Annotated in this window: 61 protein-coding genes and 1 pseudogene (1 of these 62 running past the window's edge); 22 read left to right on the forward strand and 40 right to left on the reverse strand. The window is 39.4% G+C overall.

Features of this window, described 5'->3' with window-relative positions; genetic code table 11:
- Nucleotides 1–44: 44 nt before the first annotated feature.
- From AKG98_RS19040 to trmJ, 11 genes are all read right to left on the reverse strand, one after another.
- Nucleotides 45–740: a PEP-CTERM sorting domain-containing protein gene (locus AKG98_RS19040; RefSeq protein ID WP_067049733.1), complete on the reverse strand. Its 696-nt coding sequence runs from the start codon at nt 738–740 to the stop codon at nt 45–47.
- 344 nt (nt 741–1,084) lie between these two features.
- Nucleotides 1,085–1,543: a nuclear transport factor 2 family protein gene (locus AKG98_RS19045; protein ID WP_198155570.1), complete on the reverse strand. Its 459-nt coding sequence runs from the start codon at nt 1,541–1,543 to the stop codon at nt 1,085–1,087.
- Nucleotides 1,544–1,710: 167 nt separating this feature from the next.
- Nucleotides 1,711–1,908: a Fe-S cluster assembly protein IscX gene (iscX, locus tag AKG98_RS19050; protein ID WP_067049739.1), complete on the reverse strand. Its 198-nt coding sequence runs from the start codon at nt 1,906–1,908 to the stop codon at nt 1,711–1,713.
- A gap of 113 nt (nt 1,909–2,021) precedes the next feature.
- Nucleotides 2,022–2,360 carry an ISC system 2Fe-2S type ferredoxin gene (gene fdx / locus AKG98_RS19055; RefSeq protein ID WP_067049742.1) on the reverse strand — a complete coding sequence of 113 codons (339 nt, stop codon included), beginning with the start codon at nt 2,358–2,360 and terminating at the stop codon, nt 2,022–2,024.
- A 3-nt stretch (nt 2,361–2,363) separates the two neighbouring features.
- Entirely contained in the window at nt 2,364–4,223 is a 1,860-nt protein-coding gene (gene hscA / locus AKG98_RS19060) for a Fe-S protein assembly chaperone HscA (RefSeq protein WP_067049745.1), read from the reverse strand.
- Between the two features lie 30 nt (nt 4,224–4,253).
- A complete protein-coding gene (gene hscB / locus AKG98_RS19065; protein WP_067049748.1) occupies nt 4,254–4,772 on the reverse strand; it encodes a co-chaperone HscB in 519 nt (172 codons plus the stop codon).
- Between the two features lie 69 nt (nt 4,773–4,841).
- Nucleotides 4,842–5,165, reverse strand: coding sequence for an iron-sulfur cluster assembly protein IscA (gene iscA, locus AKG98_RS19070; RefSeq protein ID WP_067049751.1), 324 nt, complete (start codon nt 5,163–5,165; stop codon nt 4,842–4,844).
- 8 nt (nt 5,166–5,173) lie between these two features.
- The gene (iscU, locus tag AKG98_RS19075; RefSeq protein WP_067049755.1) at nt 5,174–5,557 is read right to left on the reverse strand and encodes a Fe-S cluster assembly scaffold IscU; all 384 of its coding nucleotides are present in this window, start codon (nt 5,555–5,557) and stop codon (nt 5,174–5,176) included.
- Nucleotides 5,558–5,611: 54 nt separating this feature from the next.
- Nucleotides 5,612–6,826, reverse strand: a complete 1,215-nt coding sequence (locus AKG98_RS19080; RefSeq protein ID WP_067049758.1) for an IscS subfamily cysteine desulfurase — start codon at nt 6,824–6,826, stop codon at nt 5,612–5,614.
- A gap of 93 nt (nt 6,827–6,919) precedes the next feature.
- On the reverse strand, nt 6,920–7,393 hold the full coding sequence (locus AKG98_RS19085; RefSeq protein ID WP_083544022.1) for an Rrf2 family transcriptional regulator: 474 nt from the start codon (nt 7,391–7,393) through the stop codon (nt 6,920–6,922).
- Between the two features lie 121 nt (nt 7,394–7,514).
- Nucleotides 7,515–8,231: a tRNA (cytosine(32)/uridine(32)-2'-O)-methyltransferase TrmJ gene (gene trmJ, locus AKG98_RS19090; protein WP_067049761.1), complete on the reverse strand. Its 717-nt coding sequence runs from the start codon at nt 8,229–8,231 to the stop codon at nt 7,515–7,517.
- 296 nt (nt 8,232–8,527) lie between these two features.
- Between trmJ and AKG98_RS19095 the strand changes: the two genes are divergently transcribed.
- The 5 genes from AKG98_RS19095 (at nt 8,528) to AKG98_RS19115 (ending at nt 13,717) form a co-directional block, all read left to right on the forward strand.
- Complete coding sequence (locus AKG98_RS19095; RefSeq protein ID WP_067049764.1) at nt 8,528–9,487, forward strand: triacylglycerol lipase; 960 nt, start codon at nt 8,528–8,530, stop codon at nt 9,485–9,487.
- 1 nt (nt 9,488) lies between these two features.
- Nucleotides 9,489–10,457, forward strand: a complete 969-nt coding sequence (locus AKG98_RS19100) for a lipase secretion chaperone (protein ID WP_067049767.1) — start codon at nt 9,489–9,491, stop codon at nt 10,455–10,457.
- Nucleotides 10,458–10,600: 143 nt separating this feature from the next.
- Nucleotides 10,601–11,404 carry an inositol-1-monophosphatase gene (gene suhB / locus AKG98_RS19105; protein ID WP_067049770.1) on the forward strand — a complete coding sequence of 268 codons (804 nt, stop codon included), beginning with the start codon at nt 10,601–10,603 and terminating at the stop codon, nt 11,402–11,404.
- Nucleotides 11,405–11,623: 219 nt separating this feature from the next.
- Nucleotides 11,624–12,628 (forward strand): alpha/beta fold hydrolase, encoded by a 1,005-nt coding sequence (locus AKG98_RS19110; RefSeq protein WP_083544023.1) that lies wholly within the window; start codon nt 11,624–11,626, stop codon nt 12,626–12,628.
- Nucleotides 12,629–12,880: 252 nt separating this feature from the next.
- A complete protein-coding gene (locus AKG98_RS19115; protein ID WP_067049774.1) occupies nt 12,881–13,717 on the forward strand; it encodes a patatin family protein in 837 nt (278 codons plus the stop codon).
- A gap of 58 nt (nt 13,718–13,775) precedes the next feature.
- On the opposite strand, the gene AKG98_RS19120 is transcribed toward AKG98_RS19115, so the two are convergent.
- The 3 genes from AKG98_RS19120 to AKG98_RS19130 all read right to left on the reverse strand — a co-directional run bounded on the left by AKG98_RS19120 (nt 13,776) and on the right by AKG98_RS19130 (nt 16,712).
- Entirely contained in the window at nt 13,776–14,042 is a 267-nt protein-coding gene (locus AKG98_RS19120) for a DUF5062 family protein (RefSeq protein ID WP_369814937.1), read from the reverse strand.
- 91 nt (nt 14,043–14,133) lie between these two features.
- Nucleotides 14,134–14,475, reverse strand: a complete 342-nt coding sequence (locus tag AKG98_RS19125) for a hypothetical protein (RefSeq protein ID WP_067049923.1) — start codon at nt 14,473–14,475, stop codon at nt 14,134–14,136.
- Nucleotides 14,476–14,669: 194 nt separating this feature from the next.
- Nucleotides 14,670–16,712, reverse strand: a complete 2,043-nt coding sequence (locus AKG98_RS19130; protein WP_067049777.1) for an FAD-dependent oxidoreductase — start codon at nt 16,710–16,712, stop codon at nt 14,670–14,672.
- A 192-nt stretch (nt 16,713–16,904) separates the two neighbouring features.
- Here AKG98_RS19130 and AKG98_RS19135 point away from each other — a divergent pair, with 192 nt between their 5' ends.
- A complete protein-coding gene (locus tag AKG98_RS19135; RefSeq protein ID WP_067049781.1) occupies nt 16,905–17,963 on the forward strand; it encodes an AraC family transcriptional regulator in 1,059 nt (352 codons plus the stop codon).
- Here the strand turns inward: AKG98_RS19135 and AKG98_RS19140 are convergent.
- The gene (locus AKG98_RS19140; RefSeq protein WP_067049784.1) at nt 17,944–18,405 is read right to left on the reverse strand and encodes a tRNA-uridine aminocarboxypropyltransferase; all 462 of its coding nucleotides are present in this window, start codon (nt 18,403–18,405) and stop codon (nt 17,944–17,946) included. The two genes, AKG98_RS19135 and AKG98_RS19140, sit on opposite strands and share 20 nt — an antisense overlap.
- 304 nt (nt 18,406–18,709) lie before the next feature.
- Between AKG98_RS19140 and AKG98_RS19145 the strand changes: the two genes are divergently transcribed.
- On the forward strand, nt 18,710–19,171 hold the full coding sequence (locus AKG98_RS19145; protein WP_067049788.1) for a GAF domain-containing protein: 462 nt from the start codon (nt 18,710–18,712) through the stop codon (nt 19,169–19,171).
- A gap of 39 nt (nt 19,172–19,210) precedes the next feature.
- Here the strand turns inward: AKG98_RS19145 and AKG98_RS19150 are convergent, their stop codons facing one another.
- From AKG98_RS19150 to AKG98_RS19210, 13 genes are all read right to left on the reverse strand, one after another.
- Nucleotides 19,211–19,795 carry a flavodoxin family protein gene (locus AKG98_RS19150; protein WP_067049791.1) on the reverse strand — a complete coding sequence of 195 codons (585 nt, stop codon included), beginning with the start codon at nt 19,793–19,795 and terminating at the stop codon, nt 19,211–19,213.
- A 254-nt stretch (nt 19,796–20,049) separates the two neighbouring features.
- The gene (gene der / locus AKG98_RS19155) at nt 20,050–21,522 is read right to left on the reverse strand and encodes a ribosome biogenesis GTPase Der (protein WP_067049794.1); all 1,473 of its coding nucleotides are present in this window, start codon (nt 21,520–21,522) and stop codon (nt 20,050–20,052) included.
- A 111-nt stretch (nt 21,523–21,633) separates the two neighbouring features.
- Nucleotides 21,634–22,824, reverse strand: a complete 1,191-nt coding sequence (bamB, locus tag AKG98_RS19160; protein ID WP_067049797.1) for an outer membrane protein assembly factor BamB — start codon at nt 22,822–22,824, stop codon at nt 21,634–21,636.
- Complete coding sequence (locus tag AKG98_RS19165) at nt 22,814–23,485, reverse strand: tetratricopeptide repeat protein (RefSeq protein ID WP_067049801.1); 672 nt, start codon at nt 23,483–23,485, stop codon at nt 22,814–22,816. The genes bamB and AKG98_RS19165 overlap by 11 nt, the downstream gene beginning before the upstream one ends.
- 48 nt (nt 23,486–23,533) lie before the next feature.
- Nucleotides 23,534–24,814 carry a histidine--tRNA ligase gene (hisS, locus tag AKG98_RS19170; RefSeq protein WP_067049806.1) on the reverse strand — a complete coding sequence of 427 codons (1,281 nt, stop codon included), beginning with the start codon at nt 24,812–24,814 and terminating at the stop codon, nt 23,534–23,536.
- Nucleotides 24,815–24,937: 123 nt separating this feature from the next.
- The gene (ispG, locus tag AKG98_RS19175; RefSeq protein ID WP_067049808.1) at nt 24,938–26,056 is read right to left on the reverse strand and encodes a flavodoxin-dependent (E)-4-hydroxy-3-methylbut-2-enyl-diphosphate synthase; all 1,119 of its coding nucleotides are present in this window, start codon (nt 26,054–26,056) and stop codon (nt 24,938–24,940) included.
- A gap of 16 nt (nt 26,057–26,072) precedes the next feature.
- Nucleotides 26,073–26,999, reverse strand: coding sequence for a RodZ domain-containing protein (locus AKG98_RS19180; RefSeq protein WP_067049811.1), 927 nt, complete (start codon nt 26,997–26,999; stop codon nt 26,073–26,075).
- The gene (pilW, locus tag AKG98_RS19185) at nt 26,989–27,759 is read right to left on the reverse strand and encodes a type IV pilus biogenesis/stability protein PilW (protein ID WP_067049814.1); all 771 of its coding nucleotides are present in this window, start codon (nt 27,757–27,759) and stop codon (nt 26,989–26,991) included. The genes AKG98_RS19180 and pilW overlap by 11 nt, the downstream gene beginning before the upstream one ends.
- 25 nt (nt 27,760–27,784) lie before the next feature.
- Nucleotides 27,785–28,900, reverse strand: a complete 1,116-nt coding sequence (locus tag AKG98_RS19190; RefSeq protein ID WP_067049817.1) for a bifunctional tRNA (adenosine(37)-C2)-methyltransferase TrmG/ribosomal RNA large subunit methyltransferase RlmN — start codon at nt 28,898–28,900, stop codon at nt 27,785–27,787.
- Nucleotides 28,901–29,268: 368 nt separating this feature from the next.
- A complete protein-coding gene (gene ndk, locus AKG98_RS19195) occupies nt 29,269–29,694 on the reverse strand; it encodes a nucleoside-diphosphate kinase (RefSeq protein ID WP_067049820.1) in 426 nt (141 codons plus the stop codon).
- A 227-nt stretch (nt 29,695–29,921) separates the two neighbouring features.
- On the reverse strand, nt 29,922–31,244 hold the full coding sequence (locus AKG98_RS19200; protein WP_067049823.1) for a TIGR03503 family protein: 1,323 nt from the start codon (nt 31,242–31,244) through the stop codon (nt 29,922–29,924).
- A gap of 13 nt (nt 31,245–31,257) precedes the next feature.
- Nucleotides 31,258–31,998, reverse strand: coding sequence for a DNA polymerase III subunit epsilon (dnaQ, locus tag AKG98_RS19205; RefSeq protein ID WP_067049826.1), 741 nt, complete (start codon nt 31,996–31,998; stop codon nt 31,258–31,260).
- 90 nt (nt 31,999–32,088) lie between these two features.
- The gene (locus AKG98_RS19210; protein ID WP_228140365.1) at nt 32,089–32,838 is read right to left on the reverse strand and encodes a class I SAM-dependent methyltransferase; all 750 of its coding nucleotides are present in this window, start codon (nt 32,836–32,838) and stop codon (nt 32,089–32,091) included.
- 65 nt (nt 32,839–32,903) lie between these two features.
- Between AKG98_RS19210 and gloB the strand changes: the two genes are divergently transcribed.
- Entirely contained in the window at nt 32,904–33,680 is a 777-nt protein-coding gene (gene gloB / locus AKG98_RS19215; protein ID WP_067049832.1) for a hydroxyacylglutathione hydrolase, read from the forward strand.
- 94 nt (nt 33,681–33,774) lie between these two features.
- Nucleotides 33,775–35,379 carry a LysM peptidoglycan-binding domain-containing protein gene (locus AKG98_RS19220; protein WP_067049835.1) on the forward strand — a complete coding sequence of 535 codons (1,605 nt, stop codon included), beginning with the start codon at nt 33,775–33,777 and terminating at the stop codon, nt 35,377–35,379.
- 146 nt (nt 35,380–35,525) lie between these two features.
- Here the strand turns inward: AKG98_RS19220 and AKG98_RS19225 are convergent, their stop codons facing one another.
- Nucleotides 35,526–36,077 (reverse strand): chalcone isomerase family protein, encoded by a 552-nt coding sequence (locus AKG98_RS19225; RefSeq protein ID WP_067049838.1) that lies wholly within the window; start codon nt 36,075–36,077, stop codon nt 35,526–35,528.
- Between the two features lie 197 nt (nt 36,078–36,274).
- The gene (locus AKG98_RS19230) at nt 36,275–37,690 is read right to left on the reverse strand and encodes a sodium:alanine symporter family protein (RefSeq protein ID WP_067049841.1); all 1,416 of its coding nucleotides are present in this window, start codon (nt 37,688–37,690) and stop codon (nt 36,275–36,277) included.
- Nucleotides 37,691–38,010: 320 nt separating this feature from the next.
- Here AKG98_RS19230 and AKG98_RS22040 point away from each other — a divergent pair, with 320 nt between their 5' ends.
- Nucleotides 38,011–38,178, forward strand: coding sequence for a DUF3545 family protein (locus tag AKG98_RS22040; protein WP_083544024.1), 168 nt, complete (start codon nt 38,011–38,013; stop codon nt 38,176–38,178).
- A 94-nt stretch (nt 38,179–38,272) separates the two neighbouring features.
- Here the strand turns inward: AKG98_RS22040 and AKG98_RS19235 are convergent, their stop codons facing one another.
- Nucleotides 38,273–38,695 carry a rhodanese-like domain-containing protein gene (locus tag AKG98_RS19235; RefSeq protein WP_067049844.1) on the reverse strand — a complete coding sequence of 141 codons (423 nt, stop codon included), beginning with the start codon at nt 38,693–38,695 and terminating at the stop codon, nt 38,273–38,275.
- A 206-nt stretch (nt 38,696–38,901) separates the two neighbouring features.
- Here AKG98_RS19235 and AKG98_RS19240 point away from each other — a divergent pair, with 206 nt between their 5' ends.
- Nucleotides 38,902–39,771, forward strand: a complete 870-nt coding sequence (locus AKG98_RS19240) for a LysR family transcriptional regulator (RefSeq protein ID WP_067049847.1) — start codon at nt 38,902–38,904, stop codon at nt 39,769–39,771.
- A gap of 75 nt (nt 39,772–39,846) precedes the next feature.
- Here AKG98_RS19240 and AKG98_RS19245 read toward each other — a convergent pair whose 3' ends face one another.
- Entirely contained in the window at nt 39,847–40,428 is a 582-nt protein-coding gene (locus AKG98_RS19245) for a hemerythrin domain-containing protein (RefSeq protein WP_067049850.1), read from the reverse strand.
- Nucleotides 40,429–40,516: 88 nt separating this feature from the next.
- A pseudogene (ung, locus tag AKG98_RS19250) lies at nt 40,517–41,200 on the reverse strand (uracil-DNA glycosylase); the annotation flags it as partial.
- Between the two features lie 118 nt (nt 41,201–41,318).
- Here ung and nfo point away from each other — a divergent pair.
- A complete protein-coding gene (gene nfo / locus AKG98_RS19255) occupies nt 41,319–42,170 on the forward strand; it encodes a deoxyribonuclease IV (RefSeq protein WP_067049855.1) in 852 nt (283 codons plus the stop codon).
- Between the two features lie 113 nt (nt 42,171–42,283).
- Complete coding sequence (locus AKG98_RS19260; protein ID WP_067049859.1) at nt 42,284–43,027, forward strand: methylenetetrahydrofolate reductase; 744 nt, start codon at nt 42,284–42,286, stop codon at nt 43,025–43,027.
- 60 nt (nt 43,028–43,087) lie between these two features.
- On the opposite strand, the gene AKG98_RS19265 is transcribed toward AKG98_RS19260, so the two are convergent.
- Nucleotides 43,088–43,540, reverse strand: coding sequence for a phasin family protein (locus AKG98_RS19265; protein ID WP_067049862.1), 453 nt, complete (start codon nt 43,538–43,540; stop codon nt 43,088–43,090).
- A gap of 158 nt (nt 43,541–43,698) precedes the next feature.
- On the reverse strand, nt 43,699–44,364 hold the full coding sequence (locus tag AKG98_RS19270) for an alpha/beta hydrolase (protein ID WP_067049865.1): 666 nt from the start codon (nt 44,362–44,364) through the stop codon (nt 43,699–43,701).
- 135 nt (nt 44,365–44,499) lie between these two features.
- Between AKG98_RS19270 and AKG98_RS19275 the strand changes: the two genes are divergently transcribed.
- Nucleotides 44,500–44,949 carry a DUF3010 family protein gene (locus AKG98_RS19275; protein ID WP_228140366.1) on the forward strand — a complete coding sequence of 150 codons (450 nt, stop codon included), beginning with the start codon at nt 44,500–44,502 and terminating at the stop codon, nt 44,947–44,949.
- Nucleotides 44,950–45,015: 66 nt separating this feature from the next.
- On the opposite strand, the gene AKG98_RS19280 is transcribed toward AKG98_RS19275, so the two are convergent.
- The 4 genes from AKG98_RS19280 to AKG98_RS19295 form a co-directional block, all read right to left on the reverse strand.
- Nucleotides 45,016–45,456 carry a thioesterase family protein gene (locus tag AKG98_RS19280; RefSeq protein WP_067049871.1) on the reverse strand — a complete coding sequence of 147 codons (441 nt, stop codon included), beginning with the start codon at nt 45,454–45,456 and terminating at the stop codon, nt 45,016–45,018.
- A 36-nt stretch (nt 45,457–45,492) separates the two neighbouring features.
- The gene (locus AKG98_RS19285; RefSeq protein ID WP_067049874.1) at nt 45,493–46,386 is read right to left on the reverse strand and encodes an endonuclease/exonuclease/phosphatase family protein; all 894 of its coding nucleotides are present in this window, start codon (nt 46,384–46,386) and stop codon (nt 45,493–45,495) included.
- A gap of 247 nt (nt 46,387–46,633) precedes the next feature.
- Nucleotides 46,634–47,875, reverse strand: a complete 1,242-nt coding sequence (locus AKG98_RS19290) for an aromatic amino acid transport family protein (protein WP_067049876.1) — start codon at nt 47,873–47,875, stop codon at nt 46,634–46,636.
- Nucleotides 47,876–47,879: 4 nt separating this feature from the next.
- Nucleotides 47,880–48,143 carry a Trp family transcriptional regulator gene (locus AKG98_RS19295; protein ID WP_067049879.1) on the reverse strand — a complete coding sequence of 88 codons (264 nt, stop codon included), beginning with the start codon at nt 48,141–48,143 and terminating at the stop codon, nt 47,880–47,882.
- A gap of 305 nt (nt 48,144–48,448) precedes the next feature.
- Between AKG98_RS19295 and AKG98_RS19300 the strand changes: the two genes are divergently transcribed.
- The 6 genes from AKG98_RS19300 (at nt 48,449) to AKG98_RS19325 (ending at nt 54,185) form a co-directional block, all read left to right on the forward strand.
- On the forward strand, nt 48,449–48,982 hold the full coding sequence (locus tag AKG98_RS19300) for an NUDIX hydrolase (protein WP_228140367.1): 534 nt from the start codon (nt 48,449–48,451) through the stop codon (nt 48,980–48,982).
- A gap of 73 nt (nt 48,983–49,055) precedes the next feature.
- The gene (locus AKG98_RS19305) at nt 49,056–50,555 is read left to right on the forward strand and encodes an FMN-binding glutamate synthase family protein (protein WP_067049882.1); all 1,500 of its coding nucleotides are present in this window, start codon (nt 49,056–49,058) and stop codon (nt 50,553–50,555) included.
- Nucleotides 50,556–50,718: 163 nt separating this feature from the next.
- Entirely contained in the window at nt 50,719–51,216 is a 498-nt protein-coding gene (locus AKG98_RS19310; RefSeq protein ID WP_067049886.1) for a hypothetical protein, read from the forward strand.
- A 58-nt stretch (nt 51,217–51,274) separates the two neighbouring features.
- Entirely contained in the window at nt 51,275–51,709 is a 435-nt protein-coding gene (locus tag AKG98_RS19315) for an Rrf2 family transcriptional regulator (protein ID WP_067049889.1), read from the forward strand.
- A gap of 240 nt (nt 51,710–51,949) precedes the next feature.
- On the forward strand, nt 51,950–52,432 hold the full coding sequence (locus tag AKG98_RS19320) for an SRPBCC family protein (protein WP_067049893.1): 483 nt from the start codon (nt 51,950–51,952) through the stop codon (nt 52,430–52,432).
- Nucleotides 52,433–52,799: 367 nt separating this feature from the next.
- Nucleotides 52,800–54,185 carry a sodium-dependent transporter gene (locus tag AKG98_RS19325; protein WP_067049897.1) on the forward strand — a complete coding sequence of 462 codons (1,386 nt, stop codon included), beginning with the start codon at nt 52,800–52,802 and terminating at the stop codon, nt 54,183–54,185.
- Between the two features lie 87 nt (nt 54,186–54,272).
- Here AKG98_RS19325 and AKG98_RS19330 read toward each other — a convergent pair whose 3' ends face one another.
- Nucleotides 54,273–55,463: a hypothetical protein gene (locus AKG98_RS19330; RefSeq protein WP_067049900.1), complete on the reverse strand. Its 1,191-nt coding sequence runs from the start codon at nt 55,461–55,463 to the stop codon at nt 54,273–54,275.
- Nucleotides 55,464–55,687: 224 nt separating this feature from the next.
- On the opposite strand from AKG98_RS19330, the gene AKG98_RS19335 reads away from it, so the two are divergent.
- Complete coding sequence (locus AKG98_RS19335) at nt 55,688–56,317, forward strand: LysE family translocator (protein ID WP_157534174.1); 630 nt, start codon at nt 55,688–55,690, stop codon at nt 56,315–56,317.
- Nucleotides 56,318–56,446: 129 nt separating this feature from the next.
- On the forward strand, nt 56,447–57,671 hold the 5' portion of the coding sequence (locus AKG98_RS19340; RefSeq protein ID WP_067049906.1) for an oxidoreductase. It continues 209 nt past the right edge of the window; only the first 1,225 of its 1,434 coding nucleotides appear in the window; its start codon is at nt 56,447–56,449; its stop codon lies beyond the right edge, outside the window.

Raw genomic sequence — 57,671 nt, forward strand, 5'->3', positions numbered from 1 at the left:
GCAATAATGACTTACATCACCGCCCTAAAGGACAGTGTTTTTCGTCAAAGGTGATAAATAGTTTTGCGTCGAAGCATTGATGCTAACCCTAATAATCCAAATCCAAATAACGATATACTGGCTGGTTCATTTACATTAATAGGGGGTGGCTCTGGATATACTTGTAATAGATCTTGGATTCCAGCGTTACGATAGACATCAACAACAACGTTATTTGTCCACGAATCTAAAGAGTTAAGATAACCTGCTGCAATATTTGCACCGCCAGGGGATGCTTGTACCAACTGAAAGTCACCAGTGTGTAAGTCGAAGCCATATGTATTGTAGTCTTCATGCACGATTTCCCAAAGTGCAATCTGGAAGGCTGCTGCTGTGCTTGCATCAGAAACACTGGCATATTTGTTTGTATAGAGGCGACCTATATATTCAGCCACTTCAGCTCCGGTTCCAAAAGGTTCTGGGTCTGTGGCAGGGTAAATAGTAAAGTCTGCTGTATCACCGATATCAATTGGCTCATCGGTCTCAAGACAAAATGCTAAAAAATCTGATTGTGTCGTATTATTGGTGAAATTAAATAATCCTGCCGATGAGAATCCATAGCTGTTGGGAGCAGTATATAGAACCGCCTCAGTCCAACCATTTTCCCAAGAGTTTAAGGTTGCAGAAATTGTAGTCGCACTTACTTGGTTAGCCGATAAAATTAGGCTGGAGGTTAAAATTAATTTATGTATCAATTTCATATTTCAATTCCTATTAAGTTATGCCATCTGTGCATATTCTATATAGGCATTTACCGTGCCATAAAAAAAAGCATTTAAATACAATGCATTAAGTTTAGGTGGTAGTTGAAACATAAAAAGTGTAAAAAAAATCGGCGCTTTAAATTAAATTTTTGAATGCTTTTCCTTGTTTTGGATTTGTATAAATTAGCTATTAATATGAACGAGTTCCATCTCATGCGGCGATGGTTCTATTGTGCTGACATTGGTTGACCTAGATGAAAACGAGCTTGATATGGGAGTGGTTCCGATCACTTCGGAACAGAAGCTGCAAAGCTTTACTACGAGGAATATAACGCTATCGTTTACCGATCACCTGAACTATGCCTTTCTAAAGGTGAGATATCTATGTATATATTAACAACTCTCACCTTGTCATCGCTGTTATAAATAAACGTATCGACAAATGGGATAGGCACTTGTTTATTATCCTTTGTGGTATACGTCACAACCCCCTCTACTGCTACATTACATTCATCTATCCAGATACGATGCAGTTTGTGGCTCATTCCGTTCACTGTTGTAAAAAAATCCTTTTGTGCTTTACGAATAGCTTCTCTACCTTCAGATGCGGGCCAATTACCAAATTTGAACGTCGAATCATCCGTTATAATCGCTTGATACGCTTCAAGATCTACGCGTGCAGTATCAATAGCTGTAAAGGTGTCATACACAGTACTTTTAATAATTTTGCACTGTTTAGCTGCTATAGCTGAAAAACTCAAAGCCGATACTAAGCAAACAATATAGAATTTTTCTATCATTATATCCTCCTTAACCTTTACACTCTCATGTTTAATTATTTTTAAGAAGTCTAGTCCATGCATCAGATTAGAACAAACGTAAACCCACTTATTCATTTTATATTCACAAGCTAAAATAAAAAAAGCCCATACTCAGCAATTACGCTAACTATGGGCTTATTCAATGTTTAATATTCATCAATCCAAGCAAGCATCACGGCTTCAAGTACTCTTTCACCACAATGATTAGGATCATCGGTAAAGTCTTCCAACCCTAATATCATCCGACGCAAGTCTGTAAACCGGACTTGCTGTGGATCTTGCTCTGGATAATTTTCAGCTAATGTAATGGCAATCTCTGTACTATCCGACCACGCTAATGCCATAAAAAACCTCCCTGAAAATATGTACAGCAACAAATAGGCTGCACCGTTACTTTCAGTTTAGTTTGCTTACGCTATTTATGCGTAGGATAAAGACACCTTAGCTTAACAATCAATTAATGACTTTCTGATACCATGTTGATTGTGTATTTAGGGATCTCGACAACTAAATCTTCATCTGCGACGATCGCTTGGCAACCTAAACGAGAGTCTGGTTCTAAACCCCATGCTTTATCTAACATGTCATCTTCAAGTTCATCACTTTCTTCTAATGAATCAAAGCCTTCACGTACAATCACATGACAAGTAGTACATGCACATGATTTCTCACAAGCATGCTCAATGATGATTTTATTGCGAAGCGCAATATCAAGGATAGTTTCACCTTTCTCAACCTCTACAGATAAACCTTCTGGACATAGTTCTTCATGAGGTAAAAATATAACTTTTGGCATTTCTTAGACCTTATCTACCGACTGACCCTGCAACGCTTTACGGATTGATGCATCCATACGACGAGCAGCAAAATCTTGTGTTAATTTATCGACTGTTTCAATTTCTTTTTCAATAGCATCTCTATCATCACTTTGGCGAGTTTGATAAAGCTTTTGCATTGCTGTTTCAATCGCATTTTGTTCTGCATCTGACAATAAAGCTTTACCATCTTGCTGCAAGGCAACAATCAGACTTTCCATGACACGGTCTGCTTCTAGCTGTTGTTCAGCTAGCATACGCGCAGTCACATCTTCTTTCGCATACGTCATTGAATCTTTAAGCATGTTAGCAACTTCATCATCACTTAAACCATACGACGGTTTAACTTGGATAGAGGCAGACACGCCCGATGATTTCTCCATCGCGGATACACTTAATAAACCGTCTGCATCAACTTGGAACGTCACACGAATATGCGCTGCACCCGCTGCCATTGGTGGAATACCAGTAAGAGAGAAGCGCGCTAATGAACGGCAATCACTTACCAATTCACGTTCGCCTTGCAACACATGGATTGTCATTGCAGTTTGACCATCTTTAAACGTGGTAAACTCTTGGGCGCGTGCGACTGGGATAGTGGTATTACGTGGAATAACTTTTTCAACGAGGTTACCCATCGTTTCAAGGCCCAATGACAACGGTGTTACGTCTAGTAATAACAGGTCTGAATCAGGTTTGTTACCGACTAATATATCGGCCTGAATCGCAGCACCAATTGCAACAACCTTATCTGGATTTATACTTGTCAGTGGCTCTTGTGCAAAGAACTCACCTACCTTTTCACGTACTAATGGTACACGTGTGGAACCGCCAACCATAACGACTTCAAGTACATCGTCTTTACTGATATCAGCATCTTTTAACGAACGACGACATGCTAATAAAGTACGTTTAACCAATGGCTGGATAAGACCTTCAAATGTTGCACGGCTTAATGTTCCTTGCCAATTAACAGCCTCTAGTGACAATGTAATATCAACAGTGTCACTATCTGTTAAAGCTTGTTTCGCCTGTTTTGCTTCTATTAGTAACAAACGCTGCATCGCTAGCGATTGCTTACCCACAAGACCAGCTTCAGTACAAATCCAGTCAACAACTAAATGATCAAAGTCATCACCACCAAGCGCAGAGTCACCGCCTGTAGCGAGCACTTCGAACACGCCTTTATGTAGACGTAAAATGGATATATCAAACGTACCGCCACCCAGATCATAAACCGCAATAATGCCTTCTTGACCGGCATCTAAACCATACGCGATCGCGGCTGCAGTTGGCTCGTTTAATAATCGTAAAACATTTAACCCTGCAATATGTGCAGCGTCTTTTGTACCTTGACGTTGTGCATCATCAAAATAGGCGGGTACAGTGATGACCACGCCATTAAGTTCACCTGCAAGTGTCTCTGTTGCACGAGCTGCTAATGCTTTTAGAATTTCTGCAGATACTTGTACTGGGTTAAGTTCACCAGCCACCGTTTTAATTAACGGTTGGCCCGATGCTGATTCAACAAGTACATTAGGAATACGTGCTGTATTAATATCAGTGAATGCTTTGCCCATCAAACGCTTTACCGAAGAAATGGTATTTTCTGGATCGGTTATCGCTTGTTGTGCGGCGTCGTCACCAACCACAACTGAATCTATAGTATAACGAACCACTGACGGTAAAATATCCCGACCACTCTTATCAACTAACGTTTCAGCACTGCCACTACGGACACTTGCCACTAATGAATTAGTTGTGCCTAGATCGATACCAACAGCAAGTTTATGCTCATGAGGTGCTGCCGCTTGTCCCGGTTCAGCAATTTGAAGTAATGCCATGTTTTAGGTTCTTAAATTTAAATTATTTGATTAGTAATCAAGTAAACTATCTTCAAGTGTACTTAATTGTGCTTGTAGTTTGTAGACAAACTTTAATTTACGCACGACATTTGCCGCGTCGTTATAATGCTCAGCGCTGATTAATTTATTAAATTCTTGCAGGTACGCTTTAATCGATAAGGTTAGTTCATCATCAAAGTCTGCAATTTCTTGTTCAGGATCAGCGGAATGTGGGATATCTTCGAGACGCTCGTGCTGTTCCATCTGCTGCATAAGAAACATTGGATCTTGCAATGTTTTTTGCTCACCACGAATATCTTCATGGCAAACGGCGAGCATATATTCTGCACGTTGAATTGGCGACTTAAGAATTGAATAAGCATCATTAACTTGCGATGATTTTTGCACCGATAATAAGCGCTCTCGCTCACTGCTATTAGCAAATTTATCAGGATGTAGTGTGCGTTGTAATTCTCGATATGTTGTTGCTAAACGGGCACTATCTAGTTCAAAATTAACGGGTAAACCAAACAGCTCAAAATGGTTCATCTGACGACCTTTAATGAATAGATTAAATAAACAAAACCCAAATAACAAGGTTATTTGGGTTTATCAATATTACACGTTGAAGCTTTCGCCGCAGCCGCATTCGCCTTTCAGGTTGGGATTGTTAAATTCAAACCCTTCATTAAGGCCTTCTTTAACGAAATCTAACTCGATCCCGTCAAGATAAACGAGGCTTTTTTTATCCACGATAACGGTAACGCCTTTTTCAACAAAAACTTCATCGTTCTCGTCAATAGCGTCAACAAACTCAAGGACATAAGCCAAGCCAGAGCAACCAGATGTTTTCACACCTAGGCGTAAACCGGCACCTTTACCACGTTTATCAAGGTAGCTGGCAACACGTGCTGCAGCTGAGTCTGATAAGGTAACAGCCATATTAGCTCCTAAGACACTCTTTTCTTTTTGTAATCATCAATTGCGGCTTTAATTGCATCTTCAGCAAGAATTGAGCAGTGAATTTTCACTGGTGGTAATTCTAGCTCTTCAGCAATTGTCATATTAGTGATTTCACCCGCTTGCTCAATGCTCTTGCCTTTTACCCATTCGGTAACTAAAGAACTTGATGCGATAGCAGAACCACAACCGTAAGTTTTGAATTTAGCATCTTCAATAATGCCTTCATCATTAATTTTAAGTTGTAACTTCATTACGTCGCCACACGCTGGTGCGCCTACCATACCAGTTGCGATTGATGGATCATTTTTATCAAATGAACCTACGTTACGTGGGTTTTCATAATGGTCGATTACTTTTTCGCTATAAGCCATGATATAACTCCTTCAAACTGAATATAAATCTTCGTGAAACACAGGGGTGAACGATTAGTGGTGATCCCACTCGATAGTACTTAAATCGATACCATCTTTAAACATCTCCCATAGAGGTGACATTTCACGTAGTTTACTGATGTTTTCTTCAATGATGCTGGTTGCATAATCCACTTCTTCTTCAGTCGTAAAACGGCCGAATGAGAAACGAATTGAACTGTGTGCCATTTCATCGTTTAGACCTAATGCACGTAGTACATAAGACGGTTCTAAACTTGCTGATGTACAAGCAGAGCCAGAAGAAACCGCAAGGTCTTTCAGTGCCATCATTAATGACTCACCTTCAACAAAGTTGAAGCTTACGTTTAAGTTACTTACGATACGTTGTTCAGCATGGCCATTTAGATATACTTCTTCGATACCTGCGATACCTGCCCAGAAACGTTTACGTAATGCTTCAGCATGGTCATGATCTTTTTGCATTTCTTCTTTAGCAATGCGGAACGCTTCACCCATACCCACGATTTGGTGAGTTGGTAATGTACCACTACGCATACCACGTTCATGACCGCCACCGTGCATTTGCGCTTCTAGGCGGATACGCGGTTTACGTTGAACGTACAATGCACCAATACCTTTAGGACCATAAATTTTATGTGCCGATACCGATAACATATCTACTTTTAGTTCAGAGAAATCGATTGGTAATTTGCCCGCACTTTGCGCAGCATCTACATGGAATAAGACTTTCTTAGAGCGACAAAGTTCACCCAATGCAGCGATATCATTAATCGCACCGATTTCGTTATTCACGTGCATGATACTAACAATGATTGTATCTTCACGGATTGCAGCTTCAAGGATTTCAACCGTAATTAGACCTTCAGGTGTTGGGTCTAAATAAGTTACTTCGTATCCTTCACGCTCAAGTTGGCGACAAGTATCCAGCACAGCTTTGTGCTCAATTTTACTTGTGATGATATGCTTGCCTTTCTTCTTATAGAAATGCGCAGCACCTTTAATCGCAAGATTGTTTGATTCAGTTGCGCCCGAAGTAATCACAACTTCTCGTGGGTCTGCATTTACTAAATCTGCAATTTGATTACGAGCAATGTCTACTGCTTCTTCAGCTTGCCAGCCGAAACGATGTGAACGAGACGCTGGGTTACCAAAAATGCCGTCCATAGTTAAGCATTGCATCATTTTTTCTGCTACACGTGGATCTACAGGCGTAGTGGCAGAATAATCCAAATAAATAGGTTTTTTCATCTAGTCATTGCTCCATACAACACCGTTAAACGCTAACGGTATTCATACTTATAATTATAATTATAATTCTATTATGTTTTTATTAAACAATTATCAAATAATATTCACATCAATTTTTTTTAACATTTGACGGTCATGATCTTGTTCGTTGACAATCTGCTTTATCTCACTATTTGCCATCAAATCAGCAAGCGATATGTTATCAAGAAAATCACTAATCCGCTCACTTAAATCATCCCAAAGTGAATGCGTTAAACAGCGTTTTCCATCATTACAACCACCCGAAGAATCACACCTAGTCGCTTTTACATTCTCATCAACTGCTTCAATAATCATGCCGACAGAAATCAGCCCAGGTAACATGCCTAACTTATAGCCACCACCGGGTCCTCGAGCACTTGCTACCAGTTTCTTTCGACGTAATCGAGAGAATAACTGTTCCAAATACGACAGGGAAATACTTTGTCGTTCAGATATTTCAGCCAGTGGTACAGGTTTCATTTCTGCGTGCAATGCAAGATCAATCATAGCTGTAACGGCGTAACGTCCTTTCGATGTCAATCGCATAGCAACCTCTAAAACTGTTATTTAAGACTATGGTTACATACCCGACTGAAATGGTCAAGTATATACCTGAGTAATTTACTCAGGTATTGCATCTTAGCCATTAACAACTTGATATCTAATGTTATTTCTTCAGGTTACGCTGAATAGAAACGAGTGCACCACGCAAGATGTTTAGCTCAACAGCTTCTGGACGAGCACGCGTGAAGAGTCGACGTAAACGATTCATTACGATTCCAGGATGGGCTTTATTAATAAAACCAGTATCCCATAATGTCTCTTCAAGATGAGTATGGAACATTTCCAGTTCTGCTTGCTTTGGATATGGGTTTTCTTGTTCTGGATAGGTGTTGGTAGCAAGATATGCCATACGTGTTTCGTACGTTAAGATCTGTACTGCCATGGCTAAATTTAATGAGCTGTATTCAGGGTTTGCAGAAACACATACATGATAAGTACATTTTTGTAGTTCATCATTGGTCAAGCCAATACGCTCACGACCAAACACTAATGCAACAGGGTAATTCGGCACTTCTTCAATCAGCTTTAAACCCGCTTCACGCGAATCAAGCATTGGCCACTGCAATGTACGTGAACGTGCACTTGTGCCAATCACAAGGCCACACTCAGCAACAGCGTCTTCTAAGGTATCGACGATGATTGCATTTTCTAATACATCTGCAGCTCCAGCAGCTAATGCTACTGATTTTTCATCAATTTCACATAAAGGTGCAACTAATACCAATTGCGTGAAGCCCATTGTTTTCATTGCACGAGCTGCCGAACCAATATTACCAGGATGAGATGTACCGACTAATACAACTTTTACGTTTGCTAACATAATTAATGAATACCTACAAAGATGCATAATAGAAAAAAGGCCATTTAAACTACGAGTTTAAAACAGTGGTTAGACTATTACTGGAGTTGTTAATTTACTGGTCGCGGATTCTATCATAGTAAACAAGGTATATCTTGTCCCAATACCAATACCTCCCCTGCTTATTCTCATCTATTTTTACTTTTACTTTGACTTACATCTCTTTTTTACATACCCCCTATTGAATATGACATTCCGTCACGTAATAATAAAACACAATGATTTCATATAACTAAAGTTAATCTAAGGATGGAAAAATGAAACGATTAATGATGATCGCAATAATGCTATCGACAACATTTCTCAATTATGCAAATGCTACAAATTATACAGAAACCAAATATCCAATTGTACTCGTACATGGTTTTTTAGGCTTTGATGACATTCAAGGTTATGACTATTTTTACAAAATAGCGCAAAAGCTAAGACAAGATGGTGCCACAGTTTTTACCGCACAAATATCTTCAACCAATACAACCGAAATTAGAGGCGAGCAGCTTTTACAACAAGTTAAACAATTTTTGGCTCTGAGTGGAGCAAGTAAAGTGAATCTTATCGGACACAGTCATGGCGGTCCAACGTCTCGCTATGTTGCGTCAGTTGCGCCAGAACTCGTGGCTTCAGTTACAAGTATTGGTGGTGTGAACAAGGGGTCCAAAGTCGCTGATTTATTCTATAGCGTTGCGCCTGATGGCACTTTGATTAATACTGCTGGTGCAACTATTATCGGCTACATATCAAAAATAGCGCAATTCTTATCCGGTGGTTCATCACTTCCTGTTGACCCAGTAGGCGCTTTAAAAGCATTAACGACATATAAATCGCTTGCGTTTAATAAAAAATATCCAGAAGGTGTGCCTACCACAGCATGTGGTGAAGGTGACCCTGTAGTCATAAGTACAGTGAATAATGTACAGCACAAAGTGTACTATTATTCTTGGACTGGAAACAGATTAGTAACGAGTCCTAAAGATGCCCTAATTGATGTACCGCTAAAGGCTGTAAGTTTACTCGCTTTTGGTTCGTCATGGCTCGGTGGTGAAGACAATGATGGCATGGTCGGCGTTTGTAGCACTCACTTAGGTAAAGTGATTGGTACTTATCGAATGAACCATGTTGATGAAATCAATCAGGTGCTTGGCCATACAGCATTATTCCTCTCTGTTCCAAGTCTGTACCGTCAACATGCAAACCGCTTAAAACTACAAGGTTTATAGAATGAAAAAGGCTACACTAGTAATCACAGTTATCGCAGCGGCTGCTAGTGTAGCCTATCTAACATTGAATGATAAACCGATAAATAAACAGGCTGTAAAGGCTATTAAGTTAGCCACTCATTCAGCAGTAATAGTACAAAATAATAAGATCACAGAAGTAGCAATCAAGCATAAAAAAACGATGCCATTAGCCGTCCGCGTCGATAGCTCACCGATTCAAGCGTCATCTCAGCAAGACACAGAGATTGACCAAACATCATTACGAGATATGTTTGACTATTTTCTATCTGGTTTTGATGAAACAGAAATGGATATTGAACAATTAAAAGCGAACGTCAAAAGATTCATAACAAACAACCCAGAGCGATATAGCACAGCAGATTATGATTTATTCGAACGTTTTCTGTTATATAAACAATCTTTACTTTCGATAGATGTAAACCAAGACCCTAATATTGATGATTTAGAACGTCTTGATAGTGAATTACGGGATAAACAATTAGCCCTATTTAGCACAGCAGAACAAAAGTTACTTTTTAATAACGAGAATTTACATCGGCAAGTCACCATCAAAAAACTCTATTTAAAATCTATTGCGGTATCTCAAGAAGACTATCGCTACCAGCTTAAAGAAGAGTTGTCCAACTTCCCAGAAGAAATTAGTCGAGTTTATCAAGATGATCTTGTGACATCAGAACTAAATCAAATAGCAAACTATGACGACGAACAACAGCGATATATAGCTTATGAAGCGATAGGGCCAGAGGTTGCAGTTAGAATGACAGAACTTGAACATCAAGAAACAGCGCTAGATAACAAGATAAAGTCATACTTAACTCAGAGAAGGCAAATTATGAACGATGATAGTCATTTAAATAAAGAAGCCCGCATAGATGACTTAAGATATGCACTCTTTAATACAGCTGAACAAAAACGCATAAGATCCCTAGAATATATCGACGATCTATAATGTGTTTATTACCACCAGTCGATACGAAAACCGAGTAAAGTAGCATTAATGAAATAAGACAAAATAACTTTTGAACATTTTAACAAAGTTGGGTATAATCCGCGCCCTAATTCCCGTTCTTTCAAAAATTTGGTGGTAATAGTATGCATCCGATGCTAACAATCGCGATCCGTGCTGCGCGTGACGCAGGCAATGTAATCGTAAAAGCTTATGGCGATCCTGGTAAAACTAAGGTTGAGCAAAAAGGCACAAATGATTTTGTGACTAACGTAGAAAAAGAAGCTGAAGCAGCTATTATCGCTACAATTAAAAAAGCTTACCCTGAGCATACGATCATCGCAAAAGAAAGCGGTGCGACTACTGGTGCAGATACAGACTACCAGTGGATCATTGACCCACTAAACGGTCATATTAACTTTATCAAAGGTATTCCACACTTCGCAGTATCTGTTGCTTTACACGTTAAAGGTAAAGCTGAAGTTGCTGTTATCTTTGATGCTATCGGTGATGAAATTTTCTCTGCTTGTCGTGGTAAAGGCGCTCAATTAAACGGTTTCCGTTTACGTGCTGGTTCTGCTAAAGATTTATCTGGTACTGTTTTAGCGACAGGCTTCCCACACAGCATGAAGCATCAGCAAGATACTTACATGAACATCTTCGGCGCATTATTCACTGAATGTGCTGATATCCGTGCATCTGGTTGTCCTGCACTTAACCTTGCTTACCTAGCAGCTGGTCGTATCGACGGTTTATGGAGCATGGGTCAAAAGCCTTGGGAAACTGCAGCGGGTAACTTAATCGCTACTGAATCAGGCGCTATCGTCACTGATTTCGCTGGCGGCCATGACTTCTTCAAGTCTGGTAACTCAGTTGCTGCATCACCACGTGTACTTAAAGATATGCTTGCTAAGATCCGTCCTAATCTGACTGAATCTTTAGCTAAATAATATTGGCGGTAACGCGCTACATTATTAAGTAAAAATCAAGAAAAAAAGGCCCAGTACTTGCTATAAGTACTGGGCCTTTTTTAATTTTAAATCACGACACTACATAATGACACTTAGTGATAAAATTAGGCATTAGTTTAAAATAAACTCGTTTATGATTAATCACTTTGTTCATTTTTTTGCACAAGCAACCTGAATTTCAAGGATGAAACAGTGATAATGATAAAATTTAAACGACCTAAAATATTACCGCTAGCAGTGGCCTTAACCGTTACCGCAAGCCTTAGCTTAACCGGCTGTACCAGTATGCAGCAGGCAGTCGCCGCGAGTCCAAGTGTGAGTAGCGTTTGGGGGGTTGGCGAAATGCCGATAGAAGATCTCAATGCTTTGTACGCCAACGAGCAGTCACAATGGATGGATGTTAATGGAATGCGCATTCATTACCGTGACGAAGGCAATCCTAATGGTCAACCGATTGTATTAATACACGGTATTTTATCATCACTGCATACTTGGAAGGAATGGAATAAAGGCTTAGCAGATAAGTACCGGATCATCAGCCTTGATATGCCAGGCTTTGGTTTAACTGGTGGTCCAGAAAATCCAGACGACTTCTCTGAAGCGCTATTACACTCATCTTTTGAGCAATTTATTGCCCAATTGAAACTCGATGACTTTATTCTGGTAGGCAATTCCCTCGGCGGTTATGTTTCTGCTTATTATGCAGCGAACTATCCTGATAAAATAAAAAAACTTATCCTTATTGATCCTGCTGGCGCGCCACAGGATCTGCCGTTTATTTTAAGCTTTGCCAGTATGCCCGGTATCAATGCACTGGTAGCCAATGTGTTTCCTCCTTTCATTATCGCAATGGGAGTTAAGGACGTATACGGTGATCAAGATCTAATCACCAAAGAAAATATGGACCGTTATATTCATCTCTCTTTGCGTCCAGGAGCTAAACAAGCCTACGCCAATACGATTGCCATGTTAAATGAAAAGAATAATAAACAATCTCCGTTAGACTTTGAATCGATTACGGCACCGACTCTATTAATGTGGGGTCACAAAGACATTTGGGTACCACAAAAACTCAGCGAGCAATGGTTAGCAAACATCCCAGGATCAAGCTTAATTACTTATCCAAACGCTGGTCATGTACCTATGGAAGAGATCCCACAACAAACACTTAATGATGCATTAGCTTTCATTAATTCAAAATAATTCGGTTATTCAATAATACGTGGTTATTAACGCTTTTTTCATGGGTTATTAACCGCGTAGCTCCTCATTATTAGTCTCGCTATTCTAGTTTTTGTCACCGTATCATCATCCCTGCTTAATTTAGCTGTCACAGTACTGTTCAATACTTATCAACGATAAAATATTTATCAAATAACACAAATACTACAAATACTACAAATATTGGTATTTACTCTAGGCTTGTTAAAGCAAGCGCAATATATCGAGGTTGCTATGATAAAAACAGCACTTGTTGTAGAAGGTGGCGGTATGCGTAGCGTATTTACCGCAGGAGTGTTAGATACCTTTTTAGATCAAGGCTATGACCCCTTTGATCTGTTTATTGGTAGTTCAGCAGGGACGCTAAACCTCTCCGCGTTTATCGCAGGACAAAAAAAATATTCAGTTAGACTCATTAATCATCTTGCTAAATCAACGACTTTTGTCAATTGGACTCGCTTTTTAAAAGGCGGAAATGCCATGGAACTTAGAGAATTACATGATTTATTAGCATTCCATGATCCAATAGACCTAAACAAAGCGAAACAACGGCTAAACTCACGTCCATTTGTCATCACCAGTTGTGATAGATCAAAAGGTGAAGCAAGTTATCAAATAGCGGACCCCAGCCAATGGTTCCAACAAATCATCGCGTCATGCGCGCTACCTATCGTTTTTCGTCCCGGAGTAAAACTTGGAGATGACATCCACATTGATGGTGGCTTAGTTGATCCTATACCGGTAAAAAAGGCGGTCGACTTAGGTGCCAATAATATTATTGTGATAAGGACCAGAACTCGACGTTGGGTAGAAAAACTATCCGTTTTAGAACGCCTACTTACGTTCTGGGTTAGACACGATACAGTACTCACCAAATTGCTTGATAATTACAGCAAAGAATACAACAGTACTTGCGAATTTATGCGTAATCCACCAGCAGGTATCAATATTATCGAAATAGCGCCTGATGAAGAACTGCAAACGCCCACGTTAACACGTCAAGTTAGCACACTAGAGGGCGATTATAGCGCAGGTATTAAAGCCGCGACGTTATTCTTACAACATCATTAAGCACCAATAAAAATGGGCTGAACACGTTATATCACGTATTCAGCCCAACATTGCATTATTATTCGCTGGTAAGTAAAGGGTGGTCAGCTGGTAATTTTCGAGATATCCAAATGGCTAATTTATGTTTAATATTGAGAGTGGTTTCTTGATCTTTAGCCAAAGGCTGCATCAGTTTATCAAACACTAAGGCTTTATAGATATATTGCGCTTTAACGTCTTCTGGATCTGTCGTTGTAAATGTACTACCGCGTTGCTGTAGGTACTGAGTACCTAATGCGATCGCAGCTTTAAATAATTTTTTTTCATTTTTCAGTTTGGCCATCATTTCCTCTTCACATCACAGACAGCTAATCTCGCTGAGTACACACTGTTATAGCACGATTAAGAAAAAATAAATGTGAAATTTAAATTATAAATCAGGTTTTAATTGACTGATATTTTTCAGAATCAATGACATGATGTGCTTCCATCGCGTAAATATCATTATATTCATGTTCAATTAACAAACCAAAGTTAGCAGAAAGCAAACCGATATCCTGCAATGATAGATCTTCGAGGGACCAGACGGGTGTTGCATAATCACAAATATAATAACCTTGTAATTGCGCACTCGGGTTTTCAACGATCATGAGGCGATCAATGGCATAACACTCATCAATACCTGCAACAGACAAGCAAACATTATCAGCCATGAGTAAGACACTGAATGTCACCTTAGAATCTGGCAGTTCTAATAAATAACAGAGTTTTTTAGGCATTGTTACACTCATCATAAAAGTTAAATTCCATTTTAAAGAGTAGAACAAATTTTAACTATGGCACTCATATTTAGTTAATTCGTTCTATTTTTATCATTTATCATATATAACAGCCATTTTATCCTGCAACAATAAAACGCTCAACGGATAATACCCGCTGAGTTTTTTATTAATATAAACCTTATTTCTTCACTTTAAATCATTGCAGCTAACTCAGAACCTTGCTTTATCGCGCGCTTAGCATCTAACTCAGCGGCCACATCCGCGCCACCAATCAAGTGTACTTGTTGCTTCGCGGCGACTAACTGCGCCTGTAGTTCTCGTAATGGGTCTTGCCCAGCACATACAATAATATGATCAACATTCAATACCTGAGGTTCACCAGCAACCTGAATATGTAGGCCCTGATCATCCACTTTAATGTACTCAACACTATTCATCATGACCACCTTCTTACTCGCAAGACCGGCTCTATGCACCCAACCAGAGGTTTTACCTAACCCAGCACCAACCTTGCTGGCTTTGCGTTGTAATAAATAAATTTCACGTGCCGCAGCCGGTTTTTCAGCAGCCATTAAACCACCGCGATTTTGCATCGTTAAATCAACCCCCCACTCACGCATGAAGGTATCAATATCCTGACTGGCTGCAGGCGCTGTTGATTGATGATCATGGGCAAGGTATTCCGCTACATCAAAACCAATACCACCAGCACCAATAATGGCAACCTTACTCCCTACCGATTTTTTATCTCGTAGCACATCGAGGTAAGACAATACTTTGCTATGGCTAATACCTTCAATAGCTGGTGTACGTGGCGCAATACCTGTCGCTAATACAACATCATCAAAACCGTTAGCGATAAGCTCATCTGCTGAAACACGCTTATTCAACATGATTTCTACGCCAAGCTTCGTCGTCATCGTTGTGAAGTAACGTAATGTCTCATAAAACTCTTCTTTACCCGGTACTTGCTTGGCTACATTAAACTGCCCACCCAGTTCAGACTTATCATCAAAAATAGTAACCTTGTGCCCACGTTGAGCTGCTACGGTTGCAAACGCTAATCCTGCAGGACCAGCACCGACCACTGCAATTCGCTTGCTCACCGGTGATTTCACATAATTTAATTCCGTTTCACGACAAGCCCGTGGGTTAACCAAACAAGAGGTTAATTTCATACTAAAGGTATGATCTAGACATGCTTGATTACAGCCAATACAAGTATTGATCTCATCACTCTTACCTGCCGCTGCTTTATTCACAAACTCAGGGTCGGCTAAAAATGGGCGCGCCATCGACACCATGTCTGCATGACCTTGCTCAAGCACTGACTCTGCGATCTCGGGGGTGTTAATGCGGTTTGTTGTGATCAAAGGGATTGATACTTCCCCTTTTAATTTTGCGGTCACTTTTGTAAATGCCGCTCTTGGTACTTTAGTAACGATCGTTGGTACACGTGCTTCATGCCAACCGATACCTGTATTAATGATGGTTGCCCCCGCTTTCTCAATGGCTTTTGCCAGCGCCACGACTTCTTGCCATGAGCTGCCTTTTTCAATGAGATCCAACATAGACAAACGATAAATAATAATAAAGTCAGTGCCGACCTTTTCGCGTACCTGTCTTACAATTTCAACGGGGAAACGGATACGGTTTTCGAAACTGCCACCCCATTCATCGTCACGTTGATTCGTGTGTTCAACAATAAACTGGTTAATTAAATAACCTTCCGAACCCATGATTTCAACACCATCATAATTCGCTGATTGCGCAAGTCCGGCACAGTGAACAAATGCAGCGACCTGTTGATATACTTCTTCAGTTGTTAGCGCACGTGGACGCGCTGGGTTAATTGGAGCTTGGATTGCTGATGGCGCGACAGGTTGCTTGCTATACGCATAACGACCAGCATGCAAAATCTGCATGCAAATTTTACCACCCGCGTCATGCACCGCAGCGGTTACTTCTTTATGCGCTTCAGCTTCTTCAACGGTATCCATTTTAGAGCCGCCTTGAAACACAGCGCCTTCAGGATTAGGTCCAATACCGCCAGTCACAATCAGGCCAACACCACCTGCTGCACGTTCGGCAAAATAAGCTGCCATACGGGTAAAACCATTGCTAACTTCCTCAAGTCCTGTATGCATGGAACCCATTAATACGCGGTTTTTCAATTGGGTAAAACCCAGATCGAGTGGTGTTAATAAATTTGGATAATTATTTTGTGCTGACATAGTTCACCCCATTGCTTTGGCTATTTGGTTCAGAGTTTATTATTTTTATTTTATTAAAAATTTATTCGTTCTTATTTTGTTAAAAGTAGCGTTAAAGCACGACGGATACAATGCTCATGATATACAATTAATTATCTTTAGTTAGCAAAGATGAATTCTTGACTAGCATGTGTGATGACGGATATAGATTCAATGACGGAAGCAATAAATTCAAAAGTAAGCTTAGGGGATATTTCGGTTAATTTTTTGCAACAAATGAGTTTAACCAGTAATAAGCTCAGTTGCGATATCAATCCTATTTTAGCCAAATACAATGTCTCCATCGCACAACTCAGTGCCCATCATGGTCGCTTATCTATTCCAAAATATATGCGTATAGGTTTTGAGTTAATGCAACAAACGGGGCGCGAAGACCTAGGTTTACTGATGGGCGAAAATGTCTGCTTTCAACATTACGGTATGCTGGGGTTTGCCTGTATGTCTGCCATTAATATTAGCACCATGGCACAAGTACTCGCCCAATATGAAAGTTTGTTAAGTCAAAATGTACGGGGTCATTCAACGTTTATCACAACGCCAGAGCCGACACTCACCTTTTATTCGATTGCCCCTTATAACCCCTATAATTATTTTGTGGTGGATTCTGTTTTGGCAAGCTGGTTCACCTTACTAACCTCTCGAACCATTCACTTAACCCAGCCTGTTAATATTATAAAAGCAGTGCATATTGAATACCCAGAACCAAAGAACAGCGAACGCTATCACGCATTTTTCCAATGCCCAGTTATTTTTGATTCCACATTTAATGGCTTAGTATTGAATAGTCAGCATATCAAAACACCATTACCCGATGCTTGTATGAGCAGTTATCTGCAAGCCCAGCAGTTATGCCAAAATGAGCTACAACAACTGCAACAAAATCAGGATTGGCAAACGAAGGTTATCGAAAAAGTCAGTCATAACTTGGTGGGTAACATGCCCGACATTAATCAAGTAGCGGCACTGCTAGGGACATCAGCCTGGACGTTAAGACGCCGCTTATACAAAGAAAATACTAACTATCAAGGTATCATGGATAAAACAAGAAAAGGTCTGGCATTGAGTTATGTCCGTGATACCCAACTTACCTTCAGTGAAATATCATATTTATTGGGCTTTGCCACACCGGCTGCATTTTATAAAGCCTTTCGACGTTGGACAGAGAGTACACCAAAGAATTACCGACAAGCGTTTATAAACAAGCGCGAATAAATGCCTTAAATTCTAATCTTAGTTGCTCCGCTTCTAGTTCGCGTTGCTGCAGGCGTAGCAGCTCGATCACACATTCAACGGTACTTAACCCGCCGTCAACTTGATTAGCGCGTAAAATAAACTCAGATGCTTGTGGCGCGGTTAAGGTGACCTTAGGTAAATCTTTTAAATAGTCACTGCGACTATACATTTTCCGGGCTTCTTGCCAGGTGCTATCCAGCAATACCAAACTATCAAAATCACTTATTTCATGTTCGCCTTCTGCGTCTGGTGCCAAAATTGCCACCCGGCCGGACTTGATCGCCGTTAACAATTTATTATCGGGTTCTTTACGACGCCAAGGCACAACACTTGTTTCATCGGGGAGAAACTGTTTAACTAATTTGCCGGTATTACTGCGGCGCGAGAACTCTCTCTCGTGGGTAACAAGGTATATATGCATGAATTTCTAACTTCAATCGATGAAACAGGATAAATACTAAATAAGAGGTAAAGTAACCGCTATCATTATACTCTACAGTAGGTATCAACTAAGCTGTAAATATGACGAGGATCTACTATGTTCGCATTTAGTAAACACATTATCAGTAAATTACGCTATATCTTATCACTGTTTTTTAGTCCTAACGAACCCGCTAAATCCAATATGATTTTTATGACAATATAATCATCAGCTAAGATACACATTATTATCATCGATAAGGTGTACCTTCTATTTTCATCTTATCTATTCATAAAGGGAATACATGTCTAAAACCCAACTTTATCAGCGTCTAGCCCAGCAAGCAGACGCTTTAATGGCTGAAGAAACAAACTTAATTGCCAACTTAGCTAACCTAAGTGCTTTATTATTCATGGAGCTGGAAGATATTAATTGGGCGGGTTTTTATCTTTACGAAAATGACGAGTTAGTATTAGGTCCTTTCCAAGGTCTACCTGCTTGTATTCGTATTCCGGTTGGCCGAGGTGTTTGCGGTACAGCTGCAAGTACATTACAGACACAACTAGTAACGGATGTGCATGACTTCCCAGGCCATATTTCCTGTGATGCCGCCAGCAACTCAGAAATAGTGGTACCGATTGTTGTTAACGATAAGTTGATCGGAGTGCTGGATATAGACAGTCCAAGCATTGGTCGTTTTGATAATGATGACTTAATGGGGGCAGAACTACTTGTTAGCCAACTCGTTAAGCGTTTAACAGCCTAAAACGACGATGATTCACCGTCGATATTAATGAGTAAATAATTATAACGATAAGGCCTGTAATTCATAGGCACAGGTCTTTGTTATGATCGCAATACGACGGCCTAAGTATTTCGCGGTATCCAGATCACTGCGGTGTACTTCCCCTTCAGGATTATGACCAACAACACCTAACTGACATCCTAGACGATTTAGCCCCACGCTATTATAACCACCCGCAATATCGAGCCCAATCCATAACATGCCATGCTGACTGGCTAATGTCGCCATATATTGAACTGTGTTTGCCTGATCGCCGTTAAGGCAACTACCGACGGTAAAACCACCAGCAAATTTATTACGCCATTGCTGGCTATCCCAGCGCTCACTTGTCGCATCGGCAAACGCTTTAAACTGACCTGCAACACCGCCCATATAAGTTGGTGAACCAAATATAATGGCATCGGCATTATCCAGTAAACACATCAACTCATCATTATCAAAGCGGCCTTCAAACATGTCCCAAGTTTGTACCGGGCATTCAATGACTTTAACATCTTCAACGGTGTTAATACCTGAGATCACTTCTCGAGCCAGCGCCTGAGTTGAACCTGACGCCGAAAAATACACGACTGCAACGATGGTCAAACAAAACCTCTCACGCTATCCATAATCATGAACCTATATCCCTATTTACATCTAACACTACTAATAGTGTAGTGCTGCACTGAATATCTGCTGCATAAATACAGACATTCAGTTAATCACAAATAGTATCAGTCTTTGCGCTAAGGTATACAATTAAACACCGCAAATATGATTTAAATATTCCTGTTACTGATTTTCAAGCATAAAAAAAGGCCTGTAAAAACAGACCTTTCTATCAATAACAACTTACGCTATTATTTTTTACTCTTATAGTGCGACATCATGCGGCGACGTTTTTTCTGTTGCGATAATGATAAGCTATTTTTCTTATCTGCAAACGGATTATCACTGTCACGGAATTCAACCTTAATCGGTGTACCCATGATTTTTAATGAACGACGGAAGTAGTTGATCAAATAACGGCGATATGAATTCGCTAATTTTGTTACTTGATTACCATGCACAACAATCAATGGTGGATTATAGCCACCCGCGTGCGCATAACGTAGCTTAACACGACGACCAGCATGCATTGGCGGCTGATGATCATCCACAGCCATACGTACAATACGCGTTAACATAGACGTTGATACACGTTTAGTTGATGAATCAAATGCTTCTGTAATCGATTCAAATAAGTGACCGACACCAGTACCGTGTAATGCAGAGATAAAGTGAATACGTGCAAAGTCAATAAAGCCTAAACGACGATCCAGTTCAGATTTAATACGATCTTTCACGTCAGTATCTAAACCATCCCACTTATTCACCGCAATCACAATTGAGCGACCAGAGTTAATTGCAAAGCCTAACAAAGTTAGATCTTGTGCTGTTACACCAGTACGTGCATCAAATACCATTAATACAACGTTCGCATCATCAATTGCTTGTAATGCTTTAACAATCGAGAACTTCTCAACCGCTTCATTAATATTTTTACGACGACGTACACCAGCAGTATCGATAAGCATGTAGTTACGACCGTCACGCTCCATCGGAATATAGATACTGTCACGGGTGGTTCCCGGCATATCGTAAACAACAACACGCTCTTCACCTAAAATACGGTTAACCAACGTTGATTTACCAACGTTAGGACAACCAATCATGGCTAGTTTGATTGGTAAACGCGCATAATCTTCTGCAGTTTGCTCATCTTCCTCTTCCTCTGGTAATAACTCACCATTTACAAAAGGGTCTGCGTCAGAGAATTCTTCCTCATCTTCAGCATCAGCAACGTGAACGTGTGCTAATGCTTCTTCAATAAGAATATTAGTACCACGACCTTGCGATGCAGCAATTTGGTAGATATCACCAAGTGCAAGCGCATAGAATTCAGCAACAGCAACATCGCCATCAAGGCCATCGACTTTGTTGGCAACAAGAAATACTTTTTTCTCTTGCTTACGTAAATGTTCGGCAATTGCTTGATCAGCTACCATTAGGCCTGCTCGAGCATCTACCATAAATAATACGGCATCAGCTTCTTCGATCGCAAGTAACGACTGATCAGCCATTTTTGCATCAATCCCTTCTTCATCGCCATTAATACCGCCGGTATCAACAACAATGAACTCACGACCAGCTAAGTTAGCTTGTCCATATTTACGGTCACGAGTTAACCCTGGGAAATCGGCAACAAGTGCGTCCCGGGTACGAGTTAAGCGGTTGAACAATGTTGATTTACCAACATTAGGGCGTCCAACCAATGCAATTACAGGGGTCATATATAACCTCAGCCTCAATACGGCTCTAGTAAAATGAAAGTCACTTATTTAAAAGGACAAAATGCGCCTCTCGGCGCAATAAATTATGTTGATGGTATTCTATCTAGGGATTTAAATTGGTTTCTTTACAGCAACCAATTCACCACTGCGGCTTTGAACATAGAGGTATTTTTCTGAGTTCAATGCTTTAGAAAATAGTCCATCACTATCAATTAATTGTTGTGCAACCAACTTACCGGTTTTACGATCTAACCAATGCAAATAGCCTTCTTTATCACCGACAACAATATTGTTACCCGAGACAACGGGTGCAGTTACACCACGTAGTGCTAAGCGATTCTGTGACCATAAAGTAAGGCCATTACGACGGTCAATTGCATGAATACGACCTTCCGTATCAGTTAAAAACAGCTCGAAGCCCGCCACAGTAAGATCTTTTACCGACGCGTAAGCACGTTTCCAAAGCACCTTACCAGAACGTAATTCAATCGCCATTAACTCGCCATTAAAAGCAGATGTATAAACATCAGTACCACGCGCTACTGCTTGGCCATTCACATCAACGAGACGGTCAATGTCATTCGCGCCTTTTGGCTTGGCAACATTCACTTCCCAGATCAATCGACCATTAGCAAGAAATACTGCCGCTAGTTTACCATCACTGCGACCATAAATCGCTGCTCCATTAGTGGTGATTGGCGAATTATTACCACGTAAAGTCAAAGCAGGTAATTCTGAGCTTTGGATCCAACGCTGTTCACCCGTCTGAACGTCAAAACCAACCAAGCTACCACTGCCAGTTTGGATAATAACAAGGCCTTCATCAACCACAGGACTCGCGATCACTTCACCATCGGTTTCAACTTGCCAGATCACGTCACCGGTTTTGTCGTTTAACGCAAATAATACTGCATTTTCACTACCAACAAATACCATGCCATAACCAGCAGCTATACCACCCGACAGTAACGCATTATCACTGTCATCAAAACGGTTAAATACCGCTTGTTCAGATAAGTCTTGAGTCCAAATTTCATCACCTGAAATCGGGTCCAACGCTTTCACTAAACCGTCACGACTTGCGGCAAAAAGCTGACCATTTACAAGTAAGGTTCGTGTCTGAGAGTAATACTCGCCAACACCCGAGCCGATGCTCTTACGCCATTCAATTTCTGGCGTAAATTCAGCTTGAATGACAGGCAGTGGTGAATACACTTCCTCATCATCACTAAATAAAGAACAACCTTGTAAAAAAACCGAAAGTACCGCAGCTGTGGTAAGTGTTCTCAGCTTATTGGTCATTCAGCTCTCCTGCGATAGCAGCATCAAGATCATCTGCAACGTCTGCAATAGCAAGGTCATCAAGTTTTAATTGTAACAACTGAGTATTCGCACCGACACCCGCTAAGGCTGCTTCATAAGCACTACGAGCCGCGTTTAAATCGCCTTGTTGTACGTAGATATCACCTTTTACTTCTGCTTTTTTACTCGCAAATGTATCAAGAGTCACTTTATCCAGTGTCGCCAGTGCAATATCAAAATTTTGTAGCTGCGCTTGCACTCGTGCTAGACGAATATTAGCAATCGGTAAGATACTTGCTTGATTACTGTTTGTCGCTACCCAGCTAAGTTGCTTTTCAGCTTCCGTAAAGTCTTGTTTTTTCACTGCTTCAGCGGCAAGTTGCAATGCAGTTAATGTGGCGTAAGCATTACCGCTGTTCGCATCAATAAACGTCTGAGTTGTCGCCTTTGCTGCAAGTCCATTTTCAGATAATTCAGTCACAACAGTATCATAAGCAGCCGAGCGTTCTTCTTGTACTGTTAACTGGCTATCGTTGTAATAACGAAAACCAACTAAGCCAGCTAAGCCTAGCACAGTCCCAAAAATGACCGCATTACCATGGGACTTCCACCATGATTTCAGCGCTTCAACTTGTTGTTCTTCAGTAGCGTAACCTTCCACGTCTCACCCTTAATTTTTTAAACACCAATAAACAGTATTAATTAGTTGTTACTTGTTTAGTAGCGTTGTTAATTGGTTTACTAATTCAGTTACTGCGATAGTTTGCTGCTCTGTTTTACCAGTCAGATCTTTCACAGTCACTTGTTTATTTTCGATTTCGTCGCTGCCCAGAATAAGTGCTACTTTAGCGCCATTTTGATCAGCTCGTTTAAGTTGTTTCTTAAAGTTACCGCCGCCGTTATGCATCATAAATTTCACATTCGGCATTTGATCGCGTAACTGTTCTGCTAATAACATACCATGAATATCTGCACCGTCGCCTAATGCTGCGATATAAACATCAACAACGCCAGCAATATCAGCGGTTAATTCTAATGCTTCTAATAATAATACGAGGCGTTCGATACCCAATGCAAAACCAACTGCAGGAGTTGCTTTACCACCGAGTTGTTCAACTAAACCATCATAACGACCACCACCACAAACTGTACCTTGTGCGCCTAGGCTTTCTGTCACCCATTCAAATACAGTGTAGTTATAATAATCAAGGCCGCGCACTAAACGATTATTGATTTGATATTTAACACCCGCACTGTCTAATATCTTACATAGACCACTAAAGTGCGCTTTAGTTTCTTCACCGTAATAATCAGCTAAGCTTGGAGCATCGTTAAGCAATGCTTGTACGTTGGGATTTTTGCTATCCAGTACACGTAATGGATTAGTGTACATACGACGTTGGCTTTCTTCATCAAGCTGATCTTTAAAACCTTCTAAGAAGCTAATTAATGCGTCTTTATGCGCACTACGCTCTTCAGACGAACCCAGCGAATTAAGCTGTAATGTCACATGTTGCTCAATACCAAGTAGTCTCCACAGACGCGCCGTTAATAAAATAACTTCTGCATCAGTATCCGCACCTTTAAGACCAAAAATTTCAACACCGAATTGGTGGAATTGACGGTAACGACCTTTTTGAGGACGCTCGTGACGGAACATAGGACCTATGTACCACATACGACGCTCTTGGTTATACAACAAACCATTTTGAATACCAGCACGCACTGTTGACGCTGTGCCTTCAGGGCGTAATGTTAGGCTGTCACCGTTACGGTCATCAAACGTGTACATTTCTTTTTCAACAACGTCTGTTACTTCGCCGATCGCACGCTTAAATAGATTCGTAGATTCAACGATTGGCATACGAATTTCAGAGTAGCCATAGGCTGCAACAGTATCACGTAATACTGATTCTACTTTTTGCCATACCGGCGTTTGTTCTGGTAAGCAATCATTCATGCCACGAATTGCTTGGATAGGTTTAGCCACGGTCACTCTCGAAAATTAAAAAAGACATATAACCCCAGATTATAAGGAGTTTCTACGTCGAGGTAAAATATTCAAAGGTGTTAGTCGGATATTTATCCTCATTTCAACACCTTTACGGTAAAATTACGCTTTAGCGTCAGTTACGATGATATTTTTAGGGTCCATCATCGCTGCTTTTGCACGAATTTTAGCCTCTAGCTGATCAATCATATCATTATTATCAAAACGTTCTTTCTGACGTTTGCCATCAAGATAGTAACCGCTCTTATTACTGCCGCCCGTAACGCCAATTTGTGCAGCTTCTGCTTCACCCGGTCCATTAACCACACAACCGATGATAGACACGTCCATTGGGATAATAATGTCTTCTAAACGCTCTTCTAATGCATTCACGGTACTGATCACATCAAACTCTTGACGAGAACAGGTCGGGCAAGCAATAAAGTTAATACCACGGCTACGGATACGTAATGATTTTAGAATATCAAAGCCAACGCGAATTTCTTCAACTGGATCGGCCGCCAAGGAAATACGTAACGTATCACCGATACCCTCTGCCAGTAACATACCAAGACCAACCGATGATTTAACCGCACCACTTCTGAAACCACCCGCTTCAGTAATACCTAAATGCAGAGGTTGTTCGATCAGTTTCGCTAACTGACGGTAAGATTCAACCGCCAGAAATACATCCGATGCTTTAACACTGACTTTAAACTGATCGAAGTTCAAACGCTGCAGAATATCAACGTGGCGCATTGCCGATTCAACTAATGCGGCTGGTGTTGGTTCGCCGTATTTTTCTTGAATTTCACGTTCTAATGAGCCACCGTTAACACCAATACGAATTGGAATATTCATATCTTTGGCACAATCAACCACAGAACGGATACGACTTTCGTTACCGATATTACCAGGGTTAATACGTAAGCAATCAACGCCGTACTCAGCGACTTTAAGCGCGATACGGTAGTCAAAGTGAATATCCGCCACAAGTGGCACATCAACTTGTTGTTTAATTTGTTTGAATGCTTCTGCTGCATCCATTGTTGGCACGGAAACACGAACAATGTCAGCACCAACGGCGACTAATGCTTTAATCTGAGCAACGGTTGCAGCCACATCCGTCGTCAAGGTATTTGTCATTGACTGTACTGCAATCGGTGCATTGCCACCAACAGGTACCTTACCAACCATGATCTGTTTCGATTGGCGGCGAATAATTGGACTTTCCTGATGCATATTTATAACTCGTTAATTAAGCTTCAAAAGGTAATTTAAATTTAGCAAGTCGACCTTGTTTAAAGGTTGATAAATCAACTGGCTCACCAGCATAACTCATTGTTACTTGCTCTGGCGCGCCTAGTTTAATTGATAATGGTGCTAACCCTTGTAGTTGGATTGTCTGACCGGCTTTTCTCACACCTGTCGAAAGCGTTTTACCGTTACTGTCTTTAATTTGAACCCAGCAATCACCCATAAACGTAAGAAGTAACGACTGAGGTGCAATCACTTTATTATCAAGAATATTAGTGACAGATGATGTAGTCGCGGCAGGTTGCTCAGCGACTACAGCTAGTGCTAATTTTTCGACCTCGTCGACAGTTGGCTCAGTAACGTCTAGTGCTGGTGCAACAAGTGAAGGCGCTTCGTCCTCAATAACGGTTACAGCACCAACGACTTCAGGTGATTCAACTGATTCGAGGGTTTGTATTGCTACAGGATCAGGGACTACAATATCGGCCTCATCAGTGCCTAATCCCCAAATTAAGAATACGACAAGCATAAAACCGACGATGCCGTAACTGACAAGCATTAGGCGGTTATCATATGCTTCTAGTTTCGTTCGGCGCGAGAAGCTTTGTAGCTCGGCTTGTTGTTCACATTCTGCATTATGGCAATTATAAGCGCGAAGCACATCATCTTCGGGAATGTTTAAATAGCGGGCATAACAGCGAATATAACCACGTATGAAGGTTTGTGAAATATCTTTATCAAGCACATTTTTTTCAATGTTGTTAATAACAGATAATTTTAAGTTAATATTATCACTGACTTGCTGCACGCTAATACCTAATGCAATACGTGCATCTCGTAATATCTGACCAGCAGTTATCACGTCGATATTATCTTGCAATTCAGCGGATTCATCTGCATTTTTTAAAGTTTCTAAATCAATAGTCATTTGTAATATATTTTTGTGTTTGGGTCGCTAACGGAAATTGGGCTAATAATTGGCGACTGTATACTTCAGTAGCAGCCAAATCATTCTGTTTTTCTGCAATATTAAAGCCCAACCAAAGACTGCGTGCGGTTACCTTCGTTACTGACTCATATTTTGTTAATTGCTGCTTGGCCATCGCATAATCGGCCAGCATATAGTGTAATTCAGTAACTGATAACCGTACGTCTAAATTTTGCGGTGCATGTGCAAGAGATGACTGAAAGTAGGTTAATGCCTGCGATTCATCGCCATTTTCAAGTGCACATTGCCCCGCATTTTCATAACTATTCGCAATTTTATTATAACGTGGAGACGCGATTGCAGTTAAAAATTCGCTTTCTGCTTCATCAAAACGCGCTATTCCACATAGGAACACACCAAAATTATTATGAATATTACCATTATCAGGTGCAAGGTCGAGGGCATATAAATAGGCTTCTTCGGCTTGTTTATGCTCTTTTACCTTCTGATAGTAATACGCATAAGCTAAATAAATATCCGCATTGTCTGGCTCATAATGAACGGCTTTATCAAGATTAATTTTCGCCTGTTGATAGTTTTCAATTTCAATATACTTTAAGCCTAAGGCTAGACGGCTTCGGGCCGCTGCAGTCTTATCAACCGAATTATCACTCAAACCAGCACTGGTTTCAATGTAACTTTGTGTGCTACATCCAGCCAGTGCGACTATCATCAATCCTACTACTGCGAAACGTTTCATGCCTAAATCCATCTAGTCAAAAATATCAGTCACTCATCTTGACTGAAATCGCTTCACCTTGCATCCGTTTTTTTAATGTTCTTTTCGTTCTGTCGATTACATCACCTGCCAATTGCCCACAAGCAGCATCAATATCATCACCGCGGGTTTTACGAATTGTCACCGTATTTTCGTATTCCATCAGCACTTTATTAAAGCGATCGATACGACTATTACTTGGTTTACCATAGTCACTGCCTGGGAACGGATTAAATGGGATCAAGTTAATTTTACACGGCGTATCTTTTAATAAGTGCGCTAATTCATGAGCTTGATCAGTTGAATCATTCACGTGATCAAGTAATACATACTCAATCGTTACTTTTTTACGATTGGCATTTGATTTACCAATATAGTTTTTAACGGATGCGAGTAATGTTTCAATATTGTACTTTTTATTGATAGGAACAAGCTCGTCACGTAATGCATCATTTGACGCGTGTAATGAAATGGCTAATGCAACATCAATTGAATCAGCTAATTTATCTAAAGCAGGTACAACTCCAGACGTAGATACGGTTACACGACGTTTTGATAAACCAAAGCCATAATCGTCTAGCATCAAGTTTAATGCAGGTACCAAGTTTGTCATGTTAAGCAGTGGTTCACCCATACCCATCATTACGACATTGGTGATTGCACGTTTCTTATTATTAAAGCCGATAACTTGTGTAGCACGCCATACTTGACCAATGATTTCTGATACACGCAGGTTACGGTTAAAGCCTTGTTGTGCTGTCGAGCAGAATGTACATTCTAATGCACAACCAACTTGTGACGATACACAAAGTGTTGCACGATCACCGTCGGGAATATAAACCGTTTCATATTCTTGACCATCGACTTTTAATGCCCATTTAATTGTACCATCTTCACTACGCTGTTCTTTACTGATTTCAGGCGCTGAAATAATAGTTTCACGTAATAATTTTTCACGTAACTTTTTATTCAAATTGGTCATTTCATTAATGTCATCACAGCCTTCATGATAGATCCATTTCATCACTTGATCGGCACGGAATGGTTTTTCGCCAATGTCCGCAAAATATTGGCGCATAGCTTTACGATCTAAGTCTAATAGATTAATTTTTTTATTACTCATGAAGTGAGCCTCTGTCATTTATTTTATTCGGTTTGAAACAATTTAAGACTCAATTTTAAACAATATTTTAAGAATAGTTGGATAAAAAAGATGATGCTAAAATTGAGGTTTCAGGGCGCGGGATTGTACAAAGTTTAACGCCTAGACGCTAGCGCATTAGCCGAATTAAACAAAATAATTTATTAGCCGTTATTTTCAATAACCAAGATTAAGGTGAGATAACAATAATTAAGACTGAATATCCGCGATGAAAAGGAAATAAATATAATATGAAAGGAAGTTGTTCAGGTGGATAAAATCATAAAACCGGGCAGCAAATTAATCACGCATCACTACGCAACGACTTTACAGCCCGTTACACTAATTAATTAGCGTGGGCATACTTCGTTTTCAGTAAAGAAGTAAGCAATTTCACGGGCAGCTGATTCTTCACTATCAGAACCATGTACCGCATTAAAACGCATGCTCTCAGCATAGTCACAACGTAACGTGCCCGCAGCTGCATTTTCTGGGTTCGTAGTACCCATTAACTCACGGTAAAAAGTGATCGAATTTTCACCTTCTAATACCTGTACCATGATAGGACCAGACGTCATAAAGTCCATTAAAGGTTCGAAGAATACTTTGCCTTTGTGTTCTGCATAAAAACCTTCCGCTTGCTCACGGGTAAGGTGAAGCATTTTTGCTGCAACAACGCTTAAGCCACAAGCTTCAATACGAGAGTAAATAGCACCAATTAAATTTTTTCTTACTGCATCAGGCTTAACAATAGAAAAAGTGCGTTGAATTGCCATAATTTTTAACCTTAATTTGAGAAGTTTACTATCTTAGTTTGACTATCTAAGTTGAACAGTTCATTAATAAGATAACCTTTAAAATAAAGGTTATCTTATTAACATTGACTTTAATTGCATTACAATTTTTAAACAAGTGTTAATCGCGAAAGAACAATGAATTACTGCGTAATACGAACCTTATCTTCCGTAAATCTGATACATCATCTAATTGATTACATATCAAACTATTTATCAAGTGAATTAAGATCCAAGTCTGTCATCGTATTTAGTCCATCATTTCTATTCCTTGATTCTGCAGGGTTAATATCAGCACCAGTTTGATTAGAAATTACCTTTTCAAATTTACGTTTTTGCCAAAACTTAATACTAAATAATACTGCGACAGCTAGAATGAGTAAGGTTAGCAAACTACCTACCACCCACAATAATAAATTCCATTCACTTTCTGATACTTCTAAACCATCAGTAATCACTTCGGTAGCATTAGCCTGAGATGCAATTGCTATCGGAATTAACGCACTATCAATAATGATAGGTTTAGGGATAACAAATGCTTCCGATGGCATATTGATCGTTATTTCTCGTCCCGCTTTCGTTGTTGCAAACAAAACCAATTCAATATCATAACCACCGATATCAGTCGGTCGTTCAAACGTATAAATCTGCTCACTTATATTGGCTTCGCCATAAATAATAAAATCATCACTTGGCCCGCCATTAACCGAGGCTAAGCGGCCTTTGATCACAATACTTTCGGGCTGTAACTCTTCAATATCAAAGACAAGTTTTAATTGTGGATCATTATCGACTAACAAAGGCAACATTTTAGTTTTTATTGGCCGAGGAAAAATAACCACATCTTGATTAAAACTGCGGGTAAAAGCATGATTTTTTACCGAGACTTCAAACTTATACTTACCGGTGGCGAGATCCAGTTGTAAAAAAGTAGTGAAAATACCATCTTCAGGTACTTCATCGTAAAACACCCCTTTATCATTAAACTTTGCCAGTTCTTGAGAGGTAAAATTGAAATTTTCGTCTTCTGTTCGGTGATAACCATAAGCAGTCATAATCAATTCAGTATCACGTAAATACGTTGCATTAAGGCGTTTTTTCAAATGACGTAGTTCACCACTCACTTTTAAACGTTCACCACTATAAAGCTGAATAGGTAAACGAGTAACTTGCAATTGCACATCTGACAATAATTGAATACGGTTATTACCTTGGATTTTCCCGAGTGCTTGCCAAGGTCCAGGCATTGGATTTTCAATGGTTATAATGTCATTTTCTTCGCCTTCAATCCAATGAACACGATCAGACTGATCCCAAATATAAACCTTACTACCGTCGGGACGAACCAAAATAACCGCTTTAGAGAAACGTTCACGCGCAATAATAAACGTTATTTTTTTAATACCATAATCAACACGAAAGCGGTTATCCAATAACGCGATATCACTTGTCTGATAAACACTTTTAGCTGAAGTAAAGGTACTGATACTAACTGCACCAATAAATGCCAATAACAACCAAATATTACGCATGTTTGTCCTTATCCTAGTGTACTGTCCACAGTGCATCACCAACGATACCAAGTCGTTCATCATGCGCTTTCAATTCATCATCCGTTGCTTGCACCACTTTCAATGGCGTTCGGGTTGCAGCAAGTCGACGAATACCATTGCCACCTTGTGAATTAGCACCATCTTGCGATAAATTCAATTTAGTTTGGCCACCTGTCATAAACAGATAGACGTCCGCCAAAATCTCCGCATCCAGTAATGCCCCATGCAGGGTACGGTGCGAGTTATCAATACCATAACGGGTACACAACACATCTAAGTTGTTTCGTTTACCCGGAAAAAGTTTCTTCGCGATAGCTAATGTATCGGTAATCTTACAAATTTCTTTAGTTTCAGGCAGACCTTTATTTAGCAATCTAAATTCATGGTCCAGAAAGTTAATATCAAACGACGCGTTGTGAGCGACCAATTCTGCGCCATCGATAAAGGCAATAAACTCGTCTGCGATGGTAGAAAAAGCGGGCTTGTCTTGTAAGAATTCATCGGTAATGCCGTGTACCGCTATCGCTTCAGGATCAACAAGACGGTCAGGTTTGATATAGACATGGTAAGTACGGCCAGTAGGACGGCGATTGATCAACTCAATACAACCAATTTCAATCACGCGGTGGCCAATGTGTACACCACCCGCGCCCATATTCATACCGGTAGTTTCTGTATCAAAAACGATTACACGACCAGCACCCTGTATTAACTCTGCATTGTCCAACGACATAAATTTCACCACCTAAATTAAACTGTCGCTATTCTAATATGAATTAGCGTTCGATTCACCTGATAACAGTCGTAAAATCGTCAAGAAAGGTTAAGAGGGTTTATGTGGTAATTTTTGTGTCGCCCCTGTCGGCATAAAACGGCGACTAGTTCGACTCACTTGCCACCAATTTTTGACCGGTGATATCGGTGCTCGACGTTTACGCGCGACAATAAAGTAAACTGATAAAAATGAAGGGAAATGCATTTGACCGATACTCTCAGACCACCAGGTTAATGGTTTTCTACCTAAAAAAGACGTAAAGCCAAAGCGGTCATCTTGAATAATTTCAAAACCGAGTAATTCAAGCCAATCTTTAATACGCGCAGGGGTAAACATTCGACCCGACCAAGGAGGGTGGTTACGCTTCACTCCAAGTAGTTTAACTAAACCACATAATGATAGCGGATTATAGCCACTTAAGATCAGGTAGCCATCACCCGTTAAGACTCGCTCAACCTCTCGTAATACTTGATGCGGATCGGCAGAAAAATCCAATGATTGAGTTAAAATACAAGCATCAATACAATTTTCTTGAAAGGGTAAATGTGCAGGATCAATAAATACCCCGCCCATACCTTGTTCTGACGTCGCTGTGACTTGGTGTTGTATACTGCTACCAAAACAATTAAGCTCAGCACTTAGCGAACCTAATTTTAGTAAATGATAACCAAATATTTTCGGGCACCAGACATCAAGACGTGCTTGAATTTGACTCGCAAGCCACCCTCCCATTGGCAGATCATTCCAAGAATGGGGAATTGTTATCTCATGCTTATGATGTGCAGGTTTTATTAACACGGCTATATCCGCTAAAATTTTGTTTTATATATAATTAAAGATAATCCCATAAAGAGAACGATGCAATGCTTGAAGTCATTTCTATACCCACATTTAACGACAATTATGTTTGGTTAATCAAAAACACTGAAAATAATCACTGTTGTATCGTCGATCCAGGCCAATCCGAAGCGGTATTACAAGTTATCCATCAACAGAACTTAATTCTCGATGCCATTTTAATTACTCACCATCATTATGATCATATTGATGGTATTAATGACATTCTGGCCGCATCAATCCAACCCGTTCATATCTATTCATCTATTGCTATCGATGTAGCGGCACCCGTCACCTTGGTCGCCGAAAATAGCCAGTTAAGCTTATTAGATAATAGTTTAGCTTTAACCGTTATGACGACACCAGGACACAAACGCGAACATGTGGTTTACTATAACCAGACGATGCTGTTCTCTGGTGATACGTTATTCTCTGGTGGTTGCGGTCGACTTCTGGATGGTAGCGCGACAGAATTGTTTTCATCACTACAACGTATTAAAGCCTTAGATGAACACATTTTGGTGTATCCAGCTCACGAATATACCCAAGCTAATTTAATGTTTTGCTATGCCGTCGAACCACAAAATAAAGCACTAAAAAAACATATCGAATATACGGCTAAATTACGTCAGCAAGGACTACCAACCGTACCCAACAGCCTTAAAAGTGAAAAACAGATCAATGTTTTCTTACGTACCAACGAAGCAACAGTAAGTATGGCGATGGAGCATAAACTACTTGATATACTCACCAGCGAGCAAGCCGTATTCGCTGCATTAAGAGTCTGGAAAGATCATTTTTAACCAGAAAATAAGCATACATATCCCAAATGATACACTTGCTTTGTATTCCCTTGGGGATTAGCATATCAGGGTTGTTCACTAATATAAGACGAATATGAAATTTAAATTATCCATTCCGGTATTGATATTACTGACCGGGTGTCAAATGACGCCTAAAGATCGTAGTAACGATGAGCAAACTACTATAACGCCTGTCGTTGCCCAATCTCAAGAAGCCAGCAATAAAGAGAGCGGTTTAGATAGTATTACAGAAAAAAATATTGCTAAACTCATTATTGCCGAAGACGTTACTGTCGAGCCAATTGATAATGTTTGGGTCCGTATTTCTGAGCAAATGACCATTCCGATTCCCGATAATGCACGTATTGCAAAACACCGTAATTGGTACTTAAAGCATCCACAGCACTTAAAAACAGTATCACAGCGCGCAGAACCGTTTCTATATCTTATTGTTGAAGAACTCGAGCGTCGTAACTTACCGCTAGAACTGGCGCTATTACCTGTCGTCGAAAGTGCATTTGACCCCTTTGCGTACTCACACGGCAGTGCATCGGGTATGTGGCAATTTGTTCCAGGTACAGCGAAACGTTTCGGCCTCGAACAAAACTGGTGGTACGATGGCCGTCGTGATGTACTGGCATCGACCAGCGCCGCATTAACTTATATGGAATACCTAAACCGTCGATTCAAAGGCGACTGGCTGCATGCCCTTGCCTCTTACAATTCCGGTGAAGGTCGCGTAGGACGTTCCATTAAGCGTAACCAAAAAGCCGGTTTACCGACTGATTTCTGGTCTCTGTCTCTGCCAAAAGAAACAGAGGCATACGTCCCTAAATTATTAGCGCTTGCTGATATTTTAAAAAACCCAGAAAAATACAATGTCACGCTACCTGTGATTGATAACGAGCCTGCTATTCAGCAAGTTGACGTTAACAGCCAAATAGACTTAGCACTTGCCGCTGACTTAGCGGGTATGGACGTCGCTCAGCTACAACGTCTCAATCCAGGTTTCAATCAATGGGCAACAGCGCCAGATGGACCACATACGTTATTAATTCCTAATGAGAATGTAGAAAAATTCAAAACTGCATTAGCAAAAACGGATACCAAAGGTCGTCTAAACTGGGTTCGCTATAAAGTGAAGTCAGGCGATAGCCTAAGCGAGGTTGCGCAAAACTATAATACCTCAAGCAAGATCATTGCCTCGGTTAATAATCTAGACAGCAGCATGATCAAAATCGGCCAAGCGTTACTTATCCCAATGGCAGCGAAAGAACTCGATTATTATAAATTTAGCGAATCATCACGCATCACGCGTCGCCAAGAAAAACCAGCAGGCCGTTTTAAAATTGTACATAAAGTGCAATCAGGTGATAATTTATGGGATATTTCACGGGCCTATAAAGTTAACTACAAAAGTTTGGCAAAATGGAATAATATCGCGCCTAAAGATGCACTGAAGATCAATCAAAAGCTCGTGGTTTGGCAAGGTAAAAAACAAGGCAGCGCTAATGGCAAAGGTATTATGCGTAATATTACCTATAAAGTCCGTCAAGGCGACTCGCTTGCACGTATTGCTAATAAGTTTAATGTCAGAATTAAAGACCTTGTTCGATGGAATGGACTGGCTCATCAGAAGTATATCCAACCAGGGCAAGCACTCCGCCTCTATATTGATGTAACAAAAGTAAATACCTAGTTAACTCATCAATAACAGCTCATCACACTATGTATAACTTAAAAATAATACACGCATAAAAAATGGCTTACGCTAAGATTTAACTCTTAACCGTAAGCCATTTTTATTACGCTTAATTTCATGTTTAACACTCGTTAAAACATGAATTATAAACCAAGCATATCGTCTTTCAGATCATCATCAGCAGGTTTATCACCTAGCCAGATAGACAACACGGCTTGACGAAAAACGTCGTTATTAATCGTCGATAATTTTTCATTATTTTTATACGTTACTAAACCTTTTCCTGGCGTACTCACTAAAGTAAATTGATCACCTTTAACAATTTCTTCGCTAAACACACCAATAAATTCTGCAATTTCAGCTGAGATTGGCGCTGTATTACCTTCAGTTGCACCATCAAAACCGTCATTAATCGCCGATACCATTTTCTCTGACGTAATCAACCCAGAAATAATATTCAGACGAATTGCACTTACATCTTGGCTTTTTACTACATCCTTATTCACTTTTTGTGTAAATAGCGAACCTACGTACAGATCAATAAAGAATTTACTACGAACACCCGCACCTTGATAATTAAGTGATGAACCTTCGAGAGATACATTATCTGGAACTGAAACGCCTGACACTTCCTGTGCAGCATTTACAGAAAAACTTAATAGCATTGCAGACGCTAGAGTTGCTAATTTATTCATGACTTAATCCTATGTGGGTCAGTATTAAAACTCTAATTTAACCATAAAGAGACTAGAGCTAAAACTCTAAGTCTTTATATTACACCAATTTAATACCATTTAATTACGACTCAATTAATACCTAATAAAAAAGCCACTCATTACTATAATGAGTGGCTTTTTCTAATTTTACAATGCTAATGTAACGTAACTAAATGCTATTTTTTAAATTTAGAATTCCAAATTTCACTGTTAATTTTTTTATCAATTTCAGGGTATTCAGAACTATCAAATGTAGGCGTCTTACCTTCAGCGAGTTGTTTATTGTAATCTTTCGCAACGATGATGACATACTTAGACAACATTAAGATGGCGATAATATTGACCAGCGCCATCAAGCCCATTGATGCATCAGCCATGTTCCAGATCAGATCTGATTTCGCAACAGCACCAAACATCACCATACCTAAAACAGCAGCACGGAAGATCCATATCATTACTTTTGAATCACGGTTCAAAAATAAGATACTTGTTTCAGCGTATGAATAGTTCGCAACAATTGACGTAAATGCGAAGAATAAGATCGCAATAGCAACAAAGGTACTACCCCAATCGCCGACATGCGATGACAATGCATGCTGAGTTAATTCGATACCACCAATGCCCGATGTATCACCAAGGTCAGAAAGTAAAATGATAGACGCAGTCGCAGTACAGATAACGATAGTATCAATAAATACACCTAGCATCTGAACATAACCTTGTGATGCAGGGTGATTCGGGAATGGTGCAGCACTGGCAGCCGCATTCGGCGCACTACCCATACCCGCTTCATTCGAGAATAAACCACGTTTAATACCTTGCATCATAGCAACACCTAATGCGCCACCAGCAGCTTCTTCTAAGCCGAATGCAGATTTAATGATGAGTTCGAAAATAGCAGGTATTTCTGAAATGTTCATTGCAACAACAACAAACGCAATCAGGATATAAGCCAGCGCCATGAATGGTACAACGATTTCAGCAAATGCGCCGATCACACGTAGACCACCAAAAATGATAAAGCTTGTAAATACAACTAATACGATACCAACGATAGTTTTATCAAAACCAAACGCATTGTGCATTGAATTGGCAATCGCATCAGACTGAACAGCATTAAATACCAAACCAAATGCAACGATTAGGCAGACAGAGAATACAACGCCCATCCAACGACGGCCTAGACCTTTTTCCATGTAGTAAGCGGGACCACCACGGAAGTTGCCGTCAGCATCTTTGGTTTTAAATAATTGCGCTAATGAACTTTCTGCAAAACTAGTCGCCATACCAATAACAGCAATTAACCACATCCAGAATACTGCACCAGGGCCACCTGCAGTAATTGCTACAGCAACACCAGCAAGGTTACCAGTACCAACACGCGCAGCTAGACTTGTACATAGCGCTTGAAATGATGATACACCTTCAGTGCTGCTTTTACGGCTACCAGCAAGAACAGAGAACATGTGAGTAAAATGGCGGAACTGAATAAAACCTAATTTAAAGGTAAAATACAGACCCGTACCGATAAGTAAATAAATCAGTACAGAGCCCCACAGCAGCCCATTGATAAAGTCGATAACTTCCGTCATATTTTCTTTTCCACAATATTATTAAAGTCCATAGATAGCAGTAAATGTAACACCACCAGCTAAACGTGGCGCGGAATATAACATAAAAAACCAGTAAATTGTTAATAAACAGGCGTTAAAATTACCGAAGCCGCAATTCCAACCCTAACTAGATACATATATGTAAAATATTCATATCATTTTTTACATAAACTATTTTATACCTTTTTCATTTTAGGCCTTTTTACGTGATCTGGCACTCAAATACAGAGTTAAATATGACTAAGGGCCTGAAAAAAATGTTATAGAGAAAGGGTAACTATCATTACAAAGGTGATCCCATGGAAGGAATAAATCAAGTGTCGATAGAAAATACAAAAAAAGAAACAAAATCGTCTTCAAAACGAAAATGGCGTGAGATTGAGGCGATAAAAGACAAGCTAAGTTTAGAAAAAGAAATGGATGGTTATAAGGATCCTTTAAGTTATTACTCTGATCTTATTGCTTAAATAAAAACCGCATTTAATGCGGTTTTTTTTAATCTGGATCCCCTATAGCATTGGCTCACCACTATTAACAATAGCCTATCTATATAATTTAATATTACCTCTGAACTTCGGTCAATCGACGATTAACAGGGTATCGTTCAAAATCTTCCCAATAATGAATACCACCAATCATTTCTTTTACTACAAACCCTAGAGCTGAAATTTTTAAACCAGCTCTAGATGCACCATTACAACCAGGCCCCCAACAATAGACTACAAATAAGGTATCTTCATCATACTTCGCGAATGACTCATTATTTATGTCGCTGTGAGGCATGCTTACTGCGGTTATTGCATGGCTTTTATTAAACGCTTCTGTAGAACGTACATCTAATAATATATAGTTTTTATTATCAGCTTTAATGTCCGCGTAAACATCTGAACAATCAGTTTCGCAAGCAAGTTTGGTCGCAAAAAAATCATGAGCTTTTTGAGCTTGCGCGGCTTGATAAGACAACGTATTTGTATTGCTAAGCATAAAGTGCTCCTTATATAATATAATTACTCTGGACTGAATCGAACGCTAGTCTTCAATCAATCTAATTTAACGCGATTTAATACAATCTAAAATTCATGATTACTGAAGCCTACGTTCAACAAAAATGAATAGTAAAATAATTTAGCGAGTATAAAATCTACTTTATACTCGCTAAACCTTGTTGGACTTATTAAAGGGAATTGACCTTGGAATTTTATCATTTACGCTCTTTTGTCGCGGTAGCTGAAATAGGCAATTTGACTCAAGCAGCAAAGCGTCTATATACGACGCCACCAGCTATAAGTGCTCACATTAAATCGCTTGAGGAAGAACTAGCCACCCCTTTATTTATTCGCTCTAATAAAGGCATGTCTTTAACAGATAAAGGTCAATTATTATTAAAAAAAGCATATCTAACACTAGATTGCGCTTTAGACTTAGTGAATTTAGCGGCTAATAATCAACATGAGATAATTGGGACATTTCACTTAGGTATTAACTTAACAGCCAAGCAGATGAGACTTTCTGAGTTAGTAAAAAACCTACAAGAAAACTGCCCGGGTATCAGCTTGGATATTCATCAGCAATCAACCGGCATAACTATTAATGACATTAGAGAGCATCGACTAGATGGTGGTTATATTTTTGGTGCTATTCCCGATGACTTTATTGGCGTAGCAGTTATGAAGAAAAAGATAACTACAATCGCACCATTTTCGTTTGATTGTAGTAAAATAGTGACTCAAGCGGACCTTTGTATTCACCAATGGATAATGATGGGAGACTATTGTCCTTTTGATGATTTTCTAAAAGATAAACTTGGAAATAATATCCCCTCTACTATAAAAACGAGTGATGAAACGTCTCGATTAGAATTAGTAAAGAGTGGTCTAGGACTGAGTTTTCTAGAAATAGAAGAAGCTCTGATGGCAGAAACAAACAAACAAGTTCGAATAATATCTGTATTAGATTTTCCAGCGACACTCTATTTTGTTGTTGCTAAAAATAGAGCTCGAGAGCCAGTCATAAGTGCATTAATGCAAGAAGTTAAAATCTTGTGGGATTTGGAATTATAAAAATGGCTATTCAAATTAATAAATAGCCACAGTTCGACTTAATGGTCTGCATTTCATGCGAAGTGAGTTAGCTATTTATACCAAACAAAGATCTTCTTCTGCTTCACAAGTAAATCCAGCCTGAACGATCAGCTGTTTTAATTGGTTATACGTATCATTAAACTCAGCAATAGTCTGAACTTCCTGTAAAGAACCATTTTTCCACAAATGTTCAATATGACACCAATCATCAGGTGTAAATTTCTCAGCCATGAGTGGCATCACGACATTCGTTTCATATTGAATATGTGCACGCTGCTTGTTAACAAACTCTTTTAATTGGGCCGCAAGTTCATCAAACGGCATGACAGAATCAAGCTGGATCATATTTAATGAACTTGATAATTCGCGGCTAAGAAAGTTTAAGCTTTGATGTTCACTGGCTAATCGATTCGGCATAGCTGCATCCTCAACATAATGCTCAAGATAGTACGAGTAAATAAGATCTTCTTTTGGGTGATGGTATCGCTCAATATAATTACGTAAATAATTAACGATATCACCCATCAGTGTAAAATTAACACCTTCCTGCTCAGACTCGAGTTCTGCTAACTGCTCAGTTAATACATTTAACAGTTGCTCGACTTGTTTATGATCTTTAATAATGAGAGATAACATACAAACTCCAATATGAAAATTACCTCCCTTCAAGATATACCTATATAGTATTAGTTTCTTTGATCGAGTTCACTGTTTACCCATTTAGTTATAGCAAGCTATCAATGTCACTGACTTGCCAATTGATCGGTTGTTGATGGCATGCCTGCAAACGAGTATTAATAGAAGAGAAATGCTGACAACCAAAGAAACCACGACTTGCAGACAATGGCGATGGGTGCACACCTTCTAAAACATGATGTCGGCTGCGATCAATATGACGACCTTTCTTCTTGGCGTGATTACCCCATAATACAAAAATGATCTCTTTATCTTGTTGATTCAACAATTCGACCACATGATCAGTAAACGTCTCCCAACCTGATTTTGCATGTGAATGTGCTTTCGCTTGCTCTACGGTTAGCACTGTATTTAACATTAAAATACCTTGTTGTGCCCACTCAACGAGATAACCATGATCAGGTGTATTAAAGTCGTCGAGATCAGTCGTTAATTCTTTATACATATTACGTAATGATGGTGGGATCTTAATGCCCGGTAATACCGAAAAACATAATCCATGTGCTTGTTCAGGACCGTGGTAAGGGTCCTGCCCCAATATAACCACTTTTACATCACTTAAAGGGGTTAATGAAAAAGCTTGAAATACATCGGTTTCTTTAGGATAGATGGTTTTCCCTGCAGCTCTTTCAGTCGAGATAAAATTTTGTAACTCTAAATAATATGCTTGCTGCTGTTCGTGCAACAAAAATTCTGACCACGTATTCATTAATAGATCCCAAAGATTAGCATTGCCAAAAACTTAATTTTATCGTAAAAAGCCTCCTTTAAAACTGTTTTGTCATTAAATTGATTAAAAACGATGAATCCCGAAAATAATGGAGCAAAAAATGACTAAATTTATTGGTGCGCACGTATCTGCAGCTGGCGGGGTGTGGAATGCCCCTAAAAATGCCCACGATTTAGGTGCAACTGCATTTGCTCTATTTACCAAGAATCAACGTCGTTGGGATGCAAAACCACTGAATCCCGATGATATTCGTAAATTTAAAGCCAATTGCAAACGCTACAATTTTACCTCGGCACAAATTTTACCGCACGATTCTTACTTGATTAACCTTGGCCACCCAGAAGCAGAGGCATTAGAAAAATCGCGTAATGCCTTTTATGATGAAATGCACCGTTGCGAACAGCTAGGTTTAACCTTACTTAACTTTCATCCAGGTAGTCACTTACAAAAAATATCGGAATCGGAAAGCTTAAAACGCGTAGCAGAATCAATTAACCTCGCCCTTGAAAAATCAACGTCTGTCAAAGCTGTCATTGAAAATACCGCAGGCCAAGGAACAAACTTAGGTTACCGTTTTGAGCACCTTGCCGAGATCATCGAACAAGTTGAAGATAAGAGTCGTGTGGGTGTTTGTATTGATACCTGCCACACCTTTGTCGCAGGATATGACTTACGTACCTTTGACGCTTGTGAAAAAACGTTTAGTGATTTTGAAAGCATTGTCGGCTTTAAATACCTCGCTGGTATGCACATTAATGACAGCAAAGTAGCGCTAGGCACGAAAGTTGATCGCCATCACAGCTTAGGCCAAGGTTTTATTGGCGAAGATGCCTTTAAATTTATTATGCAGGATGAACGCTTTAATGGTATACCTATGGTATTGGAAACAATAGATGATACTATTTGGGCTAATGAAATTGCTTGGTTACAGCAGTTAGCCGCAAATAAATAAGGTATAGTAATACAAATTATATCAATGATTGTAAAAACCTAAACACGCGGAATCGAGTTTAGGTATTGAAAGGATTATCAACGAGGACTGTTGATACAAAATAGGGATGTAATTTGAAATACTCAATAGAGCTTGTACCCCGTACATGGGAAATTTTAAACACTGAAGTCGAAGAAGTAAGCCAATTTAGTCAAATAAATACACTAAATATTCCAGACTTACTTCGCTTTGATATTCGTAGCTGGGATGCCTGCGATCGTCTACAAGATAAATTTGATGAAGTGATCCCTCACCTTCGAGCTATCGATTTTGATTTGAGAAGTGGCTTCCCATTAACCGATTTTTTCCGTCATAGTAAGATCAATTCTGTACTTGTCGTCGAAGGCGATCCACCACAGGATATTTCACATCGTACCTACCGTAATACATCATGTGAACTCATTCGAATTATCAAAAAAGAACTGCCATATATGAAAGTGTACGCTGCAATCGATCAATATCGAACCAGTATGCGTAAAGAGCTCGATTATATCCACGATAAAATTGATGCTGGTGTTGACGGTTTCTTCACACAACCATTTTTTGATTTGAAATTTCTCGATGTATACATGGATATGCTACAGGGTACGGAAGTGTTTTGGGGGATGAGTCCAATTCACAGCGAAACAAGTAAGTCCTACTGGGAAAATAAAAATGATGTGGTCTTTCCAAGCGACTTCGAAGCAACGAAAGAATGGAATATTAACTTTGGTCGAGCCATGATCAAAAAGGTGCAAGCCAAAAATGATAATGTCTATTTTATGCCGATTAGAGCAAATGCCAGCGAATATCTAGGCAACTTACTCGCCGAAGATTAACGATATTACCGTTTAGCAGTAAACGCATACATAAACCACTTACAACAAAAGCGAAGTGGTTTACTTTTTATCTCCGAGTTCCGCCAGTAACACATCCAACTTATCGTTTAATTGGTTAATTTTATCACTTTCAATACCGGTTAATTTTGCATAAGTCCGTTGGATTAGCTTTTCTAAGCCATGTAGCGAAATATGCTCCGCAGTGGTATGTAACTTAAATGCGTTATCAACCTTCTCACCCTGGCGTAGTAGCTCTTCAAAAAACATTGAAGATTTTTCACCCGCTATATTAAGCCCATCAATGCTATTACTGTATGCCCCTAACCCAGCTAACCAAATCTGTCGAGCAAAATTCATTTTTGTCGCTAACGTAATTTCAACAGCATCACAATCAACCTCTTTTTGAGATTCAATATCTGGATTATTGATATCATTAATAGCCACAAAGTTATCAATCAATACATTATTGTTAACAACATCATTATTTACAGTACCGTTTTTATTCTGGCGCATTGTTAAATCTTACTATTGATACTAGGAACTATTAAGCATAGGTGTAATCGTCATAAATGAGAGCACAACTTGTACCGCTGTGATCTTAATTGCAAAATAAAAGACGATTATCAATTGAAACGCATTACGTAAAACTGGATTAAATACGAGTTAAGAGCCTAATTTATAGATAAAAACTGTGTTATATGCTGTGATATGTCATTTATTTGTTGTGGTGTAACTGTATGCTCTGCAGGGTAACGGCTATAGCAAGGCTCATAACCTAAGGCTTCTAAATATTTTACGGCGTCTAATCCAAGAGACTCAGCAACAACAGGATCAGCACTACCATGATAAACATGAATCGGTAATGTAAGATTATTCTTGTGTACCTCAATCGTTTTATACGTCGCAAAGTAACTCGACATCACCATTAATCCAGCCAATGGCTGCGAAAATGTGAGGGCACTTTGATATGCAACAGCACCACCTTGAGAAAAACCAGCAACAATAATACGCGCGCTATCAATACCTCGATCAATCTCTCGTTGGATCAAATTTTGTACCTGCTCCACACTTAACATGAGACCTGACATATCAATTTTTCGCTCAAGTGTCATTTCTAAGATGTCATACCATGCTGGCATTTTGTAACCATTATTAATGGTTACCTTAATTTCAGGTGCATGCGGAAAAACATAACGCACTTGATGTTCAACAGGTAATGCGAACATAGGGACTATAGGGGCAAAGTCATGACCGTTAGCGCCAAGTCCATGTAACCAAATAACACTCGCATTTGCTGGTAGCTTAGGTTCGATTTCAACACAAGGTAAATATGTCATTATGTTTCCTTACAATAAGTTGTTTTTAGGGGATGGATCATCGTATAAATTCACAACGAAACAACGATAACCATGTTAACTGACAATAAAGTGGTTATAATAGCGAAGTTATCTTTATTTATGGTGAGTTATTTAATGAAAATTTGTAGTGTTGAACTAGCAGGCAATGAAGTAAATCTATGTTTCCTTTCTTTAAAAGATGGAATATTTGAACTTATTGAATGTCGTAAAAGAAAAATTACCTTAGCAAGTTCAACTGAAGCGTATCAAATGCGTCAGTTTCATAAAGAGTTTGCCCAACTAATGCAAGATTATAAAATTGAACATGTAGTGATCAAAGAACGTCTCACTAAAGGTAAATTTAGTGGTAGTTCAACAAGTTTCAAAGCAGAAGCAGCGATCCAACTGGTAGATAGCGTTGAAGTGAGCATGGTTTCACAAACGTACTACAAACAACTACTACTAGATCACCCGATCTTTGTTGATTTTTCAGAAACTGGTCTGAAAAAATTCCAACAAAATGCATTCACACTTGGTTGCCTATTCTTAAATGAAAAAGCAGCAAAGAACGCGATTGAATTATAAAGACATGTTGTAGTGTAATAAGCAGACTAACTTATATTAGTCTGCTTTTTTTACTTTAAAATATAGCTAGGCAGTGAATAACGTCGGTTGTAACAATTTAATCTTATCAACAATGTCTGCAGGTACCGGCATTTTCTTATGCTTATGGTAATCAACGAATACAATCACCCCTTCACCTTCTGCAACCACACGTTGTAAGTTATTGCTCCAAACCGCATATTTCATAATCAGTTTGTGCTCAGCAAATTCAGACACTGTCGCGCCAATTTGAATAGTATCAGGCGATTTTAACGGTGCTTTAAAGCGACAATTCGTGGCTGCTAAAATGGGGCCGATACCATGCGCTTGCATGTATTCCATTGCTTTAATTTGATTAAAATAACCAATCCGCGCTTGTTCAAAATAACGGAAATACACGGTATTATTAACATGCCCAAAGGCATCCATGTCACCCCAGCGTACAATGTCATCGACAATAATGGGATACTGCTGTTTAAATTTATCCATAAAATTCATTCCATTAATCATAACTAAAATAAAGAGCTAAAACAAAGGACCAAAACGCGCGACAATCGGGTTGTGATCAGATGCTGTGGTTTCATAAGATGAAGCACTTATTTGTTGTAACCCTCTAAAATAAATATCGTCGAGAGAATGACCAAATGCAGTTTCACGCACATCATTTTTATAAACCAATTGCTGTAACTCAACACTTGCCGTCACCTCAAGCAACCGATTCAAACGCTTGTTCGTCCAAGTATTGAAATCACCAGCCATGATCACAGGCCCCTGATGCTGACGAATAACAGAAATCACGCTTTCTAGTTGCTGATTAAATTCATCAACACCCAGTGTAAAGTTGATCATATGCATATTAGCAACAAGCAGAGGTTCATCACTGCCCGCCCAAGAATAATAGCTAATCAGTGACGATTTAGGAAAACGAATCCAAGGTTCGGCTAATGTTTTTTTACACACCGATATCGGTTCGATTTTACTTGCCGTTAATACACCCATCGACTGCTTATAAATACTAAAAGCTTCAACTTGTGTCCAACTTAACTCATATTGCTGCATCAATTGATGTAATAAAAAGCTTAATTTAGCTTCTTGTAAAATGATCAAATCATTTTGTTCAATTAAGGTCGTTAACTCTGAACGCCAGTTATCACCCTGTTGCTTATAAATGTTCCAATCAACAATACTAAATTCAGCAGGTAATGAAGACTGTTCTACATCAGAGTTGCTATTAGTTAAAAAGGTAGGACATGTGCTTGCAGAGTCATTAACAAAACCAAATTGTTCGCTCTTAATTGATGTTGAGCCCGTTGCTTCCCATGAAGAGTTTAATTTTGGAATCTCAGCGATATCAAAACAGCCCGACAAAGAGAAGACAAGGGTAAAAATAATGGCCGCACGAGAAAAATTATAATTCATGTTCATATCACATAATCAAAATATATCTTATTATACTGAATAAAATAGAATTAATTCAAAACTAATATCATTATTGTTTCAAAATAGTGTCATATCGCAAAAAACGGCCAAAAAAAAGCACTAAATAATACAAATAGAGATTAATTTCAAAAACTTAAACCTAATCACATTTTAATTAACTTATAATCAACTAACTCGCCGTTAATAACATGCTCACTAACGGCGGTCATACTATCCATTAACGAACTTACGCGAGCATCCCCATCATCGACAATACTTGGAAGATAACCACGCAAACGGAAAATATCATCACAACAGCCATACGTGTATAACCACCAGTAACCAGAAAGTCAGTCGTTGGTAAATGCTTACGCGCCTGAAAAGCGAGTGCGACAGGTGTAAACAAAGCAAATACAGCGGCAGCGAAGCCCGCATAACCAATGGCGTAGATAAAGCCATTTGGAAATAGCACACCGCCTATCATTGGCGGTACAAATGTGACTAAAGCCGTTTTACTACGACCAGACAAAGTATCATCGAGTTTCAATAAATCAGTAAGAAAATCAAATAAACCTAATGCCACGCCCAAAAACGATGTTGCTACAGCAAAATTTGCAAATAACTGTAACGTAATGGCTAATGTAACACCCGACCCCGTAGACTCTAACGCAGAAACGAGTGCACCCATATTGCCACCTTCAGCAATAACAGCAGCAAAACCATCGCGACCAATCACAGTGAAACTCGCAAGTAACCAGATTAGATATATCGTCAGTGCTAATAAACTTCCGTAACGGATGGAGTTAACGACTTTCGCGCTGTCTTTTTTATAATATTTAACCAAGCTTGGGATATTAGAATGAAAACCAAAACACACCATTAATGACGGTATTGCTGCCCAACTATAAGGTAAGCGTTCTGTCATCTCGGCAAGTGGCTGCAATAAAGAAAAGTTTGCGTCACTAAGCAAGCTGAAAATGGCGATACTAAAAGTGATCACCATCCCACCTAACATTGCAGAAGTAAAACGATCAACTGCTTTGGTACTAAAGCTCACAATCAAGCCAAGTAGGACTGCAAAAGCAAAACTAGCGACAGACTGATCAAGTTCAATACCTAAACCCGATTGTAAGCTGTGCCCCAACATCGAGCCACCACCCGAGATATAGGCATATACTAAGATATAACTCACAAACATCACTGACAAACCATTCAATATACGTAATGATGTCGGTAACAAGGCCTTTGTCATTGAATCAAAATTAACACCATGCTTAAATTTTTGGTTCGCTTCAAGTAAGTAAAGTGCTGAACTATACATGCAGTACCAAGATACACACAAAAATAACACCGCCCAGCCAAACCACATATTTGATGTTAATACGGGTAGCGAAAACATACCGGCACCGATGCTGGTACCCGTAATAATAAATACGCCACCCAGCGAGGATGGTTGTTCGTCTTGACTGGCTGTCATTACTTCAGACATATACCTACTTCCTAATTAATAATGTTTGTAATAATTCTTTTTCAATATTACTCATTGATTTCAAATTATTTGAACCTCGAGTAATAGTGGCAATACTAATATTGTGTATTTTCGCTATTTCGCGCTGTGATCGCTCGCCTAGCAAAAGTTCTTTATAAACTAAAGCACGGGCATTAACGGCATTTAATTCTTCCGGTGAAAACAACAATGGAAGGACTAGTGAAATATCGTCCTTATTTGATATATCTAAAAGTAATTCATTGATCATACTATAAAATCATCGCACCTGAACTGTAATGGTGTAATGGTACAGCATTACACCCTAAACTATCAAGTTTAATTATTCTAGACACTTGAATAATTCGTCGAGAGACAAAAACAAGTAAACACCTTTGCAGAGTCTTCTTTACGAATATGCTACTATATGGCTAATTCGAGTTCCAATACGTGATGACATGCAGCAGTTAGGCAATGGCATAAAAATTCGAAAAATGCATTACAGTGATACAGCTAAGAACAGTAGAAATAAACCTACCTTAGCTACAAGTTAAACAATCATAAGAGCTATTTATAATGATCAACCAAATGCCCGTCCTTCGTTCTACTATCCATCCAGATGTAACCGCACCTAAAAATACTGACCAACGAGTCGCAACACGTGGCATTATTACTCAAGGTGAAGAGATCTTATTAATCTTCACTGCGCGCTACCATGATTACAGTTTACCGGGTGGCGGATTGCATGACGATGAAGACATCATTACCGGTTTAATTCGAGAAGTGGAAGAAGAAACAGGCGCCGAAAATATTCATAACGTTGTACCTTACGGTAGTTACGAAGAACTTCGCCCTTGGTATAAAGACGGCTTTGATAGTATCCAAATGCTATCCTATTGCTTTACTTGTAATGCCAATAAAAAATTAGGCTCGCCACGCTTAGAAGAAAATGAAATCAAAAATGGCGTTCGCGCGCTATGGATCAATATCCACGATGCAATTGCGCATAACCTTGACGTTATAGCGAGCCACCCTAGAGCGGGCCTGTCAATTGAGCGAGAGACCTACCTACTACAAAAAATAGCCAACGATATCGTTATAAAATGTTGATTGTTTGATTGGTTGTGCAGTCCCCTTTATTGTATTCTTAACCTAAGGATAGAGTTCAATAAAGGTATTACCTATGCAACCGGAATTTAAATCACAAATTGATATGCTACTGTACGGCCTCGATATTATGACAGGGCTATTCATTTTACTCCTCTTCGGTGGAATAATTAGTGTTATCTACATGTATATAGTAGATAAAAGACAAACCAAACAGGCTATTCGTCATAACTACCCTGTCATCGGACGTTTTCGATACCTATTTGAAAAACAAGGTGAATTCTTCCGCCAATATTTCTTTGCACAAGATCGTGAAGAAATGCCTTTCAACCGAGCAGAACGGTCTTGGGTTTACCGCGCGGCAAAAAACGTTGACCGAACCATCGCATTTGGCTCGACACGTAACCTAGATCAAGTCGGTACCATCATGTTTATGAATTGTGCCTTCCCCACGTTAACCGAAGATGCGATCCCACCGCAAACACTTACAATTGGTCCCAACTGTGCGCAACCATACATAACAAATTCGGTATTTAATATTTCGGGGATGAGCTACGGCGCAATTTCAAAACCAGCAATATTAGCCTTATCCCATGGTGCAAAAGAAGCCGGTTGCTGGTTAAATACGGGTGAAGGTGGCCTATCAGTTCATCATCTTGCCGGCGGTGCCGATCTCGTTTATCAAATAGGCACCGCAAAATATGGCGTGCGAGATGAACATGGTCATTTAAGTGATGAAAAACTGAAATCAATTGCCGAAATAGAACAAGTTAAAATGTTTGAAATAAAACTAAGCCAAGGGGCGAAACCAGGCAAGGGAGGCATATTACCCGGTAAAAAGGTCACACCAGAAATAGCCAAAATCCGAGGTATTCCCGTCGGTGAAGACTCCATCAGTCCAAATGCTCATCCAGAAATAAAAAATGTTGGTGATATACTTGATATGGTCGCCCGTATTCGTCAAGTAACAGGTAAGCCTGTCGGATTTAAATTTGTATTGGGTCATACTCAATGGATAACGGATATATTAACAGAAATAATCAAACGCGGTCCCGAATCGGCACCCGATTTTATGACGTTAGACAGTGCTGATGGTGGCACAGGGGCTGCACCACAACCATTAATGGATTATGTGGGTCTACCTCTAAAGGAAAGCTTACCTTTACTTGTTAATATGCTAGAAAAATACAATCTACAAGGAAAAATTAAAGTCATCGCATCAGGAAAACTCATTACCCCATCAAAAGTCGCTTGGGCATTAGCCGTCGGCGCCGATTTTATTGTTTCCGCACGTGGTAACATGTTCGCGCTAGGTTGCATTCAAGCATTGCAATGTAATAAGAATACTTGCCCAACAGGTATCACGACTCACAACCCAAAACTGCAAGAAGGATTAGACGTTCAAGACAAAGCACAGCGGGTTGCAAACTATAACAAATACATTCATTACGGTATCGGTCTAATCGCTCATTCATGCGGTGTTAATGAGCCAAGGAAATTACGTCGAGATCATGTGCGTATTGTCACTGAAAATGGGTTATCTATCGCACTTGATAAACTCTACCCAATTGAATAAACGAGTCGAATACATGAGCCTAGGTTTTAATTTTTAATACTTTTTAACGAATCTAGAATCTAGGCTAAAATATCTCAAGCTCTTGATTAATATTTCTAATAGTTACGCGTATAACAGTATTCCTAACAACCGATTTTAACGATCGTCAGGAAAGGGAATCAAAATGAAATTATTAGTCAAACAAGATGTGGGGGATATTCATAAAGACCACTTGAAGATTTTAGATAATGTTATTACCTTCTTACAACATAACATCGACGGTCTTGAATTCCTTCCTTTCAATCTAGATGCAGAACAAGGTGATTACCAGCAAGCTTTTCAGCGACAAACAGGGATCATTTTCACACCTGCTAATTATCGTCATTACCGTTTACGTTTATTATCGGTTGTTGATGCGTTGCTTTATATCCACACATCATCTAATGATAGCGATGCTTATGAACTTTCTTATAATTTAAGCTCCATCCATCCTAAGCCCGTATTTTTTGCAGTCTGGCGAGGAGCGCCAATCAAAAGCCCACTTTTAAAAGAGTTAGATCAAGATTATCCAGTCACTTACTGCCAGTTTAGTCATCCAAGAGAATTACTCGAAGGGTTTAAGCGTTTCCTTCAAGAACATGGTAAAGACGTCATGATAAAAGCAGAGAAAGAGTTGGTATAAATTTCTAGAGTAGTTTGCGCATAATTAACTTACGATAACATTTGCAATGGTGACTAAAGTGAAGATAACGACTTATACAGATTTTGGCATACGCACACTCATGTATTTATCCACCCTTCCAAAAGGACAACGCTCAAGTTCCGCGGAAGTGGCGAATGTGTATGACGCATCACGAAACCATATAGCTAAAGTAATAGCACACCTGTCATCTCTCGACTATATAGAATCATCGAGAGGTAAAAATGGCGGTATATGGTTAGCAAAACCACCATCAGAAATTAATATTGGTCAGCTTGTCAGAGCACTCGAAAATAATTTGAAAGGCATCGATGCCAACGCAAGTGATTCTGACATTGTGCCAATTTATCAATTAAAAAAAGTACTAGAAACCGGCATTGATGCCTTCCTGCAAACATTAGATCAATATTATCTGACTGATTTACTCAATGATACATTTCAGTTCGAATCGCTATCTTATACAAAACAAGCATGATAGTTGTTACACCGCTGTATATAATCTTGTGTAACTTACAATCATCCCGACTAAAGGGATATATAGGCACATTTAGCTGACAATATTTGAAGGTAAAATAGCCATAACACATACCCCAAAGTTGATAGTTCATTCTTGACAACAATATTCATCTGGTGCAATGTAAGCGGCAGAAATTATACATCTAGCGCGTTAAGCCTAGAATATTTAACACTATTATTAAATAAAGGAACACTTGAAATGGCTTTCGACGTAAAAATTCAACTAAATAAAAAATTTACAGTACCTGCAGATATAGATACCGTTTATAAGCTTTTAGCTGACGTTCCGGCTTCAACCAGCCATTTTCCAGATCTAGAACATTTGATCGAAGAAGCTGCAAATACTTACCGCTGGGAAATGAAAAAAATTGGTCTAGGGCCGATTCAACTTCAAACAATTTATGCATGCAAATATACTTGCGATGCAGTGAGTAAAACTATTGTTTGGGAACCTCGTGAAACAGCTAATAATAGTGCACAAGTATCAGGTAAATGGCTCATAACTGAGACTAGTACTGGTTGTGATATTAACTTATTAACAGATGCAGTAATTACAATTCCATTACCTAGTCTGGCTGGTATCGGTTTAAAGCCAGTTGTTAAAGTTGAATTTGAAACATTAACAAATACTTATATCAAAAACTTAGCTAAGACATTATCGAAGGTAGCTGCGACAGCTTAATTCGCGCCTCGATATAATAAATTAAAAAATCACAATAAACCTGAATTGGGACGCCAATTCAGGTTTATTGTGTTCCCCCCTCTAGATTATGCCTCACTTGCTTTAGAATGAAAAACAAACAATCAACAGTTCATTCACACAAATGTAGCAAAAGACTGCAATATACAGCACACACTCAAAATATAAGCATTTAAATCCGCAATTAAATAAATACGCGAGATGTTTAACTTCAAAATCACGCATTCGAAGGTTTAACCAAATAAATGACAAGCATTTTAGAGTTATCATCTAATTAAAGTCCTTATCCCGGTGTTTTTAATATGTTATTAGTATGTACATAACCATATACATAACCCAGGATGGGAAAATGACAACAAGCACAACAATTGACAGTCGCTGGTCTAGCGAATTTAAATACGTACTTGCAGCAGCAGGTGCAGCTGTAGGTTTAGGTAACCTTTGGAAGTTCCCCTACATCATGGGCGAAAATGGTGGTGGTGCGTTCGTTCTTGTCTACCTATTTTGTATTCTACTAATCGGTATTCCTGTCATGATGGCAGAAGTAATGATTGGTAAACGTGCTCGTACGTCACCAGCAAATGCTTCAGCTACCATTGCAAAAGAGTCTGGCGGTTCAGGCATTTGGTCTCTACTGGGTGCATCAGGTGTTATCGCAGGTTCATTAATTTTAAGTTTCTATATCGTCATTGCAGGTTGGGCAGCTGCTTATATCTTCTTTGGTATTAGTGGCGACTTCCTTGCAACCGCAGGTTCTGAAATTTCTCATAAAGATGAAATTGGGGCACTATTCACCAGTTTAATTACAGATACAACACAACTGATCTTATGGTCTTCAATTACAATTGTCGCTGCAATGTTAGTATTAATTCGAGGTGTTAATGCCGGTCTCGAGAAAGCCGTTACTTACCTAATGCCATCATTGCTTGTCTTATTGATGATTATCATGGTCTACGCCGCAGCAACAGGTAACTTTGGTGAAGCAGCACAATTCATGTTTTCGCCAGATTTCTCAAAACTCTCTATTGATGGTGTATTAACAGCGCTAGGACACGCATTTTTCACCCTCAGTTTATCATCAGGCATCATGATGATTTACGGTACATATATGCCTGAAGGTACGTCAATCGCGAAAACATCTATCTGGATCGCGCTCATGGATACAGCGGTAGCACTTATCGCAGGTATGGCTATCTTCCCTATCGTGTTTGCTAATGGCATGGAGCCTTCTGCGGGTCCAGGTCTACTATTCGTGTCATTACCTATCGCGTTTGGTCAAATGCCTTTGGGAACACTGTTTGGTACGCTATTCTTCATCATGGTTACATTCGCAGCATTCACATCTGTGATCGCACTTCTTGAATCACCAGTAGCCTACTTGAACGAACGTCTTGGCTTAAGCCGTACTAAAGCAACAATTGTAGCGGGCTGTACTATTTGGGGTCTATCACTACTAACAGTATTTTCACTCAGTGGTGCACCTTGGGCTCAAGATGTGGTTATGGGTCTAAGTTTCTTTGATGCTTTAGATAAACTGACAGCAAACATCATGCTACCTCTTGCCGGTCTATTCACTGCGGTATTAGTCGGTTGGGTTGTGAATGAGAAAGTCACTCGTGAAGAGTTTGGTTTATCAGAAGTGGCTTATAAAATGGTTATGTTCTGTCTACGTTATTTGTCACCAGTAGCAATTGCAATCGTATTCTTGCAAGCTGTAGGTCTAATTAGCCTTTAATAAATACTAAATAATAAAAAGGCTTCAATTATTGAAGCCTTTTCATTTCTGTGATTTGATCGTTAATGACTAAAGATTCACTAATCGCTAGCCAAAGATTGCTCTAATTAACAACATTACTTCTGTTGCACTTTTACCTTTTTCAACTTCAATAATCATAGAGTCTCGTTTACTTTGTAAATAAGCAGGTAAATCAGATTCTGCAAGTAAACGATCTACCGCTTCTGTGGCGCTTTCTTTAGTACGCTTTTGACGTACAACACCCGCTGTACGAGTGCGACCACCCATTGTGCTGCGAACAACAGCAGGCTTATTCTTCAATTTTAAATAATTTGATTGCGCAGCGAAATCTTTATCCACAAAAAAGAACAGATCAAATAACACGACGCGGTTATTCCATAGCTCAAGTTCTGCTGCATCTTCTGGCTGTGCTGATTTAAACCATGGTTGACGATGAATCGCTTCGATAATATCAACCCAATAACGAGAGAAGTCTGTCACCTTTAGCTTAACGAGACCAAACCCTTGGCAAAGTGCATCCACTTTTGATGCTGTTAATACCAGGAATACATCAGGTCGGCGCATCGCCAATAAACGAGTCGCAACAAACAAACCTGCTTTGCCTTTATCTAAGGTAGCAAAAGCCGCTGTATAGCGTTTTACAAACTCTTTATAATCCGCTTCGCTCACTTCGCCTTCTAACGGGATCGCAGCTAAAGCGTTATCGAGAAGAGATGGGGTATGTTGCAATAACTCGTGGAAGCCTTTTGAACCACGGGTACTACCAAATAGTTCAACATCAAAATCAAATTTTGTAGGTTCGTGCGCAGATAAGTGTTTACCAGCAAATGCAAGGCGTTCAAGATCTGACATAGCCGCTAACGTACTTATACGTAATGAGCTGATATAATTTAATAAGCGAAGACGTTCACCTAATGCTTGGCGATCGGCTTGATCAAGTATGAAGTTTTTTAGAAAAGGCCAAGGTGTTATACGTGATGTTTTAACCTGACGGCAAGTGATCGACTTTTCTAATAACAGCAGTAGTTTTTGTAACGGTTTTTCATGTTTTGCATCAAGCAATTCCATATTAATACCGTAACGCGCGTAATTGTATAATTCATTACACCAGCCAAGAAAATCTCCAGGTCGGTTCGTCACTTTAACAGCCATTAAATTCAAGCTTATTTCAGTAACATAATCTACGATTTGATCATACTGTGCAGTTTCAACATCAGATAATCGCATGTCTTGCGGAGAAGTAATAAATTTTATCATTAAAGCGTCATTCCAGTCTAAATTCTAAATACAATTGCTGTGATTGATAAGTATAGGCTTAAGGATTAATTTTTAAACCTATACTTGGCTAAATTCAAAAATGAATAGCTTGATCAAGTTCACAAAGTTAAAAACGGCTAATTTATATTCATTCAACAATAGAATACAGAAAACTTATTGAATGATATATTATTCAGCTTCATCTTAATCACTAAGTTTATATAATGTCCGCCATCGACTTGCATCTTTTAGCGCTTTTTATCCCTACATTTTTCTTCGTTTCTATTACGCCAGGTCTGTGTATGACATTATCGATGACATTAGGCATGACGATTGGCGTAAAGCGCAGTCTTCACATGATGTGGGGAGAATTACTCGGCGTGGGTTTGGTTGCCATTTTAGCTGTTATTGGTGTGGCAACAATAATGTTGAAGTACCCAAACGCATTTTCAGCTCTCAAATACCTTGGTGGTAGCTACCTTATTTACCTTGGTATTCAAATGTGGCGCTCAAAGGGTAAACTCGCTATTTCTGATAGCCTAGGGTCTGAAAGCACAATGAAGCCAATTCAATTAGCCAGCCAAGGTTTTGTGACAGCGATTGCAAACCCAAAAGGTTGGGTTTTTATGATCTCGCTATTACCGCCTTTTATTAATCCGACCCAAGCATTAACACCACAGCTATCGGTGCTCGTTGCGATTATTCTTATTACCGAGTTCAGCTGTTTATTAATGTATGCGAGCGGTGGACAAACACTACGTCTCTTTTTACAAAAAGGTAATAATGTCCGCTTACTCAATAAAATTGCAGGCTCACTGATGGTCTTTGTCGGGATCTGGTTAGCAACGGGATAAAGTTCGTGCGAATACGAAAGGCTCAGCGCCATTTACTAATATAAATACACTTTAGCTAAAAATAAGTTTCATTCAGGTATAAATAATTGGCATAATAAATTATCTAATTATTTATACGTTGCGAAGAGAATGATCAAGAACGTAGCTACGACTCTAAAATCAAAACGCATTGCAATTATCGGCGGTGGTATTGCAGGTAGCACGATCGCACTGCGTTTGGCTGGGTTAGACATTAATGTTACCTTATTTGAAGAAGGTGTTAGCTTAGTCAATGGCCCACCGGTATGTCATCTGCATGCTGGCGGCAACCTTTACCCTGACATTTCCGACGAGCAATGCCTTACGTTATTAGAACAGTCAATCGCGACAATGAAGATCTATCCGCATTGCATCAATAAGCGTCCAACCGTAATTGCAATCCCTCAGCGCGATGCGAGTAACATAGAAAAATTATTACCACGACTTGAATTACTCACTCAACGTTACAAAGCGCTAATTCAAGCTGATGCAAGTAATAAAGTACTCGGTGAACCAGACGATTATTATCAGATGTTTACCCGCTGTGACATTGAACGATTAAAGCACGTATCACAGCCTCAGGAGATTACTCAATTCTCTGATTGGATGATCCCACTTGCTAAAACGCTTGATCTTAATTCGATTAAATTTCCATTGTTGATGGTTCAAGAATACGGTTTGAGTTTATTCCGTATTGCCGCAAGCACAGAACTTAGCCTCGATGCTTCGACATCTTGCAACTTACTCGTTAACAATAAAGTGATTAATGTCTCTTACACCGCGGATAAAACTTGGTTAATCACACATACAGAAAACGGCAGCCAAACAACAACCGAAGTTGATTATTTAATTAATGCTTGTGGCTATAGAACTGGCATTATTGATGATATGGCAGATACCCCAAAAGAACGTATGGTTGAGTTTAAGGCTGCTTATATAACGCATTGGAAACAAAGTGAACGTTGGCCAGAAGTTGTCTTTCATGGCGAGCGCGGGACACCTGAAGGTATGGCGCAATTAACACCTTACCCTGATGGTTATTTTCAGCTACATGGTATGACTGAAGAGATCACATTATTTAAAAATGGGTTAGCTAAAAGTACGGGTAAGAGTGCCCAGCCTAAACTAGACAAAAGTTTTATCAATAAACTAGTCCAGGGTTGGGATAAAGAAGAATCTAATAATCGAACTCAAAAAGCGATTCAGCATATAAGCCACTTTATTCCGAGCTTTAACAATGCAACTATCGCTGGAAGACCATTATTTGGTGCGCAGCAAATACCAGGTAAAGATGTATCTCTGCGCGCTTATGACGTCTCATTTGAGGGACAACAAT

The organism is Moritella sp. JT01 (genome assembly GCF_001574435.1).
Taxonomy (GTDB): domain Bacteria; phylum Pseudomonadota; class Gammaproteobacteria; order Enterobacterales; family Moritellaceae; genus Moritella.

What these genes read in the sequence shown, in the direction of transcription:
- AKG98_RS19190 (WP_067049817.1), bottom strand. Translation starts at nt 28,900, where the DNA reads ATGAGTAATAAAAAAATTAATCTATTAGACTTAGATCGTAAAGCTATG.
- AKG98_RS19040 (WP_067049733.1), bottom strand. Translation starts at nt 740, where the DNA reads ATGAAATTGATACATAAATTAATTTTAACCTCCAGCCTAATTTTATCG.
- hscB (WP_067049748.1), bottom strand. Translation starts at nt 4,772, where the DNA reads ATGAACCATTTTGAGCTGTTTGGTTTACCCGTTAATTTTGAACTAGAT.
- AKG98_RS22040 (WP_083544024.1), top strand. Translation starts at nt 38,011, where the DNA reads ATGGAAGGAATAAATCAAGTGTCGATAGAAAATACAAAAAAAGAAACA.
- AKG98_RS19310 (WP_067049886.1), top strand. Translation starts at nt 50,719, where the DNA reads ATGAAATTATTAGTCAAACAAGATGTGGGGGATATTCATAAAGACCAC.
- hscA (WP_067049745.1), bottom strand. Translation starts at nt 4,223, where the DNA reads ATGGCATTACTTCAAATTGCTGAACCGGGACAAGCGGCAGCACCTCAT.
- AKG98_RS19100 (WP_067049767.1), top strand. Translation starts at nt 9,489, where the DNA reads ATGAAAAAGGCTACACTAGTAATCACAGTTATCGCAGCGGCTGCTAGT.
- AKG98_RS19180 (WP_067049811.1), bottom strand. Translation starts at nt 26,999, where the DNA reads ATGACTATTGATTTAGAAACTTTAAAAAATGCAGATGAATCCGCTGAA.
- der (WP_067049794.1), bottom strand. Translation starts at nt 21,522, where the DNA reads ATGACCCCTGTAATTGCATTGGTTGGACGCCCTAATGTTGGTAAATCA.
- AKG98_RS19085 (WP_083544022.1), bottom strand. Translation starts at nt 7,393, where the DNA reads ATGCGATTGACATCGAAAGGACGTTACGCCGTTACAGCTATGATTGAT.
- AKG98_RS19220 (WP_067049835.1), top strand. Translation starts at nt 33,775, where the DNA reads ATGAAATTTAAATTATCCATTCCGGTATTGATATTACTGACCGGGTGT.
- AKG98_RS19095 (WP_067049764.1), top strand. Translation starts at nt 8,528, where the DNA reads ATGAAACGATTAATGATGATCGCAATAATGCTATCGACAACATTTCTC.
- AKG98_RS19300 (WP_228140367.1), top strand. Translation starts at nt 48,449, where the DNA reads ATGATCAACCAAATGCCCGTCCTTCGTTCTACTATCCATCCAGATGTA.
- AKG98_RS19200 (WP_067049823.1), bottom strand. Translation starts at nt 31,244, where the DNA reads ATGCGTAATATTTGGTTGTTATTGGCATTTATTGGTGCAGTTAGTATC.
- AKG98_RS19280 (WP_067049871.1), bottom strand. Translation starts at nt 45,456, where the DNA reads ATGGATAAATTTAAACAGCAGTATCCCATTATTGTCGATGACATTGTA.
- iscX (WP_067049739.1), bottom strand. Translation starts at nt 1,908, where the DNA reads ATGGCATTAGCGTGGTCGGATAGTACAGAGATTGCCATTACATTAGCT.
- AKG98_RS19330 (WP_067049900.1), bottom strand. Translation starts at nt 55,463, where the DNA reads ATGATAAAATTTATTACTTCTCCGCAAGACATGCGATTATCTGATGTT.
- AKG98_RS19110 (WP_083544023.1), top strand. Translation starts at nt 11,624, where the DNA reads ATGATAAAATTTAAACGACCTAAAATATTACCGCTAGCAGTGGCCTTA.
- AKG98_RS19230 (WP_067049841.1), bottom strand. Translation starts at nt 37,690, where the DNA reads ATGACGGAAGTTATCGACTTTATCAATGGGCTGCTGTGGGGCTCTGTA.
- nfo (WP_067049855.1), top strand. Translation starts at nt 41,319, where the DNA reads ATGACTAAATTTATTGGTGCGCACGTATCTGCAGCTGGCGGGGTGTGG.
- AKG98_RS19265 (WP_067049862.1), bottom strand. Translation starts at nt 43,540, where the DNA reads ATGCGCCAGAATAAAAACGGTACTGTAAATAATGATGTTGTTAACAAT.
- AKG98_RS19115 (WP_067049774.1), top strand. Translation starts at nt 12,881, where the DNA reads ATGATAAAAACAGCACTTGTTGTAGAAGGTGGCGGTATGCGTAGCGTA.
- AKG98_RS19320 (WP_067049893.1), top strand. Translation starts at nt 51,950, where the DNA reads ATGGCTTTCGACGTAAAAATTCAACTAAATAAAAAATTTACAGTACCT.
- AKG98_RS19080 (WP_067049758.1), bottom strand. Translation starts at nt 6,826, where the DNA reads ATGAAAAAACCTATTTATTTGGATTATTCTGCCACTACGCCTGTAGAT.
- gloB (WP_067049832.1), top strand. Translation starts at nt 32,904, where the DNA reads ATGCTTGAAGTCATTTCTATACCCACATTTAACGACAATTATGTTTGG.
- AKG98_RS19270 (WP_067049865.1), bottom strand. Translation starts at nt 44,364, where the DNA reads ATGACATATTTACCTTGTGTTGAAATCGAACCTAAGCTACCAGCAAAT.
- AKG98_RS19130 (WP_067049777.1), bottom strand. Translation starts at nt 16,712, where the DNA reads ATGTCAGCACAAAATAATTATCCAAATTTATTAACACCACTCGATCTG.
- AKG98_RS19285 (WP_067049874.1), bottom strand. Translation starts at nt 46,386, where the DNA reads ATGAATTATAATTTTTCTCGTGCGGCCATTATTTTTACCCTTGTCTTC.
- iscA (WP_067049751.1), bottom strand. Translation starts at nt 5,165, where the DNA reads ATGGCTGTTACCTTATCAGACTCAGCTGCAGCACGTGTTGCCAGCTAC.
- ispG (WP_067049808.1), bottom strand. Translation starts at nt 26,056, where the DNA reads ATGCATCAGGAAAGTCCAATTATTCGCCGCCAATCGAAACAGATCATG.
- AKG98_RS19295 (WP_067049879.1), bottom strand. Translation starts at nt 48,143, where the DNA reads ATGATCAATGAATTACTTTTAGATATATCAAATAAGGACGATATTTCA.
- AKG98_RS19290 (WP_067049876.1), bottom strand. Translation starts at nt 47,875, where the DNA reads ATGTCTGAAGTAATGACAGCCAGTCAAGACGAACAACCATCCTCGCTG.
- ndk (WP_067049820.1), bottom strand. Translation starts at nt 29,694, where the DNA reads ATGGCAATTCAACGCACTTTTTCTATTGTTAAGCCTGATGCAGTAAGA.
- trmJ (WP_067049761.1), bottom strand. Translation starts at nt 8,231, where the DNA reads ATGTTAGCAAACGTAAAAGTTGTATTAGTCGGTACATCTCATCCTGGT.
- AKG98_RS19135 (WP_067049781.1), top strand. Translation starts at nt 16,905, where the DNA reads ATGACGGAAGCAATAAATTCAAAAGTAAGCTTAGGGGATATTTCGGTT.
- AKG98_RS19225 (WP_067049838.1), bottom strand. Translation starts at nt 36,077, where the DNA reads ATGAATAAATTAGCAACTCTAGCGTCTGCAATGCTATTAAGTTTTTCT.
- dnaQ (WP_067049826.1), bottom strand. Translation starts at nt 31,998, where the DNA reads ATGTCGTTGGACAATGCAGAGTTAATACAGGGTGCTGGTCGTGTAATC.
- fdx (WP_067049742.1), bottom strand. Translation starts at nt 2,360, where the DNA reads ATGCCAAAAGTTATATTTTTACCTCATGAAGAACTATGTCCAGAAGGT.
- AKG98_RS19235 (WP_067049844.1), bottom strand. Translation starts at nt 38,695, where the DNA reads ATGCTTAGCAATACAAATACGTTGTCTTATCAAGCCGCGCAAGCTCAA.
- AKG98_RS19305 (WP_067049882.1), top strand. Translation starts at nt 49,056, where the DNA reads ATGCAACCGGAATTTAAATCACAAATTGATATGCTACTGTACGGCCTC.
- AKG98_RS19140 (WP_067049784.1), bottom strand. Translation starts at nt 18,405, where the DNA reads ATGCATATATACCTTGTTACCCACGAGAGAGAGTTCTCGCGCCGCAGT.
- AKG98_RS19145 (WP_067049788.1), top strand. Translation starts at nt 18,710, where the DNA reads ATGTCTAAAACCCAACTTTATCAGCGTCTAGCCCAGCAAGCAGACGCT.
- AKG98_RS19245 (WP_067049850.1), bottom strand. Translation starts at nt 40,428, where the DNA reads ATGTTATCTCTCATTATTAAAGATCATAAACAAGTCGAGCAACTGTTA.
- AKG98_RS19335 (WP_157534174.1), top strand. Translation starts at nt 55,688, where the DNA reads ATGTCCGCCATCGACTTGCATCTTTTAGCGCTTTTTATCCCTACATTT.
- AKG98_RS19325 (WP_067049897.1), top strand. Translation starts at nt 52,800, where the DNA reads ATGACAACAAGCACAACAATTGACAGTCGCTGGTCTAGCGAATTTAAA.
- AKG98_RS19045 (WP_198155570.1), bottom strand. Translation starts at nt 1,543, where the DNA reads ATGATAGAAAAATTCTATATTGTTTGCTTAGTATCGGCTTTGAGTTTT.
- AKG98_RS19275 (WP_228140366.1), top strand. Translation starts at nt 44,500, where the DNA reads ATGAAAATTTGTAGTGTTGAACTAGCAGGCAATGAAGTAAATCTATGT.
- bamB (WP_067049797.1), bottom strand. Translation starts at nt 22,824, where the DNA reads ATGACCAATAAGCTGAGAACACTTACCACAGCTGCGGTACTTTCGGTT.
- iscU (WP_067049755.1), bottom strand. Translation starts at nt 5,557, where the DNA reads ATGGCTTATAGCGAAAAAGTAATCGACCATTATGAAAACCCACGTAAC.
- suhB (WP_067049770.1), top strand. Translation starts at nt 10,601, where the DNA reads ATGCATCCGATGCTAACAATCGCGATCCGTGCTGCGCGTGACGCAGGC.
- pilW (WP_067049814.1), bottom strand. Translation starts at nt 27,759, where the DNA reads ATGAAACGTTTCGCAGTAGTAGGATTGATGATAGTCGCACTGGCTGGA.
- AKG98_RS19120 (WP_369814937.1), bottom strand. Translation starts at nt 14,042, where the DNA reads ATGATGGCCAAACTGAAAAATGAAAAAAAATTATTTAAAGCTGCGATC.
- AKG98_RS19125 (WP_067049923.1), bottom strand. Translation starts at nt 14,475, where the DNA reads ATGCCTAAAAAACTCTGTTATTTATTAGAACTGCCAGATTCTAAGGTG.